This is a genomic window from Achromobacter sp. 46006 (genome assembly GCF_059761975.1).
In genome coordinates, this window is record NZ_JCBANN010000012.1 from 57,672 (window position 1) to 107,668 (window position 49,997).

Genomic DNA, 49,997 nt, shown 5'->3' on the forward strand with positions numbered 1-49,997 from the left:
CGGGACTCGTGGACGACCAGCCGCGTGAGGGGGCGGCCGGTGATGACGGCGTCGATTCCGCGACGCGTGGTTTCAACTTCGGGCAGTTCCGGCATGAGCCAGTGTAAGATCATCAATTGCGTGTACGAAGATTGTGCCATCAACCGGACGGGCCGCGTGAAGTCGTCTTTCAAACAAATGAATATCGGGATTGCCGCGCTGGCGCTTGCGTTGGCCTCCGCCCTGGCTCCTCAAGCCCAGGCCGCCGACAGCCGGACGCGGGATGCGACCGGCCCCCGCATGGCGCCGCCGAATCGCCAACCGGAAACCGAGGTGATCCGCCTGCGGCCGGGCAAGTTGCCCTACGTCACCCTGACCGCCGACATCTTCTATCGCGTCCTGGCCTCCGAAATCGCTGCCCAGCGCGGCATGTACGGCACCGCCGCCAGCACCATGGTCAGCCTGGCCCGCGACACGGGCGATCCCCGCCTGGCGCGCCGCGGCCTGGAGTTCCAGTTGGCCGGCGGCAACCTGCCGGGCGCGCTGGACGCGGCCCGCGTCTGGGCCCGGCTGTCGCCCAACGATCTCGAGGCCAGCTCCACCGAACTGGCGCTTGCCGCCGCCAATGGCCAGACCAAGGGCCTGTCGCAGGCGCTGCGCAACCGTATCGAGTCCTCGCGCGACAAGCCGGCCGCCATCGGCCAGGCGCTGGCGGTGCTGAGCCGCCTGAACGACCGCCGCCTGGCGCTGCGCATTCTCGACGAAGCCTTGAGCGACAGCGTGCGCAAGCTGCCGGCCGCCCACCTGGCGCTGGCCGACGTGGCCTCGGCTGCTGGCGACTACCCGCGCGCCGCCCAGGAGGCCCGCGCCGCCCTGGCCGCCGATCCCAAGTCCGAGCCGGCCGCCCAGCGCGTGCTCGAATACGGCGCCAAGGTCGACCCGCAACGCGCGCAGGCCGATGCCCGCGCCTATATCAACCGCAATCCCAACGCGCGCAAGGTGCGGCTGATGCTGGCCGGCCAGATGGCCGACGCCGGCGACTACAACGGCGCCCTGGCCGAATTGCAGGCCATGTCGCGCCGCGCGCCCGAAGATTTCGACCTGCTCTTCATGCAGGCCCAACTGGCCTACAAGGCCGGCCAGTTGCCGCGCGCCAAGACGCTGCTGCAGCAGTACCTCGAAGTCCAGAACCAGCGCCAGCGCGCCATCGTGCCGGGCGCCACCGATGCCGGCGCCGCCGCGGCCGATGCCCATGTGCTGTTGTCGCGCATCGCCGAAGACCAGGGCCAGTACGACGAAGCCATCGCCGAGCTGGGCCGCATCGACGACCCCTCGCTGCGTTTCTCGGCGCGCATGCGCCAGGCCGCCCTGCGCGCCAAGTCCGGCCGCGTCGACGACGCTATCAAGATGGTCGACGCCGCCGCGCCCCAGGACGAGGAAGAACGCACCCTGGGCGTGCTGACCAAGGCCCAGATCCTGCGCGATGCCGACCGCATCGGCCAGGCCGTGTCGGTGCTGGAGGCGGCCGACCAGGCGCTGCCGGATACCGTCGAGATCAAATACGAGCTGGCCATGCTGTACGAACGCCAGGACCGCCTGGCCGACCTCGAACGCATGCTGCGCCAGGTCATCGCCCTGGATCCCGAACACGCCCACGCCTACAACGCGCTGGGCTACACCCTGGCCGACCACAACCAGCGCCTGCCCGAGGCCCTGGACCTGATCACCCAGGCGCTGGAACTCTCGCCCAACGACCCGTTCATCCTGGACAGCATGGGCTGGGTCAAATTCCGCATGGGCGACCAGGCCGCGGCCGCCGATTACCTGCGCCGCGCCTACAGCGTGCGGCCCGAGGCCGACATCGCCGCCCACCTGGCCGAGGTGCTCTGGACCCAGGGCAAGCGCGACCAGGCGGTCGAACTGCTGCGGGCCGCGGTCCGGAAGGACCCCAAGAACCCGACCGTGCTCGAGGTCATCAAGCGCCTTGGGGTCACCCTGTGACGGCAGCGCTGCGCGGCGCGCGCCATGGCCTGGCGTGGATGCGCTGGGCGCTGCTGGCCTTGCTGGCATTCGTGCTGGCCGCCTGCACCACCACCCCCAAGCCCATCGAAGGCACGGCGGCCGATGCCTTTTCGCGGGTCGGGCGGTTCGCCATCACCGTCAACGAAGAAGGCGGCAAGCAGAGCGCGGTACAGGGAGGTTTTTCCTGGTCGGACGACGGCCGCCGCTATGTGCTGGACCTGACCAACCCGCTCGGTTCCACCGAGGCGCGGGTCGAGGGGCGGCCGGGCGCGGCCAGTCTCACCAAGGCCGATGGCACCCGCCTGGTGGCCGACAACCCCGACGCCCTGGCGGAGGATGCCCTGGGCAGCCGCATGCCGGTGTCCGGCCTGCGCGACTGGTTGCGTGGCAGGCTGCCGGGGCAACCCGATGCCACCGAGGTGTCCACCGATGATCTTGGCCGGCCGGTGGCTTTCGAGCAGGGCGGTTGGCGCGCCCGGCTGTCGCGCTACGACACGCTGGGCCCGCGCATGCTGGTGCTGGAACGCCTGGAGCCCGGCCGCCGCATCATGGTGCGCCTGGTCGTCAACCAGCCCTGAAGCCGCTGGCCCGTGGCCCGCGCGGCAGGGCCTCGCGGGGCCGGCGTGCCGTCCGGCTAACACGTCCGCTTCGCTTCAATCAGCAAATCAGCGTTGCAAAACCGATGCTGTTACTGATTGATAGATTCTGTTTAACCTGAATAATTCTCCGCATACCCGTGCGCATCACCCCTGCGCACGGCATGCAAGCCGGCGGACGCGGATCGCGCCGCCGCTTTTTTACGGAGAACGCCTATGTTCAGGAATACGCGGATCGCGACGATGCTCTTGGGGATCATCGCGGTGTTTTTCACTTTCCAGATGCTGGTGGGCGGCATGGGGTTCGTGGCCCTGCGGCAAACCAATCAGGACGTCGGCCAGCTCTATCGCCTTTCCGCGCTGCAGGTCAATGCCGTCAATACCGCCGCGCTGTCACTGGTGGCGGCCCGCACCGACCTGAGCCGCTACGCCACCCGGGTGGCGCAGGGCAACGCCAGCGACACCACCGCGCTGCGGCTGGCGCGCCAGCGCATCGCCGCTGGCGATCGCGCCTTCCAGCGCTTTGCCGGCGAATTGTCGGCGCAAGAGAAGACGGAATCCAAGGACCTGATCGAGGCCTACAACAACCTCAGCGCCAACCTGCAGAACGTCGGCAGGGTGCTCGAGGCCGGTGACATGGAGGCCTATTTCAAGCAGGGCACGCAGCAGGTGCAGGAACTGCTGGTGTCCGAGCGCGATGCCTTCATGCGCCGCGCCGAGGCCGCCGGCCAGGATGTGATGGAAGAGATCTCGCTGTTCCATACCGTCTTCAGCTCGCTGCTGGCCGGCATCCTGGTATTGGGCCTGCTGATGGCGGTGGGCGCGCACGTGCTGATCCGCCGCATGATCGTGCGGCCCCTGCTGGAAGCCGGCGAAATCTTCCGTCGCATCGCCGACGGCGACCTGACGCGCCGCGTGGCGGACCGGGGCCGCAATGAAATCGGGGCGCTGCTCAATGCCCTGCGCGCGATGCAGGACAGCCTGGTTCGCACGGTGTCCACCGTGCGCCGCGGAGTCGACGAAATCAACGTAGGCGCGCGCGAGATTTCTTCCGGTAATGCCGATCTGTCCAGCCGCACCGAAGAGCAGGCCGCCTCGCTCGAGCAAACCGCCGCCAGCATGGAAGAGCTGGCCACCACGGTCAAGCAGAACGCCGACACCGCGCGCGAAGCCAACCGCATGGTCGCCACCTCGGCCGCCGTGGCGCAGCGCGGCGGCGAGGCCGTCTCCAGCGTGGTCGAGACCATGCGCGCCATCCAGGGCAGTTCGTCGCGCATATCCGACATCGTTGGCGTGATCGACGGCATCGCTTTCCAGACCAACATCCTGGCATTGAACGCCGCGGTCGAGGCCGCGCGCGCCGGCGAGCAGGGCAAGGGTTTCGCAGTGGTGGCGAGCGAGGTGCGCACACTGGCGCAGCGCAGCGCCGCCGCCGCCAAGGAAATCAAGCAACTGATCGAGGATTCGGCGCAGAAGGTCGGCATCGGTTCCGAGCAAGTGGAGACCGCGGGCGCCACGATGCGCGAGATCGTTGAATCGGTGCAGCGCGTGACCAGCCTGATGGGCGAGATTTCGGCGGCATCGGAAGAGCAGGCCACTGGCATCGACCAAGTCAACCGCGCCGTGACGCAGATGGATGGCGTGACCCAGCAGAACGCCGCGCTGGTGGAGCAGGCCGCCGCCGCGGCCGGCGCGCTCGAAGAGCAGGCGCGCCAACTGGCGGGCGCCGTGGCGGTGTTCAAGCTGCCGGGCGGACAGGTGATCGAGGCGGCGCCCGAGCGCCTGGCCGGCCGCGTCGCGCCGCAGATCGCCTGATCCTGGGCCGCCTGGCCGGCGCCGGCGGCCCAGGTTTGCGACGCCCTGCGCCGCCGCGTCCGGCGGATCGCTAAAATCGACCGAACCGTCCTTTTTCCCGATCCGCCGTGACCCTCTACGACGTACCCGCGCCCGCCAAGGTGAACCTGTTCCTGCATGTGGTGGGCCGCCGTCCCGACGGCTACCACCTGCTGCAGACCGCCTTTCGCTTCATCGACCTGTGCGATACGCTGCACTTCGAGGCGCGCGCCGATGGCGTCATCGGCCGCGCCTCGGAATTGCCCGGCGTGTCCGAACAGGACGACCTGACCTTGCGTGCCGCCCGCGCCCTGCAACGGGCCACCGGCACGCGCCTGGGCGCACAGATCGCGCTGGAAAAGCGCATTCCGCAGGGTGGCGGCCTGGGTGGTGGCTCGAGCGACGCTGCTACAGTGCTGATCGCCTTGAACCGCCTGTGGGGCACCGGCCTGTCGCGGCGCGAACTGATGGCACTGGCGCTGCCGCTGGGCGCGGACGTGCCGGTGTTCGTGTTCGGCGAGTCCGCCTTTGCCGAGGGCGTGGGCGAAAAACTGACGGCGTTGGACCTGCCGGCGCGCGCCTATCTGGTGGCGCAGCCGGACGTGAGCGTGCCGACCGTTGGAATTTTTTCCGCACCCGATTTGACAAGAGACACTTCTTACATCACAATAGCGGACTTTCTTGCTTCGCCAACATTTTCCTTCGGGAAAAATGATCTGGAGCCGGTGGTCTACCGACTTTATCCTGAGGTTCTCAGGGCATCGCGGTGGCTTGCAGAGCAGGGTGTGTTGAAAAACACGGGAACCCAAGTTCGCATGTCGGGATCTGGCGCGTGTTTATACGCCGAATTTTCCGAACTATCGGAGGCCGTTTTGGCGAAAACGGAAATTACCGCTACAATGCGCGGCGCTGTTGAAGCAAACTGCAAAAACGCAGATGGCACAGGCAGCACAACGCATCCACGGTTCCGGTTAGTGCAGGCATGTCCTGGGTTGACTGAACATCCGTTGCGGAATTGGATTGCAAGATAGTTGGGGAGTCGCCAAGCTGGTTAAGGCACCGGATTTTGATTCCGGCATGCGAAGGTTCGAATCCTTCCTCCCCAGCCAACCGAATACATAACAAAGCTGTTGAACACGCCTGTAAGACACTGGCCCGGGTTCAGCAGCTTTTTTATTTTCCGGTTCCAGCAGGTTCTCGCATCACCTCGTTAGTGTCTCGAAACGACCATCGCATCATCCATCATGGCAAACGATAGCTTCATGATCTTCACGGGCACGGCCAACACTCGGCTGGCCGTGGACGTAGTCAACCACCTCGATATGTCCCTGGGCAAGATGACCGTCGGTCGCTTCTCGGACGGCGAGGTGATGGTCGAGATCAACGAGAACGTGCGCGGCAAGGACGTCTTCGTCCTGCAGCCCACCTGTGCGCCTACCAATGACAACCTGATGGAAATCATGGTGATGGTCGATGCCCTGCGCCGCGCCTCGGCCGGCCGCATCACCGCCGCGATTCCCTATTTCGGCTACGCCCGCCAGGATCGCCGCCCGCGCTCGGCGCGCGTCGCGATCTCGGCCAAGGTGGTGGCCAACATGCTGCAAGTGGCTGGCGTCGACCGCGTCCTGACGATGGACCTGCACGCCGACCAGATCCAGGGCTTCTTCGACATCCCCGTGGACAACATCTACGCCGGTCCGATTTTGCTGGGCGACATCTGGCGCCGCAATTTCTCGAACCTGGTCGTGGTGTCCCCGGACATCGGCGGCGTGGTGCGCGCCCGCGCGCTGGCCAAGCAGCTCGAAGCCGACCTGGCCATCATCGACAAGCGCCGTCCGCGCGCCAACGTGTCGGAAGTGATGAACATCATCGGCGAAGTCGATGGCCGCACCTGCATTATCATGGACGACATGGTCGACACCGCCGGCACGCTGTGCAAGGCGGCCCAGGCCCTGAAAGACCGCGGTGCCGGCGCCGTCTACGCCTATTGCACGCACCCCGTGCTGTCCGGTGGCGCCATCGATCGCATCGAAGCGTCGGCGCTGGACGAACTGGTCGTCACCGACACCATTCCGCTCTCCGAGCAAGGCCAGGCCAGCGGCAAGATCCGCCAGTTGTCGTGCGCCGCGCTGCTGGGCGAGACCATCCTGCGTATCTCGAACGCGGAATCGGTCAGCTCGCTGTTCGTCGACTGACGCCAGCCCACCCGTTTTTTGTGTCTTGCTGGTCGCGGCAAGACGCAAGCAACACGGCGCACCTGTTGTGCGCCGTGTCTTTAACCGGTGAAGTCCGCTTCGCCAATTATTGTTTTTGGAGTTTTCCATGAAATTCACTGCCACTGCGCGTAGCGTCCAGGGTTCGAGTGCGAGCCGCCGCCTGCGCCGCGCGGGCCGCGTTCCCGCCATCGTCTATGGTGGTTCGGCTGCCCCGCTGAACATCGAACTCGACCACAACGAGATCTACCACGCCCTGCGCAAGGAAGAGTTCCACGCGTCGATCCTGCAAATGCAGTTCGAAGGCAAGGCCGAGCAAGTGCTGCTGCGTTCGGTTCAATGGCACGCCTACAAGCCGCAAGTCCTGCACGTTGACTTCCAGCGCGTCGACGCCAACCAGGCGCTGCGCACCAAGGTGCCGCTGCACTTCGTGAACGCTGAAATCTCGCCGGCCGTCAAGCTGAGCGGCGCGATCGTCAGCCACGTCGCCACCGAACTGGAAATCACTTGCCTGCCGTCGGCGCTGCCCCAGTTCATCGAAGTCAACCTGGCCGACATCCTGGCTGGCGGTTCGATCCACCTGGCAGACATCAAGCTGCCGATGGGCGTGACCTACGTCCCGCACGGTGGTGAAGAGAACCCGCTGCTGGCCGCCGCCGTCGTCAAGGGCGGCGCTGCCGCCGACGACGCTGCCGAGGAAGCTCCCGCCGCCTAAGTCCTGCCGGAAAGCCTCGGCTTTCCCGCGGCTTTTGCCCGAAACCCTGCGTGTGCATTTGCATGCGCAGGGTTTTTTGGTTTAAACAGCCCCATCATGTCTATTCCCATACGCCTCATCGTGGGATTGGGTAACCCCGGTCCCGACTACGAAACCACCCGCCACAATGCGGGCTTCTGGCTGGCCGACCACCTGGCGGACGACTTGCGCGCTTCGTTCGCGCTGGAGAAGTCGTTCTTCGGCATGGTGGCCAAGGCCCGGCTGGGGGCCGACAACGTCCTGCTGCTCAAGCCCAACACCTACATGAACCGTTCCGGCCAGGCGGTCGGGGCGCTGGCGCGTTTCTACAAGCTGACGCCGGAGCAGGTGCTGGTGCTGCACGACGAACTCGACCTGATGCCGGGCCAGGTGAAACTCAAGCAGGGCGGCGGCCACGCCGGCCACAACGGCCTGAAGGACATCCAGGCCGCGCTGGGCAGCCCGAACTTCTGGCGCCTGCGCATCGGCATCGGCCATCCGCGCACGCTCGGCCTGGCGCAGCAGGTGGCGGACTTCGTGCTGCACCCGCCGCGGCGCGAGGAGCAAAAGGAGATCGAGGCGGTCATCGACCGCTGCCGCGCCGTGGTGCCCGCCATGCTGGCCGGCGACTTCGCGCTGGCCACCCGCCAGTTGCACAGCGGCAACGACGCGCGATGAGCTTCGACCCGGTCTCCGCGGCGCCGCGCAAGCCACGCTTTCGCAATGAACTCGCGGATTTCTGGCGTTTCGTACGCCGCCCGCATCCGCTGCGCCGCTTGCCCGGACGGACGCCGGCGATCGGCTGGGTGTCGGATTGGTGGCCGGGCGTCGGCCCCGGCCGCCTGCTGGCCTGGGCCGCGGTGCTGTGGTTGATCAATTTGTTTGCGCTGGGGCCGGTGGCGGTCGCCGCGGCTGGCGTCGGCGGCGTCACGCATCGGCTGGACCCCGCCAACATCCCCTGGCTGACAGCCGTGATCTGGGCCCCGCTGGTCGAGGAAATGCTGTTCCGCTACGGCCTGCGACGTCCCAAGCAGGCGCTGTGGCTGTGCCCGGCCCTGCTGCCGGTGGTGCTGTACGGCCCGCGCATCTGGACCGGCCTGCTGCTGGCCGCCTTCGTGCTGCTGGCATGCTGGTCGCTGCGGCCGCGTCCACAACCGCTCAAGGGCTGGCGCACGGCCTGGCGCCGCAATTACCTTAAGCACTTCGGCTGGGTCTTCCACCTGGTGGCGCTGACCTTCGCCGCCGTGCACCTGACCAACTTCGTCTTCAACCACACACCGTACTGGCTGCTGCCGCTGCTGGTGCTGCCGCAGTGGCTGACCGGGCTGGTGCTGGGCTGGATCCGCATCCGCCGCGGCATCGGCGCGGCCATCGCGCTGCACGCCATGTTCAACGCCGGCCCCATTTTGCTGATCTGGGTCGTGATGCGCTGGGCCCCCACTGCGGCCGGTTGAGCCGTCCGTCCCCGGGGCGCCGTCATCATGGCGCGCCGCCCGGCGGGGTAAACTAGAACGTTAACGATCAATACCGTACTTACACAGGATTCCCATGGCTCTGCAATGCGGCATCGTCGGCCTGCCCAACGTTGGCAAATCGACACTCTTCAACGCTCTGACCCGCGCCGGCATCGCCGCCGAGAACTATCCGTTCTGCACCATCGAGCCGAACGTCGGCGTGGTCGAGGTGCCGGATCCGCGTCTGCAGAAGCTGGCCGAGATCGTCAAGCCCGAGCGCATCCTGTCGGCCACGGTTGAATTCGTCGACATCGCCGGCCTGGTGGCGGGCGCCAGCAAGGGCGAAGGCCTGGGCAACCAGTTCCTCTCGCACATCCGCGAAACCGACGCCATCGTCAACGTGGTGCGCTGCTTCGAGGATCCCAACGTGATCCACGTGGCCGGCAAGGTCGACCCGATCGCCGACATCGAAGTCATCGAAACCGAGTTGGCGCTGGCCGACCTGCAGACCGCCGAAAAGGCCCTGCAGCGCCACCAGAAGACCGCCCGTTCCGGCGACAAGGAATCGCAGCGCATCGTCGCCGTGCTGGAAAAGTGCGTGGCCCAGCTGAACGAAGCCAAGCCGATCCGCGCGCTCGACCTGTCCACCGAGGAAAAGGCCGACATCGCCCAGCTCTGCTTCATCACCGCCAAGCGCGCGATGTACGTGGGCAACGTGGCCGACGACGGCTTCACCAACAACCCGCTGCTGGACCGCCTGACCGAATTCGCCGCCGCGCGCAACGCGCCGGTGGTGGCCATCTGCGCCGCCATCGAATCGGAAATCGTCGACCTGGACGACGCCGACCGCCAGGCCTTCCTGTCGGACATGGGCATGGAAGAACCGGGCCTGAACCGCCTGATCCGCGCCGCTTTCAAGCTGCTGGGGCTGCAGACCTACTTCACCGCCGGCGTCAAGGAAGTGCGCGCCTGGACCGTGCCGATCGGCGCCACCGCGCCCCAGGCCGCGGGCGTCATCCACACCGACTTCGAACGCGGCTTCATCCGCGCGCAGACCATCGCTTACGAAGACTTCATCACCTACAAGGGTGAGCAGGGGGCGAAGGAAGCGGGGAAGATGCGGGCGGAAGGCAAGGAATACATCGTGCAGGATGGCGATGTGATGAATTTCCTGTTCAACGTCTGACGGGGCGGTCCCATTCCTGGTTAATTGCTGGGTGCTCGGCAGCCCGTGGTGGTTGTGAAAGGTCTCTCAAACCATCGTTATGGTCCGCCGAGCTCCAATTGCTCGTCCGACTCTGGACGACCGCGTTGAAGTTGAGGGTGGATGTGTCTGTCGTCGCGCGGCTTTGACTGGGGGGCGTTCTGAGGGGCTGGCGGGCGTGAATAGCCCAATTCGGCCACTTATTCGATGGCCATCGAATAGCGGTAATGAATCCGCCAATGAGGGTAATGAGTCGGAGAATTACCCCATTTGAACGTTGTGAGATGCGACACCTGCTGAATTGGTGTTGCCTTCCGGCTGTGTTCATCTTGAAATGATGCATTCACATGTCAAGATATCATCGGATCACGAGCTATTCCTGCAAGACCCGCATGAAGTAGCCGTCGAGTATGGTGATCCGAATGAGCCAATGGCCGAATACCAGCAAATCACCCAGCAACTCGCCGAGGCACAACGGGCGCTGAAAACAGAACTACTGGCCGCGCTCAATGCCACCAGCGGAGACGCAGCATGAGCGACAAGCCCGCCTCCTTGATGTCCGTGCCCGAAGGCTACGACCACTGGCTGGGAGAGCTGAAAGTCCGCATTTCCACGGCTCAACAGCACGCGACGCGTGCTGTCAACCGTGAGTTGGTGCTGCTCTACTGGCAGATCGGCCAGGACATCTTGCAACGGCAAACCGAACAAGGCTGGGGAGCCAAGGTCATCGAGCGGCTGGCCCATGACCTGCGCACCGCTTTCCCTGACATGAAAGGGTTTTCCCCGCGCAATCTCAAGTACATGCGTGCCTTTGCCCAAGCCTGGCCGGACGTTTCATTTGTGCAAGAGGTACTTGCACAATTGCCCTGGTACCACCAACTTGCGTTGCTGGACAAGCTGTCCAGTCCTGAAGCCCGCCGTTGGTATGCTGCCCGGGCCATCGAACATGGCTGGTCGCGCAATGTGCTGGTTATGCAGATTGAAGCCAAGCTGCTGGAACGCAATGGTCAGGCCGTCACCAATTTCGACACGCGCTTGCCCGCACCCCAATCCGACCTTGCTCGCGAGTCGCTGAAAGACCCCTACCGTTTTGACTTTCTCGGCCTGACCGAGGAAGCGCAGGAACGGGCAATCGAAAACGCACTGGTCAAACACGTTACCGAGTTTCTGCTGGAGCTGGGCGCGGGTTTTGCCTTTGTTGGGCGGCAAGTGTTGCTGAACGTGGGGGGTGAGGAGTTCTTCATCGACCTGCTGTTCTACCACCTGAAGCTGCGCTGTTACGTCGTCATCGAACTCAAGGGAGGCGCCTTCAGGCCAGAGCATCTGGGGCAACTGGGTTTTTACCTCACCACCGTAGATCGTCAGGTCAAGCACGAACAGGACAACCCCACCATTGGCCTGCTGCTGTGCAAGAGCAAAAACAAGGTGGTGGCCGAATACGCCTTGGGTGACAAAACACAACCCATGGGTATTGCCGAGTACAAACTGTTGGAATCCCTGCCTGAAGAGCTGCAAACCAGCCTGCCTAGCATCGAACAGATCGAGCGAGAGCTGGGAGGCGAGCATGAATAAGCACACCGCCGAATAGCCGGAAAGGCTCGACCTTTTGTAGGCATCGGCAGACGCGTCTTTCCAAGCCGAGCGAGGCGTCGATGCCTGCGTGCATTAGAAATATATGAGTCAGACGAGTGCGCGAATCCGCATGCGCCGGTATGGGACCGGCGCGAGCGGATGGTGGAGTACGTACTGCTCCGACACGGGTAGCGCGGTATTCAAAACTTCGCCTGCAAGCTCAACGTCACCCGGCGCGGCTCGCCATAGATCAGGCCGTTATAGAACCCATACTGCCGATAGTACGTCTTGTCGAACAGATTGCTGACGTTCAGCATGGCCGACAGATGGCGGTTGATGTCGTAGCGCGCCATCGCGTTGAACAGCGCATAGCCCTTCAGCGGAATCGGCGAGTCGTCGAAGCCGCCGCGGCCGTCCGGCCGGCCAGGGTAGGGCTCGGACACCGTCTTGCCTTGCCAGGTCAGGCCGCCGCCGATGGTCAGCCCTCGCAGCATTCCCTGCAGCCGGTAGGTGGTATTCAGCCGCAGCAGATGGCGCGGGTCGGGGCGCTCGGCGGTGTCGGTGTTGCCGACGTCCAGATAGGTGTAGCCCAGATAGACGTTCCAGGCGGCCGTCACGGCGCCGGCGATTTCGGCGTCGATGCCCTTGGCGATGACGCCAGTGCCGGGCCGGTAGGCTTGGTCGCCATCGGGCGTCAAGCTGTCGCCATCTTTCAGGGCGACGTTCTTCTGCAGGCTGCGGAATGCCGACACGGCGGCATTGAGCGCGCCATTGAACCATTCGCCCTTGATGCCGGCCTCGTAGCTGGCGCCGGTGATGGGCTTGAGGGTGTCGCCGCTTTCGTTCTTGCTGGTCTGCGGCGTGAATACGTCGGTGTAGCTGGCGTAGATCGAGTAGTTGGGCGTCAACCCGTAGACCAGGCCGTAGTAGGGCGTCCAGGCGTGGGCGGCGTTTTCGCCGGTGCGCGCGCCGCGGACGCCCGCCGCGTTGTAGTTGTCGCTGTGGATCTGGTAGGCGCTGCGGCGCAGCCCGGTGATCAGGGTCAGGTCGTCGGCGAGCTCGAAGCGGCCCGCGACGTAGCCGCCATAGAGTGTTGTCCGCGTGACGCGGCGGGCGTCGGTGCGGAACGCGCGGATGTTGCCGTATTCGTCGCCGCGCCAGGCGCGCCAGTCCGCGACGGGCAGCTCGGTGCGGTATTGGCAACGGCCCCGGAAGCCGGCGATGCCGTCGATGCTGCAGTTGCTGCTGTTGAAGGTCCAGGACGGTTCGTCCATGCGTGAGCCGTTCAGGCCGACGAGCAGTTCATGCCGGCGTCCGAACAGTTCCAGGGGGCCCGAGAGATCCAGCGAGAACGCGTCGGTTTCGCCTTCCGTTTCCGAATGGATGGCATTGAGGTAGGCGCCGCTGCCGTCCTGATTCCAATGGGGCCAGCGGACCCTGCCGTTGTTGACCTTGATGGCGCCCTTGTTGTTCAGGTCCGCGCGCGAGGTGTGGGCATAATTGGCGCGCAGCTTCCAGTCGTTGTCGAAGCGGTGGTCGAGCGAGGCGAACAGCGTCTTCGTTTCCATGTCGGTCTTGCTCCAGTCCGCCGCCAGGTTGAGGCTGCGGCGGAAATGGGTTGGCGATCCGTCCGCGAACCAGGCGGGCACGTTGGCGCCCCAGGAGGCGCCGTGGAAGATGCTGTGTTCGTACTGGAAGCCCAGGCCGACCTGCGTGCGGTCCGTCACGTCCATGGCGAGGCTGGCCAGGAAGCCCTGCCGCTCGATGCTGGAGTGTTCGCGGAACTCGTCGGAGTTCTCGCCGCTGAATACCAGGCGCGAGCGCACGCGGCCGTTCGCCGCCAGCGGGATGTTGATGTCGCCGACGGCATTTTTCTTGTTCCAGCTTCCGGTGCGCAGGGTCAGGCTCGCGCCGAGCTCGCGGCCGGGCCGCTTGCGCACCAGGTCGACGGTGGCGGAGGGGTCGCCGGTGCCGCCCAACAATCCGTTCGCGCCCCGCACGATGCTGACGCGGTCGTAGAGATCCATGTTGATCGCGCCGCTGCCGCCGCCGTTGAACGAGGATGCGCCGATGATCGACAGGCCGTCGACCTTGTAGTTGGTGATGTCGAATCCGCGGGCGCGATAGGTGGTGCGCCCGCCGTTGTCCAGTTCGACAAAAGTGATGCCCGTGGTGCTGCCCAGGACATCGCCGATGGACTGCATGCCCTGGTCGTCCATCTGCTGGCGGGTCACCACCGACACGGACTGGGGCGTTTCCTTGGGGCTGAGCGTCAGACCGGTCGAGGCGCGGGTCGAGGGTACGGTGTAGGCGCGCGTCGCCTCGGTGGGTTCGTCTGCCTGGCCGCTCACTTCAATGGCCGGCAGCGTGGCGGGGCCGGGCGATGCGTTGCCGGCGCCATCCGGCTGCCGCGCCTGGAGGGGGGCGGACGCGCTGGCCAGGGCAAGCGTGATCAGGCCAAGCAGTACGGACGGGCTCGACGAGTGGTGGTGCATGACAATCCATCCCTATTCATGTTGGAAAAGAAGCGCCATTGATTTGCATTTTTATTTATCTAAATGGCTGTCGGGGAATATGCCGGAAGTCGGCCGGGTTGGACCACGCAACGCGCAATGGGCCGGCAAAAGAGGACTTGTTTAAGGGGGCAGCGAGCCGCGAGAACGGGATCAGGCTGTGCGATTGCGCCGCGCGCGGGGCCTTGCCGCCATGCCGATGCGTCGGCATGGCGTGCGAACGCTTACCAGGGCTCCAGCAGCCAACCCTGTTGCGTGGCCCGCAGCCTGTCCGTGAGCGCCAGGTTGTCCAGGAACGCCTCGTCGTGCGACACCACGACCAGCGCGCCCGCATAGCCGCGCAGCAGGCTTTCCAGGGCGAGCAGGGAGGGCAGGTCGAGGTGATTGCCCGGTTCGTCCAGCAACAACAGGCGCGGCGGCGGATCGGCGTAGAGCGCGCACGCCAGCGCGGCCTTCAGGCGTTCGCCGCCACTGAGCGAGCCGCTGGGCGCCAGGATCTTGCGCGCATCCAGGCCGAGGTGGGCCAGGCGTGTGCGCAGTTCGCCTTCGTCCAGGTTGGGGTTGGCGGCTTGCAGTTGTTCGAGCACGGGCCGCTCCGATGCCAGGCCGGCCAGCCGCTGGTCGAGATAGACGCTTTCGGGCGCCGCCGTCCTCGCGCCGGACAGGGGCGCAAGCTGGCCCGCGAGCACTTTCAGCAGGGTCGACTTGCCGCAGCCATTCGGGCCGGTGACCGCCACGCGTTGCTGGCCGCCCAGCAGCAGGCTGACATGGCGGGTAGGGGCCGCCACGAAAGGCAACGTGACGGCGTCCAGTTGCGCCACGCGCCGCTGCGCCGCCTGTGCGACGGGCAGGGCGTGCAGCGAGATTGCGGCGTCGTTTTCGACTTGCGCGGCGGCCTCGCGCACGGCCTGTGCCAAGCGTTCGTGGGCGACTGCGTGTTGCTGCTTCAGTCTGCCGGCCGAATCCTCGCTGCGGCCCTTTTGCCGATCGAGCAGGATCCTGGCCTGGTTGGCCTGCTTGCCGTGCCGCTGGCCGCGCGCCTGCCGACGCTCCTGCCGTTCGCGCTGGGCCTGCATCGCCTGCTCTTCGCGCCGGCGCTCGAGCTTGCGGTGTTCCAGCCGCTCCAGCGCATTGGCGCGTTCGTGGGCCTTGCTGGCGGCATAGACGCTGTAGTTGCCGCCGTAGCCGCGCAGGCCCAGCGATGACAACTCCACGATGCGCGCCAGGGTGTCGAGCAGGCGCCGGTCGTGGCTGACGACCAGCAATCCGCGGGGCCAATGGCGCAGTTGTTCGATCAGCGCGTCGCGGTTGCGGCGGTCCAGGTGGTTGGTGGGTTCGTCCAGGATGAGGAATTCGGCTTCGGACAGCATGGCGCTGGCCAGCGCGACGCGCATGGCTTCGCCGCCGCTGAGGGCGCTGGCCGGCGTCGCGGCGTCAAGATGGCCCAGGCCGTCGCGAGCCAGCGCGTGTTGCAGGCGTTGGTGGATATCCCAGCGATCGCCGACTTGCTCGAAGTCTTCCGGCGCGCTGCTGCCGGCTTCGATGCGCGCCAGGGCGTCCAGCGCGGATTGCACGCCGGCCAGGCTGGCGACGGTGGCGCCGGCGGGCGGGGAAACCTGTTGGGCCAGGTAGAAGACGCTGCCCGATCGCAGGCAGCGTCCGCTCGACGGCGGCAACTGCCCCGCCAGGATGCGCGCGAGCACGGTCTTGCCGGCGCCGTTGCGCCCGACCAGGCCGGTGGGGCGTTGGTCGAAGGTTTCGTCGAGTCCGGAAAAAAGCGGGCTGCCGTCGGGCAGCAGGTACGACACGCGTTCCAGCGTGAGATAGGGAGTCGTCATGCGTGATGCTTCCAGAGATGCCAGGAACTCCCCCTGCGAACGGGGGCGGGTGGAGACTGGCCGTCATTGCGACGGCGGCATCAATGGCGCATGGGACGAATACCTCGATGAATGTGATCCAGGCCGATACTTTAAAAGCCCCTGGCGGAATTGGCAAAACGCGTGCGCGGCAAGGCTGCTCGGGTTGACGTGAGGCCTGCGCCGCAAAGGCATCCGGATTGGCAAAACGCGTGCGCGGCGAAGGCATCCGGGCCGGGCAAACGCGTGCGGATGCGCGCCGTTTCAGGCCTCTAGGGCCTGCGCCACGAGCCATCCCGCCAGGTACAGCCCCACGCCGAACGATGCATGCGCCATCAGGCTGCGCAACCGCGCCACGCCGGGTTTCGGGGTTTTCGACGCGGCGATGCCGGCGCCCATGCCGGGTTGCAGGATCAGGAACGGCGCCGCGACCGTGGCGATGCCGACGATCAGCGCCGGAAGCAGCGTTGGCCGCGCGGCCCAGCCCGGCCCCCAGATCGCCAGCAGCAGCAGGGCGAACAGGATGCCGATGCCGTAGTGGGCGAGCCAGCCGATGGCGCGTTCGCCGCCTATGGGCGCGGAACGCGCGATGCCGAGGTGCGTCAGGCGGCCTTGGGGCAGGTGGCCGAGCCAGCGGCCGACCAGGGCGTAGTCCAGCGATGGCACGCCGAACAGGCGCTTGAGCAGCAGTGCCCACAGGTCCATCACGAGGGTGGCGCCGATGCCGATAAGCGCGGCGCGAAGCAATAGATCGGGGGACATGCGGGGGGGCCTCCGGCAATATTGAACAACAATCAATAGATTAATTGAATGTTATTCAATAACGTTTCGCGGTGTCAATGGCACGCGCGGACGATGGGGTGTTGCCTACCCGAAGCGGCACGGGCTGGAAGGTCGTTGACCTTGGCGCTGGAGCGACGCCGCGGGCGGCCGGCGTGCCGTTATTCGGCCCTGTCGCCGCCGGCCGCGCGCAGGAAGTTGGCTTCCAGCACGTTGAGCACGCGGTTCAGCGTGTCGACGTCGGCGGTCGACAAGCCCTTGAGCGATTCTTCGAAGAAGGCCGCGCGCTTGGGCAGGGCTTCGTCGACCACCGCCTGGCCCGCTGGCGTGAGGCGGGCGTTGGTCAGGCGGTTGTCGTTCGGATCGATGGCGCGCGCGATCCAGCCGAGTTTCTGCATGGCCTGCAACTGCCGGGTGAGCGAGGCGGGGTCGAGGCGGCAGCGTTCGGCCAGGTGCTTCTGCGAGCATTGGCCGCATTCGTGCAGCGCCAGCAGGATGCGCCAGCGCGGCAGCGCGTGGCCAACCCTGCCGCTGAAGGCGCTCTGCATGACCCGGTAGGTCTGGCCCATGTGCTGGATGACCTGCAGGCCCTGTTGTTGTTTGGGCAAAAGCTACTCTCCGACGGCGGCGGGCTCCGGCTTGGTGGGACGCGCCAATTGCACCAGGGGGACGCGCCGCACGCACCACAGCGCCAGCACCGCGACCGCCAGGGCAATGAGCTGCCCTTCGTGGATGGCGCCGACCAGCGCCACGCGCGCGATCTCGATCAGCGACGTTCCATCCTGGCCTTGATGCGCCAATTGTGCCAGGAACTGGGCCTGGGCCTGGGGATTGACCAGCATCTGCGGGTCGTCCAGTTGCGGCAGCCAGCGCGCCGAGGCGCCGCGCAGGGTCGATTCGACGCCGCTGAAATAGCTGTGGCTGACCATGGTGCCGACCACGGCGGTGCCGAGCATGCCGCCGATCATGCGCAGCGACTGCAGCAGCGCGGTGGCGATGCCCAGATGGCTGCGGCCGGCGGTCTGCTGCGCGAACACGGTCAGGTTGGGCATGATGAAGCCCATGCCCAGCCCGGCCATCAGCATGTAGGCGGCGATCAGGCCCTGCGGCGTGTAGCTATGAGTGGTGACGATGCCCAGACAGGACAACGCCAGCAGGATGAAGCCCGCGTACAGCATGCGGTTGGGGTTGCGGATGCGCGTGATGATGCGGCCGTTGACGATGCTGCCCACGGTGATGAAGACCACCATCGGCGTGATCAGCAGCCCGGCGTCCTGCGGCGACAGGCCGAAGCCGCCCTGCAGCAGCAGCGGCGCGTAGAACAGCAGCGAATACATGGTCACGCCCACCAGCAATGCCAGCATGAACAGCATCGCCAGGCCGCGGTTGCGGAACATGTCGAAGGGCAGCAGCGGGTGCGGGCAGCGCCGTTCCCACCAGTACAGCAGGCCGAAGGCGGCGACGCTGCCGGCGCCCAGCAGCACGATGGCGGCGCTGGCGCCTTCCTTGGGCAGCAGCTCCACCAGCAGTTGCAGGCTGCCGAGCGCGGCGGCGATCAGCAGCGCGCCCTGCCAGTCCAGGCGCACCTTGCCGCTGGTGTGGTTGCGCAGGTGCGGCAGGTAGCGCGCCACGAACCAGAGGCCGAGAATCCCGATGGGCAGGTTGACGTAGAACACCGAGCGCCAGCCGTAGTGCTCGGTCAGCGCGCCGCCCAGCGTCGGGCCGACCGCGTTGGCGATGCCGAAGGCCGAACTGAGCATGACCTGCCAGCGCAGCCGCACGTGCGGATCCGGGAACAGGTCGGGGATGGAGGCGAAGGCGGTGCCCACCAGCATGCCGCCGCCCACGCCCTGCAGGGCGCGCGCCAGCACCAGCGTGAACATGCTGTCGGCGGCGCCGCACAGCACCGAGGCCAGCGTGAACAGCACGATCGCGGCGACCACGAATGGCTTGCGGCCGTAGTAGTCGCCCAGGCGGCCGAAGATCGGCACGGTGATGACCGAAGTCAGCAGGTAGGACGTCGCCACCCAGGCGTACAGCTCGAAGCCCTTGAGTTCGGCCACGATGGTGGGCAGCGCGGTGCCCACCACGGTCTGGTCGATGGCCACCATCATCATGACGAAGCACATGCCCAGCATGGCGAGCAGGGTCTGGCGGAAGGGAAGCACCTGGCCGGGTGAAAAAGGGGTGCTGGGGGCGGCGGCGGGCATTGTTGGATGGATCAATGATTGATGAGTCAATCATTCTAGCCCTACAATCCGCAAGACAGAAAACCGTCAGTTTCGGGCCCGGCGCGCAGGTGGGCCCGATTTGTTACGATAGCGGTATGTGCACGCTGGTGTTGCCGGCGTCTTTCAGCAGGTCTTTCCATGGCAGTTCCTTTCCGCTTGGCGTCCCGGCTCCCGGCCTGGCGCTCGCGGCGGCACGCGATCGAAGACGGACAAATCAGGAAGCCACGCGCCGGGCGCGACGGCATAGCGCCATTCCCGCGCCGGACGCGGGGGGTGGCATTCAAGGATTACCAGTCGAGGTACCGACGGGGCGGCAATGAAAACGTGGTTCAAGCGCATTCTGATAGGCCTGGTGGTGTTGATTGTCGTGGCCGTCGTTGGCCTGGCCATCTTTTTGCTGACGTTCGACCCCAACGCGTACAAGTACAAGCTCGAAGAGTTGGTGCAGGAACGCTATCACCGCACCCTCACCATCGATGGCGAGATCCAGCTTTCGCTGTTCCCGCGCATCGGCCTGTCGGTGCAGGGCGTGTCGCTGTCCGAGGTCAATAGCACCGATACCTTCGCCTCGATCGACAGCACCCGCCTGGCGGTGGCCGTGTGGCCGCTGCTGTCCAACAGCTTCGTGGTCGACCATGTGGCCATCAGCGGCTTCAAGGCGCGGGTGGTGCGCAACAAAGACGGTCAGTTCAATTTCAGCAATCTGGTGGGCGGTACCGCGCCGGTGGTGGCCACGCCCGCCAATCCGGCCGAGGCGCTCGCCGGCGCCGCCCAGACCGCCGCGCAGGCGCTCACCAGTGGCACGCTGCCGCCGTCGCGCAACAACATGCAGATCGACATCGCCGGTCTCGACCTGAAGGACGGCGAGGTGCTGTTGCAGGACGAAATGTCCGGCATGGCCGTGGCGGTCACCAAGATCAATGCCAATACGGGCCGCGTCACGTTCAACCAGCCTTTCGACGTGCGCCTGGCCGCGCGCATCGAAGGGGGCAATCCGCGCATCGACGCCAACCTGACCGGCCAGGCGTTGCTGACGCTGGACCCGTCGGCCAAGCGCTACGCGGCGCAGAAGCTGGATCTGCGCATGGACGGCAAGCTGCCGGGCGCCGAAGCCAAGAGCCTGGCGATGCGCGGCAACCTCGCGTTCAATGGCCAGAAATCGGCATTGAATGTGGCTGGCCTGGAGGTCGTGTTCCAGGGAGACGTCACCGATCCAGCGGCGCGCGCCACCAATGTCGAAGCCAGCGTGGCGATGCCCAAGCTGTCGATCGATCCGCACAAGAGCCAGTTGCAGATCGAGAAGCTGGCGGTGCGCGCCAAGGGGGGCGTGGCCGATGGGCCGTTCGAGTTCGCCGTCGACGCGCCGGCGCTGAATATCTCGCCGACGCAGGCCACTGGCGAGGCGCTGACCGGCCGCGTGCGGCTGAGCGGCCTGGATGCCAGTTTCGGCTTGAATGGCATCAGCGGCAACGCCGCCGAACTCGACATCAAGGAGGCCAAGCTCGACAGCACCTCCAAGCGTGGCGACCGGGTCGTCAAGCTGACTTTCGCCTCGCCGTTGACGCTGAACCTGCTGCAGCGCCAGGGCGGCCTGTCGGGCTTGCGCGGCGACGTCAGTATCACCGATCCGGGCCTGCCCAAGGGCAGCCTGCAGATTCCCGTGATCGGCAGTCTCAACGTCGACCTGCTCAAGGACACGGCCAGCAGCAAGATCAACGCCGTGCTGGAAGGCGGCAAGTTCGACCTGACCGCCGACATCGCCAAGCTGAGCGATGCGCCGCAGGTCAAGTTCGCGCTGGCGGTGGATACGCTGGACCTGGACAAGCTGGTGCCGCCGGCCGTTGCCGCCGCCGCGCCGGCCAAGCCGCCCGCCGACGGCAAGAAAGACGAGAACAAGCCGGCGCAACCGGCGCCGGCCGCGCCCGCGGACGATTCGATCAATCTGTCGGCGCTGGTCGGCCCCAGCGTGAACGGCACGCTCAAGGTGGGCAAGCTGGTGGTGCGCGGCCTGAAGGCCGATGAGGTCGCGGCCGCCGTCAAGCTTGATCGCGGCAAGCTCGACATCTCCAGCCTGACCGCCGGCCTCTACGGCGGCAAGCTCGCCGGCGCGCTGTCGCTGGACGCGGCGCAGGGCAACCAGTTGGCCACCAAGATGTCGCTGGCGGGCATCGCCATAGAGCCGCTGCTGGTGGACTTGGCGCAGCGCAACGTGCTGAGCGGCACCGGCAGCCTGGCGCTGGACCTGAAGACCGCGGGCGCCAATGCCTATGCCATGAAGAGCGGACTGGGCGGCACCGTGCAGGTGCGGCTGCGTGACGGCGCCGTCAAGGGCATCAACCTGACGCAGACGCTGCGCGAACTGAAGGCCGCGCTCAAGCCCGAGTCGCAAGACGAGACCGTGGCGGCCGATACCAGCAAGCAGACCGCCTTTTCCGAAATGGAAGCCGACCTGGCCTTCACCAAGGGCGTGGCCAACGTCAAGCGCCTGAACGTGGTGTCGCCGCTGTTGCGCGTGACGCAGGGCGAGCCGGCCACCATCGACTTCGTCAAGAGCGAGTTGAACCTGGTGGCGCGGGCCCGCGTGGTCAACCCCGCCGCCGACCCCGAGGGCAAGGAACTGATCGACCTGAAGGACGTGACCATCCCCGTGCACATCAAGGGGCCGTTCGACAAGCCCACGTACACGCTGCTGTGGAAGGATGCCATCGGCGGTATCCTCAAGCGCAGCCTGGAGAACAAGCTGCGTGAAGCCGTGACCGGCAAGGGCAAGGGGGGCGCGGCGGTCGACAAGGCGCTCAAGGGGCTGCTGGGCAGATGAGCGCCGGCGCTTTCCAACCCATTGCCCAATGCGGCATGACGGCGCAGGCCGAGGCCGCGCCCTATCACCGCCAATGGCTGGTGGCCAACGATTCGGGCCAGTGGCTCAACCGCGAGCTGTGTCCGCGGCTGGCCGACATCGCGGTGGAACTGCGCCTGGGCTACCTGGTGCTGCGCGCGCCGGGCATGCTGCGCATGGATATCCCGCTGGACGTGATCGAGGACGACGACAGCGTGCGCTACAGCATGAAGGTCGGCGAGCAGGTCATCGACGTGGTCGACGAAGGCGAACTGGCCGCCGCCTGGATCTCGAATTTCGTGCAGATACCCTGCCGCATCATGAAGGTGCACCCGGACACACCCGTGGCCACCTGGCCGGACTGAGCCTGGCGGGACGGCGGTCCAACGCGCGGCGGCGCGGGTCTAGGCCGCGGGCTTGCGCGTGTATTCGAATACAGTGTGGGCCAGCAGGCCCGCCGCCAGTCCCCAGAATGCCGAACCGATGCCCCAGAAACTGAAGCCCGAGGCCGTGGCCAGCAGCGTGATGAGCGCGGCTTCACGCCGTTGCGGGTTGGCCATCGCCGCTGCCATGCCGCCCATGATGGTGCCCAGCAGCGCCAGCCCGGCCAGCGCCGCCAGCAGCGCGGCCGGCAGCGCCTGGAAGAACACCGCGACCGCGCCGGCCACGATGCTCAGCGCGAAATAGCTCACGCCATAGGTGGCCGCCGCGATGTAGCGCTTGGCGGGTTCGGCATGCGCTTCGGGGCCGGTGCAGATGGCTGCGCTGATCGCGCCCAATGTGACGCTGTGGGCGCCGAAGGGAGCGGCCAGCAGGCCCAGGAAACCGGTGGCGGCGACCAGCCGCGAGGCCGGCGGACGGTAGCCGGCGGCCTGCAGGATGGCCAGGCCGGGCAGGTTCTGCGAGGCCATCGCCACCACGAACAGCGGCACGCCCAGGCTGATCGCGGCCTGCATGCTGAAGGCCGGCGTGGTCCAGACGAATTCGGTCAGGCGCCAGTCCAGTTGCTCGACCTGGATCAAGCCGAGGCCGGCGGCCATGGCCACCGCCACTGCCATCACTACCAGCACGGCGTAGCGCGGCGCCCAGCGGCGGCACGCCAGGTAGGCCGCGCACATGGCCAGCACCAGCGCGGGTTGCTTGCCGATATTGGTGAACACGCCCATGCCGAAATTGAGCAGCACGCCGGCCAGCATGGCGGCGGCGACTTCGCCGGGAATGCGGCGCAGGATGGGATCGATCCAGCCGAACAGGCCGCAGGCCAGCGTCAGCGCGGCGGCCAGCACGAAGGCGCCGATGGCTTCGGGAAAGGGCACGCCGGCCAGCGCGGTGACCAGCAGGGCCGCGCCGGGCGTGGACCAGGCCATGACGATGGGCAGGCCGGTGCGCAGGCTGTAGGCCGCGCCGCCCAGGCCCAGCACCAGGCTGAGCGAGCCGATCCAGGAACCGATGCGGGCAGCGTCCAGGCCGGCGGCGTGGCCGGCCTGCACCATCAGCACGGCGGTGCCGCCGAAGCTGACCAGCACGGCGACCAGGCCGGCCGCGATCGCGGAGGCGGACAGGTCGCGGCGGGCGTTGGGTCGGGTGGCGGGGGGATCGAAGACGGGTTGCGCGGTGTCGCTCATGCGGCACCGGTCAGGCGGCGGTACTTGGCCATCAATTGTTCCTGGCCTTCATTCCATTGCGGATGCAGCTCGATGCACTCGACCGGACAGACCACCTTGCACTGCGGCTCGTCGTGGTGGCCGACGCATTCCGTGCAGCGGTCAGGGTCGATGACGTAGTAGTCCTCGCCCATGGAAATCGCGTCGTTCGGGCACTGGGGCTCGCAAACGTCGCAATTGATGCATTCTTCGGTGATGGTCAGGGCCATGATGGGGAGGCTACGGAATCCGGCAGGGATACTGTAATTGTACTGCCGGGCCCGACGGGCGCCCGGCATGCCCCTGGCGTCGACCTGCCCATCCTGGCGATCGCGGGCCGCCAAAATGCAGGGAGGGCGCACAAGGCGCCCTCCGGGAGGGTTCGGTGAGGCGGGGAGCGGGACGCTCAGCCCGGCCAGGATTGCTCGCGGCGTTCCTTGGCCTTTTCCTGCAGCCAGCGTTCCACCGAGGGGAACACGAACTTGCTGACGTCGCCGCCCAGTTGGGCGATTTCGCGCACGATGGTGCCGGAGATGAACTGGTATTGATCCGACGGCGTCATGAACAGGGTCTCGACGTCGGGCAGCAGGTGGCGGTTCATGCCCGCCATCTGGAATTCGTATTCGAAGTCGGACACGGCGCGCAGGCCGCGCACGATCACGCGCCCGCCCTGGTCGCGCACGAAGTCCTTGAGCAGGCCGCCGAAGCTCTGCACTTCCACGTTGGGATAGTGGCCCAGCACTTCGCGCGCGATGTCCACGCGTTCGTCGATGCTGAAGAAGGGTTTCTTGTTGCGGCTGTGGGCGATACCGACCACGACCTTGTCGAAAAGCGTGGCGGCGCGGCGGACCAGGTCTTCGTGGCCTCTGGTCAGCGGGTCGAAAGTGCCGGGGTAAACAGCGATGATCATGCGAGCTCCGTACCGTTATTAGTGGTGTACACCATCCTCCGAAGCTCGGATTATTGATCTATTTGCGCAATGCAGCAAATTCCAGCAGATGGTAGTGGACCGCGCCTGCCTTGTCCTGGCGCAGGATCTCGAAGCCGTCGGGCGGTTCGATGGGGCTTTCGGCCTCGACGTAGACCAATCCGCCCTCGGCCAGGATGCCGGGCAGGATCGGCCAGAGGCGCGGCAGCCAGCCTTGTCCGAAGGGCGGATCCAACAGGATGAGGTCAAAGCGGGACGCATCCATTCTTTCGACGACCTGCATCGCATCGCCCACATGGATGCGTATCATGTCGGCTTTGAGCTTGTCGCGCAGTGTCCGCAGCGCGGACGCGGCGGTCTTGTCCCGCTCGACCATCTGCACATGCGCCACGCCGCGCGAGGCCGCCTCGAAACCCAGGGCGCCGCTGCCGGCGAACAGATCCAGCACCTGCTTGTCGGCGAATTCGCCGCCCCACAGGTGATTGAGCCAGTTGAACAGCGTTTCCCGCACCCGGTCGGGCGTCGGGCGGAGCGTCTCCACGTCGGGCACGACGATAGGGGTGCGCCGGTATTGACCTCCGACGATACGAATATACTTGTTACCCATGTTTAGCCGCTTTTTCAAGAAAAAATCCCCTCCGCCCGCCGCGCCGGCCCAGCCCGCGCCGCCGCCGGAGCAGGTGGACGCCGGGATCGCGCCGCAAGCCGAGGCCGAGGTTCCCGCCCAGCCCATCGAACCCGCCGTTCCGGCGCGCGAATTCGCGCCCGTCGCGACGCCCGAGGTGACCCTGCCGGTGCCGTCCGCCGAGGTGCCCGCGCCGGCTCCGGCCAGTGTGCCGCAACCGGCGCCGGCCGTGGTGCCGCAGCCGCAGGCCTCGGCGCCCTTGGCTGCGCCCCTGTCCGCGCCGGTTTCCGCGCCCGCTTCTCCCACGCCCACTTCTCCCGCGCCGTCCAGCGCCGCTGCGCCGGCCGTTGCCGCGCCGCCGGTCGCTTCCGCGCCGGTCGCCGCAGCGCCCGTGCCACAGCAGCCAGAGGCTCCCGCGCCGGCTGCTGCGCAACCTGTCGCCACGCCGCCGGCGCCGGCTCCCGCCGCGCCCGAACCGGAAGCCGCGCCCAAGAAGGCGTCCTGGCTGTCGCGGCTCAAGCAGGGGCTGTCGCGCACCGGCCAGAGCATTGGCGGCATCTTCGTCGGCGTCAAGGTCGACGAGAACCTGTTCGAGGAACTCGAATCGGCGCTCATTATGGCCGATGCCGGCCTGGAAGCCACCGAGAAGCTGCTGACCGCGCTGCGCGCGCGAGTCAAGAAAGAGCGCATCGAGGACCCCGCCAAGGTCAAGGCCGCGCTGCGCCAGTTGCTGGCCGATCACCTGCGCCCGCTGGAGCGCGCCTTCGACCTGAAGCGCGCGCAGCCGCTGGTGGTGATGATCGCGGGCGTCAACGGCGCCGGCAAGACCACGTCCATCGGCAAGCTGGCGCATACCTTCCAGCGCCAGGGCGCCAGCGTGCTGCTGGCCGCGGGCGACACCTTCCGCGCCGCCGCGCGCGAGCAACTGATCGAATGGGGCAGCCGCAACAACGTCACCGTGATCTCGCAGGATGGCGGCGACCCGGCGGCGGTGGCGTTCGACTCGGTCAACGCCGGCCGCGCGCGCGGCGTGGGCGTGGTGATGGTGGACACGGCCGGCCGCCTGCCGACCCAGTTGCACCTGATGGAAGAACTGAAGAAGATCCGCCGCGTCATCGGCAAGGCCGATCCGGCCGCGCCGCACGAAGTGCTGCTGGTGGTGGACGGCAACACCGGCCAGAACGCGCTGGCGCAGATCCGCGCGTTCGACGCGGCCATCAACCTGACAGGCCTGGTCGTGACCAAGCTGGACGGCACCGCCAAGGGCGGCACGCTGGCGGCGGTGGCGGCGGGCAGCCAGGGCGTGCGGCCGATCCCGGTTTACTGGATCGGCGTGGGCGAAAGCCTGGAAGACCTGCAGCCGTTCGTGGCCGACGAATTCGCCGGGGCCTTGCTGGCCGACTGATCCGTCCCGCTGATACCGGCACGGGCCTCGCGCCCGGCGCAAACGCGGTCCGCGAAGGACCGCGCCGCCTTACTTCCAGAACGGCTTGCTGCTTGCCAGGTCGTCGAAGGCGCGTTGCGCATCCACCGCCAGTTCTTCCAGGCGCGCGCTGATCCAGCCCAGCGCGAACCAGGCCTGTGGGTGCGTGGCCGTACACGACTCGTAGTAGTCCTTGGCCACCGCCAGGTCGTTGATTTCGCCCAGGATGTCCTGCACCCGCGACAGCAGCTTGCGGTAGCCGCGCAGCTTGCTCGGGGGCAGCAGCGATTCGGCGAAGGCCAGGCTGTAGCGCAGGCGCTTGCCGCGCTTGCGCAGCTCGTGGCGGGTGGGGATGTCGAGCGTGGCGAACTGGGTGCCCTGGTCGGCCACCTTGCTGTGCCAGCGGTGCAGGCGCCGCGCCAACTGCTTGTGCAGTTGCTGCGGATCGGGCTCGGGCGCCAGCATGGGGATGATGGTGGGCTTGACGCTGGGGCCGGCGATGCCGCCTTCCAGGCGGATGGCGGGCTCGGGCGCGGCATCGCTGGGCATGCCGTTGGCGACGGGCAGGCCTTCGCTGGTGGGCACCGCGGGCGGCACGTCCAGGCTCCATTCCAGCAGTTCTAGCAGCCACGCCTGGAAGGCCTTGCCGCCGGCGATGGCGCGGGCGTCCTGTTCGGGCGGCGCCGCTTCCATGGGAATGACCGGCATGCCGGCGCGCATCAGCGCGGGCGCCACGGTTTCGTTCAGCACGTCCTGGTCGCGGTTGGCGCCGAAGGCGGCGAAGTGGGCGCGCACGCCTTGCATGATGGCGTCGGGGATCGGCCCGATCCAGCCGTCGAACAGCTTCCAGGCCGACCGCAGGCGGCGGATGCCGACGCGCAACTGGTGCACGTGCTCGGAATTGCCGGCGCGGTACACGCCTTCGGTGTCGACCTCGGCCAGCACCGCGGCGTTGCGGGCGATCTGGTCGAGGCATTCGGCGGCGATGCGGCCCATGGCCTGCGCCGCGGTCATGTCTTCGCGCAGCTTGACGGCGGCGGCGGTGCGCGGCGCCCAGAACAGCGCGATGGCCTGGGCACGGCGGCTGTCGATGTCGTCGCCCGGGACGGCGTCGACATCGGCCAGGCGTTGCGCCAATTGCGCCAGCGCGTCGCCGCGCTCGGACTTGCTGCGGGGGTCCAGCACCAGGTTGTGGCGCTGCTGCCAGCCGCGCGCGACCGCGAAGATGGCGGCGGGGCGGCCCGAGACCAGTTCGAATTCGAGTTCGGAGATCGGCAGCTCCAGCGCGCCGGCGCGCAGGATGCCGGTGTCGTAGGCCAGTTCGACGGTGCCGTAGCGCGTGCGCACCTTGCGCAGCATGCGCTGCACGTCGGTTTCATAGCGCAGGCCGAGTTCGCCCTTGATTGCGGCCAGCGCGGCCTCGACCTCGGTGCCCGCATAGACCGACAGGTCGAGCACGGGACCCGGGCGCGGGTGGTTCAGTTCGATGCGGGTGATGGCGTTGATGCCGGGCATCTTCAGCGTCTGCACCCAGTCGCGGCCCTCCTGGCGCAGGCGGATGGCGATGCGTGCCCGGGCCAGTTCGCGCTCGGGCGTGTCGAAGTACATCGCATGCAGGCGGATGCGCGTCGCCTCGCGCTGCTTGATCTCTCGCAGCACGGCCTGGCGGGAAGCCGTGGGCACGTGCAGTTTCAGTTCCTGTTCCGACATGGCGGCGGGTGTCCAACGGCAAAAGCCGAGATCTTAATCAAATGGGGCCGGTGGTTTGATGACCGGTCATATTTATTTCACAAACGCTCCCATGGAGCATAGACGCGGTTGCGGTGCATCAACAATCGTCCGCAAGCCGGTCGAGGGACATTTTCCGCTTTGATTGCGTCCGCGCAATGACCCGGGCAGGCTGCGACGCGCCACAGGGGGCATTTTCAGATTTGCAGCTGCCGGGTGGATGCTTGCCGCGGCGGTCAGGAGTCGCGCGCGGGCGGGCAAAAAAAACCGCCCGTTGCCGGGCGGCGCAAAGGAACGTCGGTTGCGGGCGCGTCAGAGAATGCGCTTGCGCGCCTGGGTGATGAGGATCTCGGCCAGCACCACCACCACGAAGATGGCGGCCAGCACCAGCGCGACGCGGTCCCACTGGAACAGGTTGAGGGCGGTGTCCAGCGCCATGCCGATGCCGCCGGCGCCGACCAGGCCGAGCACGGCCGATTCGCGCACGTTGATGTCCCAGCGCAGCAGTACGATCGACCAGAATGCCGGGCGGATCTGCGGCCAGTAGGCGTACCAGATCACCGATGCCTTGCTGGCGCCGGTGGCGGTGACGGCCTCGATCGGGCCGCGCTGCGCTTCCTCGATGGCTTCGCCCACCAGCTTGCCGACGAAGCCGATGGAGCGGAACGCGATGGCCAGCGTGCCGGCCAGCGCGCCGGGGCCGAAGATGGCGATGAACAGCAGCGCCCACACCAGCGAATTGACCGAACGGCTCGACACCAGGATCAGGCGCGCGAGCATGTTGACGGTCTTGCTGGGCGTGAGGTTGTTGGCCGCCAGCAGGCCCACCGGCACCGCCATGATGACCGACAGGATGGTGCCGAGCGTGGCGATGTGCAGGGTCTCGATCAGCGCGTCATGCACGCCGCCGCGATAGTGGGCCCAGTCCACCGGCCACATGCGCTGGAACAGGTCGGCCATCTGTTCCGGCGCGTCGTACAGGAACTCCGGAATGATCTCGACGCCGCGGATGGCCTGCACGATGGCGGCTACCAGCAGCAGGTAGAGGGCGAAGCGCAGCAGCCGCTGGCCCAGGCTGTAGCGGTGCCAGACGCGCGGCGCGTTGGCGGCGGGCAGGGTGGGGGCGTGCGTGGTCATTTGTCCGCCTCCGCCTTGCGCGCGGCCCGGTAGGCCGCCTTGGATGTGTCCGAACCGATGCCGCGCGCGCCGGCGAAGCGGCCCTGCAGGATGCGGTCGAAGCCCAGGTTGTCCAGGAATACCGCGCGCACGAAGCCCGCCAGGATCTCGCCCAGCATGATGATGGCGATGAGCGTCAGCAGGATGGCGCTGACGAAGTCGTAGTCGAAGCGCTGGAAGGCCGAGAACAGCGTGCCGCCCACGCCGCCGGCGCCGACGATGCCGACCATGGTGGAATTGCGCAGGTTCGAGTCGAACTGGTAGGTGGCAAAGCCGATGAAGCGCGCGAACACCTGCGGCAGCACGCCGAAGGCCAGCACGTTGGCGAACGAGGCGCCGGTGGCGCGCACCGCCTCGACCTGCTTGAGCGAGATTTCCTCGATGGCCTCGGTGAACAGCTTGCCGATGAAGCCGATCGAGGCCACCGTCAGCGCCAGGATGCCGGCCAGCGCGCCAAAGCCCACGGCCTTGACGAACAGGATGGCGACGATCACCGGGTGCAGCGCGCGGCACAGCGCCACGAGCGAACGGGCCGGCCACGAGACCCACGCCGGCATCAGGTTGCGCGCGCCCAGCAGGCCCACGGGCAGCGCGAACAGGATGCCCAGCACCGAGGCCAGCACGGCGATCTCCAGGCTCTCGGCGATGCCCTTCCACAGCGTGGCGGGTTTCTCGAAATTGGGCGGGAACATGCGCGCCAGGAAGGTCGACGCGTGGCCCATGCCGCTTTCGAAGCGGGCCCAGCTGAAGTCCAGCTGCGCGGCCGCGTAGATGGTGTACAGCACCAGCAGCAGCACGCCGGCCTTGGCGCGGCCGGACAGCGCGAAGGGACGCGGGTGGGAAGAACGCGGAGTCATTACGCCAGCCAAGACTCGCCTCCGTAGATGGTCTTGAGCATGGTGGCGTCCAGGCCTTGGCCGTCGCCGTCATAGACCACGTGGCCGCCCGACATGCCGACGATGCGGCCGGCGTAGCGCCGCGCCAGCTCGACGTCGTGGATGTTGACGATCACGGGGATGCCGCTGGCGTCGCCCTGCGCCGCCAGCAGTTCCATGATCTCGACCGAAGTCTTGGGGTCGAGCGACGAGGTCGGCTCATCGGCCAGCAGCAACTGCGGGCGCTGCATCAGCGCGCGGGCGATGCCCACGCGCTGGCGCTGGCCGCCCGAAAGGGCGTCGGCGCGCTGGTCGGCAAAGCCCGCCAGGCCCACGGTATCGAGCAACTGGTAGGCGTGCTCGATGTCGTCGGCTTCGAAGCGGCGGGTCCAGGCCTTGAAGGCGCCGGTGTAGCCCAGCCGTCCGGTCAGCAGGTTTTCCATCACGGTCAGGCGTTCGACCAGGTTGTATTCCTGGAACACCATGCCGATGCGCCGGCGCGCGCGCCGCAGCGACGCGCCACGCACCCTGGCCAGGTCGACCGCGCCGTCGCCGGCTTCCAGCACGATCTCGCCGCGGGTCGGCTCGATCAGCCGGTTGATGCAGCGCAGCAGCGTGCTCTTGCCGGTGCCCGACGGGCCGATGATGGCCGTCAGGCCGCGTCCCGCGATCTGCAGGTCGATGCCGTTCAGTACCGGCCGGCCGGCCCGGTATTCCTTGACCAGGCCGGAAATGCGTAGCGACGTCGTCATGCTGATTACTTCTTGCTCTTGGCGGATTCGCGGTCGTAGGCGGCGCGGTTGAAGCTTTCGCCGCCGGATTCGGCGACCTGGCGCACGATGGCCCAGTCCTTCTGGTAGGTCACCGGGTAGAAGCGGTCGGCGCCGTCGAAGGCCTTGGACATCTCGGCCGGGAAGCGGTAGTCGTAGAAGCACTTGAGCATCTGGTCGCGGAACTTCGGCTCCAGGTCGTGCGCGTAGGCGAACGACGAGGTGGGGAATTTCTCGCTCTTGTAGATGATGCGGAAGTCGGCTTCCTTGACCTGGCCGCGCTCGACCATGCGCTTGAACACGTCCGAGGCCACGGCGGCGGCGTCGTAGTCGCCGGAGTTCACGCCCATGACGGACTGGTCATGCTTGCCCGAGAAAATGACCTTGTAGTCCTTGTCGGGCGTCAGGCCTTCCTTGGGGAACAGCGCCACCGGCGCCATGTGGCCGGAGTTCGACGAGGGCGCGGTGTGCGCCAGCTTCTTGCCCTTGAGGTCGGTGAGCTTTTGATACGGGCTGTCTTTCTTGACGATGACAATCAGGTTGTAGCCCTGGAAGCCGTCGGCGTAGCCCTTGACGGCGAACGGCACCGCGCCGGCGATGTTCACGGCGAAGGCGGTGGGGCCGGTGGAGAAGCCGCCCACGTGCAGGCGCCCCGAGCGCATGGCCTCGATCTCGGCGGCGTTGCTCTGCACCTGGTAGAACACCACGCGCTTGCCGGTGCATTCGGACAGGTGCTTGGTGAACGGCTTGAAGATGTCTTCATACACCGCCGGGTCTTCCACCGGCGTGTAGGTGAACACCAGGGTCGACGGCGTCTTGAGCTTGGACGCATCGGTGGGCGTGTCGGCCACCAGGTTCTTGTCCGCGTCGCAATACATCTGGTCCAGGTCGCCCCGGTTCGGGCAGGTGTCGGCGGCCTGGGCGGCGGAAGCCCCGAACGCGAGCGCGGCCAGCGAGGCCGCTTGCAATAGACGCAAGGCGCGCATCGTATGTCTCCTCTTGTAGGTATGAATATGACTAGTAACTGAATTCAAACATACAAGCGCAGCGGGCACACTCGGGAAAGTCCCTGTGTTTCTTTTCGGGTTTTGTTCGTTTTGTTCGTTTTGGGTTCGTTTGTGCGCGAACGGCACGATGGCCGTGCCCTCGGACTGGCGGGTCCGCGGGCACGGCCGGCGACAAGGGAAGCGGGCTCAGGCGCGATAGCCGAGCTTGCGCGAGATCTCTTGCGCGCAGGCCAACAGGGGGCGGGCGATGGCGCCATCCCACGACACGTCGAACAGGCCGGTGGGGCCCAGGCTGGTCAGCGCCAGCACGATGTTGCCGGTGTTGTCGAAGACCGGCACCGAAAGCGCGTCCACGCCCGGCAGCGGGTTGCCCAGGGCGCGGGCCATGCCGTGCACGCGGATGTCGGCCAGTTGCGCCTCGATGTTGGCGCGGCTGGCCTTGCGCGGCGGCGGCACGCTGGCGATGACGGCGGTGTCGCCTTCCTCGCGGGCGATGTAGTGCTCGCTGACCTTGGGCGGCAGCCAGGCCGCGAACACCAGGCCGGTGGCGGTGTGCAGCATGGACATCACGGTGCCCTTGCGCATGTTCACGTGCACCGGATAGCTGGCCTCGGTCATGTGGATCATGGTGGGGCCGTGCGAGCCCAGCACCGCGATGCCCAGCGTGTGGCCGATCTCGGATTGCAGCTTGGCGATCTCGGGCATGGCGATGCGCACCGGATCCAGCCGCTGCAGGCTGACCAGGCCCATCTGCAGCGCGAACGGCCCCAGCTCGTACTGGCCGGTGATGCTGTCCTGCTGCACCAGGCCGACGCGGATGAAGCTGACCAGATAGGGGTGGGCCTTGGCCGAGGTCATGCCGGCGCCGGCGGCCAGGTCGCGCAGGGTCAGCGGCTTGGCGGCGTCGACCAGGGCGGCCAGCAGCGGCACGCCCACTTCGATGGACTGGATGCTGCGGCGGCCGTCATTGGCGGCGGGGGCGGCGGGTTTGGTGGTGGCCACGGTGCGTGCCTCAGGCGGTGACGGCGCGGGCGGCCAGCAGGCGTTCGGCCATCTCGGTGAAGCCGGCGCCGCCGTGGAACGCGGCCACGTAGGCGGGCCGGTGCGTCAGGCGGTGCAGTTGCGACTGGATGTTGGCCACGCCGACCGAGACGGGGAAGTAGGCGAACATCGGTTCGTCGTTGGGCGAATCGCCGATGAACAGGGTGCTGTCGAGCGCGCCGGCCACGTCGATGCCGAATTCGCGCTGGAACAGGGTGCGCGTCATGGTCAGCTTGTCGTAGTCGCCGAACCAGCCGTTGACGTGGATCGAGCTGACCTTGGCCTGGGCGCCGGCGTCTTCGAAGATGCGCACGATGCGGCCGATGGAGGCCTCGGGCAGGGGCGGCACGTCCTCGCAGAAGTCGATGGCCAGGTCGGCCACGCGGTAGTCCTGGTCGCTGGCCACGGCGGCGCCGGGCACCTCGGCCAACACCCGGTCGCGGATCGCGTCGAGCTTCTTGCGGCTGGCCTGGCGCGAGGCCGCGTCGGTCCAGTAGTGCGTGACCATGCGGCGCGCCTGGCGGTCGTAGGCGTAGTAGAACGCGCCGTTCTCGCCGACCACCGCGCGCACCGGCCACATGCGGGCGATGTGGTCGCACCAGCCGGCCGGGCGGCCGGTGATCGGCACCACCTGGATGCCGGCCTGTTCCAGGCGTTCCAGGGCGGCGTAGGCGTCGGCGGGCAGGCGGCCTTCGGTGGTCAGGGTGTCGTCGATGTCGGTGAGCACGACGCGGATCCCCGCCGCGACGGTCAAAGGCATGGCCGCAAGGGCTTGCATGGCGTTTTTCCTTGGTTTTATGGGGTGTTCTCCGGCCGAAAGTTTAACCGGATGGCCCTGTTTGGGCGGGGGCGGCGCGGCCCGGTAGGGAATATGGCGCCGGGGGCGGTAAAATCCGGGCTTTCCCGCCTGGTATTGCGTGTCCACCATGTCCGTCCAGTTGTCCCCCTTGCCCGGCGCCGAGCCGGAATCCTTCGATATCGCCTCGGTCGCCGAGATCATCGCCGAGCTGCGCGCCGGCCGCATCGTCATCCTGGTCGACGAGGAAGACCGTGAAAACGAAGGCGACCTGGTCATGGCCGCCGAATTCGTCACGCCCGAGGCCATCAACTTCATGGTGACGCACGGCCGCGGCCTGGTGTGCCTGACCCTGACCGAAGAACGCTGCCGCCAGTTGGACCTGCCGCTGATGGCCGCCCGCAACGGCACCCGGTACGGTACCAATTTCACCCAGTCGATCGAGGCCGCCGAAGGCGTCGAGACCGGCATTTCGGCCGCCGACCGCGCCCGCACCATCCAGGTGGCGGTGGCGCGCGACGCCAAGCCGTCCGACCTGGTCCAGCCCGGCCACATCTTCCCGGTGCGGGCCGTGCCCGGCGGCGTGCTGGTGCGCGCCGGCCACACCGAGGCCGGCTGTGACCTGACCGCCATGGCCGGCCTGACCCCGGCCGCGGTGATCTGCGAGATTCTCAAGCCGGACGGCACCATGGCGCGCCTGCCCGACCTGGTGCAGTTCGCCCGCGAGCACGGCCTGAAGATCGGCACCATCGCCGACCTGATCCAGTACCGCAGCGAGCACGAATCCATCGTCAAGCGCGTCGGCAAGCGCAGCATGCAGACCGCCTGGGGCACCTTCGAGGCCGTGGCCTACGAAGACGCCGCCACCGGCTCGGCCCACCTGGCGCTGGTGCATGGTACCGTGGCGCCAGACGTCGAGACCCTGGTGCGCGTGCACGAGCCGGCCTCGGTGCTGGACGTGCTGGATACCGGCGCCAGCCCGCACAGCTGGGGCGTGGCGCAGGCCCTGCAGGCCATTGCGCAGGCGCCGGCCGGCGTGCTGGTGCTGATGAACTGCCAGTCGTCCACCGAACACCTGTTCGCGCAGATCGCCGGCTGGAGCGACCCCAAGGCCAATGCCAACCCCGCCAACGCCGACCGTTTCGGCCTGCGCACCTATGGCATCGGCGCCCAGATCCTGCGCGACCTGAACGTGGGCCAGATGAAGCTGCTGGCCCGGCCGCGCAAGATGCCCAGCATGGCGGGCTTCTCGCTCACCATTACGGGTTACGATTGCGACCCTCCGAACACTCCCGCAACACACTGAAGGCCGACACATGAACCCTTACATCCTCACCCCCGACCTGAACGGCGAAGGGCTGCACATCGGCATCGTACGCGCCCGTTTCAATGAAGAGATCGGCCAGGCCGAACTCGAAGCGTGCCTGAAGGAACTGGCCGAACTCGGCGTGGACGAGCGCGACGTGATGGTCGCCACCGTGCCGGGCGCCCTGGAACTGGGCGTGGCCCTGTCGCACATGGCCGAGACCTTCGAGTTCGACGCCCTGATCGCGCTGGGCGCGGTCATCCGCGGCGAGACCTATCACTTTGAAGTGGTCAGCAATGAAATGGCCACTGCTATCACCCGTATCTCCCTCGAGACCGGCATCCCGGTCGCCAACGGCGTGCTGACCGTGGACACCGACGAGCAGGCGCAAGCCCGCGCCGCCGGCAAGGGCCGCGATTGCGCCCAGGTGGCCGTCGAAATGGCCAACCTGGTGGCGGCCCTGGAGCCCGAGGAAGAAGACGAAGACGACGAAGACGAGGACGAAGATTTTGACGACGAAGAAGACGACGACCAGCGCTGATAGCGCGGCGCAGGCCCGCGCCAACGCCCGCAGCGCGCGCCGCCGTGCGCGCGAATTCGCGCTGCAGGGCGTGTACGCGTGGCTGCTGCGCGGCGGCGAAGGCACGCAGGACGCCGGCGAGATCGACGCCCATCTGCGCGACACCGAGGACTTCTCCGAGGCCGACGCGCAGTGGTTCAAGACCTTGCTGCATGGCGTCCTGCGCGAAGCGCCCGCGCTGCGCGAGCGTTTCACGCCTTACGTCGACCGTCCGCTGGCCGAGCTGTCGCCGGTCGAGCATGGCATCCTGCTGATCGGCAGCTTCGAGCTGATCCATCATGTCGAAGTGCCGTACAAGGTCGCCATCAACGAAGCCGTGGAACTGGCCAAGTCGTTCGGCGGCACCGACGGCTTCAAGTTCGTCAACGGGGTGCTCGACAAGCTGGCGGCGGACGTGCGCTCGCATGAAATGAAGAAGTAGACCCCCCCCGAAGCGCTGCGCGCTTCCCCCCCTAGGGGGGCGCCGCTGCGGACCGGCGGAGCCGGATCCGCGCGGCCCGGGTCTGGGGAGGGCCGTTTTTTTGGGGCGGGCTTCCTTCTTTTGGCGCGAGCTTTCCGCGCCTTTGGTGCGGGCCTCTCTTTGGCGCGAACCTTCCCTTGGAGCGTGGCTCCGGTGTGGGAGTCAATACCGGCTGTTGCGCCGGACTGCGGAGTTGTCGTGGCGTCCGAATTCGATCTGATCGCGCGCTATTTCACGCGCGCCGCGCCGGCGGAGCTGTTGGGCGTGGGGGATGACTGCGCGTTGTTTCCGGTGCCGCCCGGCGAACAGGTGGCGACCAGCACGGATCTGCTGCTGGAAGGCCGGCATTTCTTTCCCGATGTCGATCCGAAGGCGCTGGGGCACAAGGCCCTGGCGGTGAACCTGTCGGACCTGGCCGCCATGGGCGCGCGGCCCATTGGTTGTCTGCTGGGACTGGCGCTGCCGCGCCTGGATGAGCCATGGCTGGCGGCGTTTGCCGATGGGTTCCATGCGCTGGCGGCGGCCCATGGCTGCCCCTTGATCGGCGGCGACACCACCCGCAGTGCCCATGACCTGGCCATCAGCGTGACCGTGTTCGGCGCCGTGCCGGCGGACGCCGCGCTGCGCCGCGACGGCGCCCGGGCCGATGACGATATCTGGGTGTCCGGCGAACTGGGCGCGGCCGACGTGGCCTACCGCCTGCTCGACGGGCAGTATCCGGCCGACGCGGCGCGGCTGGCCGCGACCCGCGGCGCGCTGGAGTGGCCCGAGCCGCAGGTGGCGCTGGGCCTGGCGTTGCGCGGCATCGCGCACGCCGCCATCGATATTTCCGACGGCCTGCTGCAGGACCTGGGCCATATCCTCACGGCCAGCCGCGTGGGCGCGGTGCTGCATGAAGAACGCCTGCCCGTGGCCGCCGCGCTGGCCGGCATGCCCGTCGATCAGACGCGCCGCGCCGTTCTCGGCGGCGGCGACGTCTACCAGCTTTGCTTCACCGCGCCGGCCGCCCGCCGCGACGCCGTGCTGGCCGCGGCGCGGGCGGCGGGCGCGCGCGTGACCCGGGTGGGCCACATTGTGACCCGGGCGGGATTGGCGGTGCTGGATGCCGGCGGACAGGCGCTGCACCAGCTTCCCGCCGGCTTCGACCATTTCCCGGCGGTCTGAGCGGCCGCCGGTCTGGCGAAGCCTGCCGCCAAACCCTGGCACAATCGCTGCCACGGGCACTGCCTTGCATACCGCCATTCCCCCAGCCATCCTCGGGCCCTCAACCATGCCGTCCTCCTCCCCCCATTCCCCATCGATGCGCGAACGCTCGCGGGCCGTCTATCCCTCTTTGTCCTGGGTGTGCCGCGATCCGGGCCGCCTGATCGCCTTCGGTTTCGGCAGCGGGTTGATCCGCCCCGCCTCGGGCACCTGGGGCACGCTGCTGGCCTGGCTCATCTGGGTCGCCGCCGCGCCGGCCGCGTCGGACCTGGCCATCGGCATCTTCCTGGCGCTGGCCTTCCTGTACGGCTGCTGGGCCTGCGACCGCGTCGGCCGCGAACTCCAGCAGCCCGATCATGTCGGAATGGTGTGGGACGAGATGGTGGCGTTCTGGCTGGTGCTGTGGCTGACGCCGGCCGGCTGGTTGTCGCAGGCGCTGGCGTTCGTGCTGTTCCGCACGTTCGACATCGTCAAGCCGCCGCCCATCAAGTTCTTCGATGCCCGCCTGAAGGGCGGTTTCGGGGTAATGTGGGACGATATCGTCGCGGCCGGATACGCCTTGCTGATCATGGCGCTGGCCGTGCGCACAGGAGTCTTGGGATGAACCAGCAACACGAGCAAGGCACGCGGCCCAACCTGTCGGCCGAACAACTGGCGCAGGCCACCGTTTTCGGGCTGGCCGAGAGGCTGGGCGACACGCTGCGGCGCCAGGGCCTGGTGCTGGGCACCGCCGAATCCTGCACCGGCGGGCTGCTGGCCGGCGCCGTGACGGCGGTGGCCGGGTCCAGCGAGTGGTTCGACCGCGGCTTCATCACCTACAGCAACGACGCCAAGGTCGCCGAGCTGGACGTGTCGTCGGACGCCTTGCATCACTTCGGCGCGGTCAGCGAGCCGGTGGCGCTGGAGATGGCCAACGGCGTGCTGCTGGCCTCGCCCGCGGCGCAGGTGGCGGTGTCCACCACCGGCATTGCAGGGCCGGGCGGCGCCACCCCGGGCAAGCCGGTGGGCATGGTGTGCTTCGGCTTCGCGCAGCGGGTTGGCGACGGCATCAGCAGCCGCGCCGTCACCCACGTGTTCAGCGGCGACCGCGCGCAGGTGCGCCAGCAGGCGGTGGAATTCGCGCTGCGCGGGGTGCTGGAACTGCTGGGGGCGCCGGTCAACCGGCGTTGAGGCCAGCCGCGCGCGCAATGGCGCGATTCAGGAGCGCGGAAACGGCGGGGGCCGACCGGCCCCCGCGGGCGGCGCTCAGCGCACCGCGTTGATCGCGTCGCGCAGGCCGCGCGCGGCGTCGCCGGCGGCCTGGCGCCAGTCATCGCCGCCGCTGGCGTAGATGATGGCGCGCGAGGAATTGATCATCATGCCGCTGCGCGCGGCGTTGGCGCCGGCGTTGACGGTGGCGGTGATGTCGCCGCCCTGGGCGCCGATGCCCGGCACCAGCAGCGGCACCGCGTCGCCGATGCGCTGGCGCACCGCGGCCAGCTCGTTCGGGAAGGTCGCGCCCACCACCAGGCCGCACTGGCCGTTGGCATTCCATTTGTCGGCCACCAGCCCCGCCACGTGCAGGTACAGGGGCTCGCCGTTATCCATCTTGAGGAACTGCAGGTCCGAACCGCCGGGGTTGGAGGTGCGGCACAGCACGATCACGCCGCGGTCGCGCCAGGCCAGGTAGGGCTCGACCGAGTCCAGGCCCATGTACGGGCTGACCGTCAACGCGTGCGCCTGGTAGCGCTCGTAGGCTTCGCGCGCGTAGTTCTCGGCGGTGGAGCCGATGTCGCCGCGCTTGGCGTCCAGCACGATGGGCAGGTCGGGATGCTTGTCGCGGATGTGCTGGCACAGCGCTTCGAGCTGGTCTTCGGCGCGGTGCGCGGCGAAGTAGGCGATCTGCGGCTTGAAGCTGCAGGCGTACGGCGCGGTGGCGTCGACGATGTCGCGGCAGAACTGGAAGATCGCGTCCGGCTTGTCCTGCAGTTCGCGCGGGAAGCGCTGCGGGTCGGGATCGAGCCCGACTTGCAGGAGCGAGTTGCTGGTGGTCCAGGCGTGTTCGAGTCTTTGGAGGAAATTCATGGGGAGGTTCAGTGCAGTTTGACCCGGGGGCGCGTGCGCCGCATGAGCAGGCGGGCCAGGGCCAGGGAGGCGGTGCGTGAGATGCCCAGCACCGCTTTGTGGTGCATCAGGTGCAGGCTCATGTACATCAGGCGCGCCAGTGTACCGCTTACGAACAGTCCCCGTCCGGCCAGCTTGCCCATCAGGCTGCCTACGCCGGCGTCCTGGCCCAGCGAGACCAGCGAGCCGTGGTCCTCGTAGACGTAGGGGGCGGTGGGCTCGGCCGCGCGGCGCAGGCGCGCGGTGAGCTTCTTGCACAGGTAGTCGGCCTGCTGGTGCGCGGCCTGGGCGCGCGCCGGCACGGTGCGGCCGTCGCGCCAGGGCACGGCGCAACAGTCGCCCAGCGCCAGGATGTGCGGGTCGGCGGTTTCGAGCCGTTCGTTGACCTCGAGCTGGCCCAGCTTGTTCAGCGGCAAGTCCAGTTCGGCCAGCAGGGCCGGGCCCTTGATGCCGGCGGCCCACATGCATAGCCGAGCGGGGAACTCGCGGCCATCGGCGGTCTTGACCGAATCGGCGGTGACCTCCGATACCCGGCAGTCGGTTTCGACGCGGATGCCGAGTTCGGTCAGGCGTGCGGTGGCGGCGGTGGAGATTTTTTCGGGCAGGGCCGACAGGATGCGCGGCGCACCTTCGACCAGCGTGATCGCCAGGTCGCGCTCGGCGCGGAAATTCGGCAGGCCGTAGGCGCTGACCACGTGGCTGGCCTCGACCAGTTCCACCGCCAGTTCGACGCCGGTGGCGCCGCCGCCGACGATCACCAGGTCCAGCCGCGCCGACGGATCGCGCACCTTGGCCTGGTCGACCAGCGCCATGGCCTTGAGCATGGTCAGGCGGAACTGCTCGGCGTTCTCGGTGGTGTCCAGCGTGACGGCGTATTCGGCCGCGCCCGGGGTATTGAAGAAATTGGAGGTGCTGCCCAGCGCCAGCACCAGCGTGTCGTAGGCCAGTTCGCGGCGCGGCAGCACTTCCTGGCCTTGGGCGTCGGCCACGGCGTCTACGGTGACCTGGCGCCGCTGGCGATCGACGCCGACCAGCCGCCCCTGTGCGAAGGAAAAGCCGTTCAGGTGCGCCAGCATCAGGTAGGACAGGCCTTCCTGGTGGATGTCCAGTGTGCCGGCCGCCGCTTCATGCAGCGACGGTTTCCAGATGTGGAACGGCCGGCTGTCGACCAGGGTGATGTGCTGGCGGCCGTGGAGGCGGCCGAGCTTGGCGGCCAGTTCCAGGCCGCCGGCACCCCCGCCGACGATGACGATGCGTTCCGAAGGGGCTGGCGTCGTGTTGGGCATCATGGCTCCCAGTATAGAGGCGCGGGCCCCCTGGCGAGCAAGCCGGCGCCGGAATTCAGTGCATTACGAAGCGGCTGACGGCCACGCCCACCCAGACGGCCACTGTGAACAACAGCAGCAGCATGACGGCGGCGCTGCCCAGGTCCTTGGCCCGTCCCAGCAGTGGATGGGTGTCGACCGAGAGGGCGTCGGCCAGCGCCTCGATCGCGGAATTCAGCAGTTCCACCGCCAGCACCAGCACCACGGTGCCGATCAGGAAGAACACTTCGACCGTAGTGCGCCCGAGGAAGAACGCGGCCGGAATCAGCAGCACGGCCAGCGCCAGCTCCTGGCGGAAGGCGGCCTCGTACTTGATGGCGGCCTGCAGGCCCTGCAGCGAATAGCGCAGCGCGTTCAGGATACGGCGCAGGCCGCCGGTGCTTTTATAGGGCGAGTGATGCGGATTGGTCGACATGGGGAGCGTAAGAAGGCCGGGTGTGGCGGCTTTTTAACAGATATGGGTTGCCGGCGTGACGCGATCTGAGACCCGCCGACCTTCGCCATCGTTTGCGATGGTAATACAACGTTACGTTTTGCCTTCGCTGCGGCCATACGATACCCTGGCGGCGCGCGGCTTCGCGGCGCCGGTCCGACCGCGCCCGCCGTGTGCAATTCCCCGCCAACGCGCCGCTTCGCCCGTCTCGGGGCGGATGCATCGCGGCGCCCTGAGACAGTGTCATCCATGCTCGAACGCTTGAATACGGAGTCCTTGCCACGCCTGCCCGCGGACGTGGAAACCCCCGCCTATGATCGCAGCCGACTGACGCCGGGCATCGTGCATCTGGGGCTGGGCGCCTTTCACCGCGCGCACCAGGCGCTGGCCACCGAACTGGCCATGGCTGCCAGCCAGGATCTCACCTGGGGCATTCTCGGCGTGTCGCTGCGCAGCCCCGCCACGCGCGACGCGCTGACGCCGCAGGACGGGCTCTACACGCTGGCGTTGCGCGATTGCGGCGCGGACGGCCAGGCGCGCGAGTCGTTGCGCGTGGTCGGCGCGGTGCAGCGAGTGATGGTGGCGGGGGAAGATCCGCAAGCGGTGCTCGAACGCATCGCCTATCCGCAGACGCGCATCGTCAGCCTGACTATTACCGAGAAGGGCTACTGTCACGAGCCGGCCACCGGCCACCTGCGCTGGGACGACCCGGACATTCTGCATGACCTGGAAAACCCGGTGCGGCCACGCAGCGCCATCGGCATGCTGGTGCACGGCCTGGCGCTGCGGCGCGAGCGCGGCCTGCCGCCGCTGACGCTGCTGTCCTGCGACAACCTGCAGGCCAATGGCGACACCCTGCGCAGCCTGGTGCTGGCCTTTGCGCTGCGGCTGGACGCGGCCCTGACCGGCTGGATCGACGCGCACTGCACCTTTCCCAATTCCATGGTCGACCGCATTGTGCCGGCCACCCGCGCCCAGGACCGCGAGCGCATCGCGCTGCGGCTGGGCGTGGAGGATGCCTGGCCGGTGGTCGGCGAGCCCTATCTGAACTGGGTGATCGAGGATAAGTTCGCGGCCGGGCGCCCCGCCTGGGAAGCGGCGGGCGTGACCTTCGTGGCCAACGCCGCGCCCTACGAGCGCTTGAAGCTGCGCATGGCCGACGGCCCGCAGTCTGCGCTGGCCTATCTGGGCACGCTGCTGGGCCTGGCCACGACGCGCGAGGCGGCGGCCGTGCCGGCGCTGCGCGGGTTCATCGATGACCTGATGCGCCATGAGATCGCGCCGACGCTCAAGGGCATTCCGGATGCCGGGCTGGAAGGGTATCGCCAGCGTTTCCTGGCGCGGGTCGGCAATGCAGCCTTGCCACATCCGTTGCGTCAGGTGGCGATGGATGGTTCGCAGAAATTGCCCCAGTGCCTGCTGGCGACCCTCCGCGACCGCTTGCGCGGCGGCGATGACATCCGCCGGCTGACGCTGGCCGTGGCGGCCTGGCTGCACTTCCTGGGCGGCGAGGACGAGAGCGGAGCGCGTCATCCGATCGACGACCCGCTGGCCGCGCCCCTGGCCAAGCTGGTTGCCCGCGCCGACGTGGCGGCGCGGGCGGCGGCGCCCAGCCAGGCCGCCTATCGCCGCGCCCTGGTGCTGGCTGGCTATCGACCGGTGTTCGGCGACCTGGGCGACAAGCCGGTGTTCGTCGCGGCGCTGGCGGCGCAGTTGGAGGCCCTGCGCGAACAGGGGGTCCTGCATGCGCTGCACGCCGTGGGGCGCGAGCCCTTGCCTGACGCGGCGTACGGCAGGGGGGAAGGGGACGATGCGGCTCAAGGCGCTGAGGTCGATGCCGTGCCGTGGGCCTCGCGTCCGAAGCGCAGCGCGAACTGCCGCGTGAACACCGCCCCAAAGAAGAAGATCTGCGCCGAGTAGTAGATCCAAAGCAGCAGCGCGATCAGCGAACCGGCCGCGCCATAGGCCGACACCGCAGCGCCCCGGCTGAGGTAGACGCCGATGCCCCACTTGCCCACCAGGAACAGCGCCGCCGTGACGATGGCGCCCGGGATCACGTCGCGCCAGGAAATGCGCGCGCTGGGCAGCAGCTTGAAGATCACCGCGAACAGCGCCGCCACCACCGAGAACGAAAACAGGCTGGATGCCCAGTCGGCCACTGTGGCGAAAGCCGAGGCGGCCCACAGATCGCCGTAATACTTGCGCGCCGCGCCCAGGGCCGCGTTCACCGTCAGCGAAATCAGCAGGAACAGCGCCAGCACCAGCACCAGGCCGAACGACAGCATGCGGCTGCGCACCATGCCGTGCAGCCCGCCTTTCTGGTTGCCGGACACTTCCCACAGGTCATCGAGGCTGGCCTTCAATTCGGCGAAGGCCGTGGTGGCGCTGAAGATCAGCACGAAGATCGAGATCAGCGCGGCGATCCAGCCGCCGCCCGATTCGTGCGCGCTGGCCAGCACCGTCTGGATCACTTCGGCGCCACGCTCGCCGGTCAGGTCGCGCAGCGACGAGAACAGCTCCGAACGTACCGCGTCCTCGCCAAAAAAGGCGCCGGCCACCGCGATCACCAGTATCAGCATGGGCGCCAGCGAAAACACCATGTACAGCGCCAGTGCCGCGCCCTTGCTGGAGGCGCGATGGGTGGACCATTGGTTGGCGGAATCCATCAACAGCCCGCCAATTTCGGACGGACGCAGGACACGCAGGCTCTGGGGAAGGCGCATGGGTCTGGGCGGTTGTCAGTGAGCCTCCCATTGTAGGGAGGATGCGGCAGGGGGCGCCCGCACCAAACGTAACAAGTCTGTGGCGCCGCGGACCGTCAACCGCGGCGCCGGCCTGGACGGCTTCTACCGGCCCTTGTCGTAGGCCAGGTAATTCAAGTGGATGCCGATGTGGTCGGCGATGTACTTCGCGTCATGCCAGACCCCCCAGATGAAGGATGACGAGCGGTTGGTCTGGTTCGGCAGCCCCAGGAAGTAGATGCCCTTCTCGGCGGTGATGCCGCGCTTGTGCACCGGATAGCCGTGCTCGTCGAAGATGTCGGCTTCGATCCAGCGGTAATCCACCTTGAAACCCGTGGCCCAGACGATCGCGCTGATGCCGGCTTGCGCCAGGTCCAGGCTGAGGATGGGATGCGTCAGGCAGTCGGGGTCTTCCAGCAGCTTCCAGGCTTCGGGCTCGGGGGGCAGGTCCAGGCCGTTGTCTTCGATGTAGGCGTCGGCCTCGCGCAGCACTTCGAAATAGTCGGCGTCGCCCTGGGCGATGTTGCGGGCCAGGCCTTCCTCAAAGGTCATGACGCCGTCGGCGTAGCCGCGGGTGATGCCGACCAGTTGGATGCCGGCGTGGGCCAGGCGCCGGAAGTCGATGGTCTTGCCATTGTCGTAGCCGCTGACCGCGAAGGCGACATGTTCGCGCTTGGGCTTTTTCTTGACCTCGTCCCACATGCCGAGCGCGCCCAGCCACCAGCAATAGTCGCGTCCGCGATAGGCGCGGGGGGGGCGGTAGTGTTCACCCACGGACAGGTAGACGGCGCGGCCGGCGCGGCGCAGTTCCTCGGCGATCTGCGATCCCGAGGCCCCGGCGCCCACCACCAGCACCGCGCCTTCGGCCAGTTGTCCGGGGTTCTTGTAGGCCGATGAATGGACCTGCTGGATACCGGACTGCGCCGGAACGATCGCGGGATAGCTGGGAATCTGGAAGGCGCCGGTGGCGGCCACCACATGGCGGGCCTCGATCTCGCCGGCTGAAGTGGAGACGGTGAAGCCGGGGCGCTTGCGGTTGCGTTGCACCCGCAGCACTTCCACCCCGGTGCGCACCGGGGCCTGGATCATCCGGGCGTAATCCTCGAAATACCTGGCCATGCGTTCCTTGGGCGGAAACACGTCGGCGCCAACATCATCGAACGCCAGGTTGGGGAAGCGGTCGTGCCAGGCCGGGCCGTTGGCAACCAGCGAGTCCCAGCGCTCCGAGCGCCAGCGCTCGGCGATGCGCCGGCGTTCCAGCACGATATGGTCGATGCCCATCGCGCCCAGGTGTTCGCTCATGGCGATGCCGGCCTGGCCGGCGCCGATCACCAGGGTGTTGGTTGTTTCCACTGACATGTTTTTCCTGAGAAGTATCGAAGCCGGACGCCACTGCGGCAAGGCTTCGTCGCCGGGGGGCATGAGCAAGTCCGCTCATGGATGAGGCGCAGTGTGGGGCAGAAGGCGGCGCTTGATAACTTGGTTTTTTGGACGCTGGGCTTAGGAAAAAGCAAATCACTGGCCGGGGCCGGGCGGCGCGGCGGCGTTTCGCTTTTTCCGATGGACCGCATCGGTATCCACTAACGGCCGGCCACGCCTGCCTCCCGTATGCTGCAAGCCATCGCCTCCTGGAGCGCCGCAGCGGCGTGTGCGCGCCGCGTGTGCTTCCGGAGACCCTGTAGACGAATCGCGAGCCGCCATGCAGAACAGCCCCGTGTCCCCGAAATCCTCCAGCGCGGTGAGCCTGGAAGGCGTGGTCAAGAAATACCGCCAGCAGACTGTGCTGCAGGAACTGTCGCTGAAGATCCGGCGGGGCGAGTTCCTGACCCTGCTGGGGCCATCGGGTTGCGGCAAGACCACCTTGTTGAATCTGATCGCGGGCTTTGCCGATCCCGACAATGGCGAGATCTTCATCGAGGACCAGTTGGTGACGGACCTGCCGCCGTATCAGCGCCAGATCGGCATCGTCTTCCAGAACTACGCCTTGTTCCCGCACATGACGGTGGAACGCAATATCGGCTATGGCCTGCGCATGCGCCGCCTGCCGGCCGCGGACATCGCAGAGCGGGTGCGCGAAGCGATGGCGCTGGTCAAGCTGGACGGCCTGGGCCAGCGCCGCCCGCGGGAATTGTCCGGCGGCCAGCAACAGCGCGTGGCGCTGGCGCGGGCGCTGGTGATCCGGCCGAAGGTCCTGCTGCTGGACGAACCGTTCTCCGCCCTCGACAAGGGCCTGCGCGGCGCAATGCAGGTGGAGATTCGCGAGATCCAGCGCCGCCTGGGGGTGACCACGGTGTTCGTGACCCACGACCAGGGAGAGGCGCTGGCCATGTCGGACCGCATCGCCGTGATGTCCAGCGGCGTGATCCGCCAGATCGCCACGCCGGACGAGCTCTACCGCAACCCGCAGGACCCGTTCGTGGCCTCGTTCCTGGGCGATGTCAACATCCTGCCCGCGCACTATCACGGCACCGATCCCGACGGCATCCTGCTGCGCCTGGGCGCGGGCCTGATCCGTGTGCCGCGCGAGCGGCTGGTAGGCGGCTCGCACGAAGGGCGGCGCCTGGACATCTATGTGCGTCCGGAGCAGATCCGGCTGGAGAACCTGCACAGCGACTCGGTGTTGAGCGGCACGGTGGTCAACCATGTGTTCCAGGGCGATCACATCGATTCCTACATCGACGTCGACATTCCGGTGGCGGGCCACCAGCGCGTGATGGTGCGCAGCGCCGGCCTGGACGCGCCGCGTCACTGGCCGGTGGGCGCGGTCACCGGCCTGGCGCTGCCAGGCCAGGGAATCAGCGTTTTCGACGCGTCGTGATCATGATGGCGACGCTGCCCTCCACCATGCAGGCCATCGTGGCCCGCGAGCCGGGCGATGCCAGTGTGCTGGCGCTGGCCGAGCGCCCCGTGCCGCAACCCGGTCCGGGCGAAGTCCTGTTGCGGGTGCGGGCCGCTGGCGTCAACCGGCCCGACATCATGCAGCGCCAGGGCCTGGCGCGCCCCGCCGCGGGCATTACCGATGTGCTGGGCCTGGAAGCCTGTGGCGAAGTGGCGGCCTGCGGTCCGGGCGTGCCCGACACCATGCGCGGCCAGCGCTTGATGGGCCTGTTGCCGGGCGGGGGATATGCTCCGTGGTGCGTGGCGCGGGTCGAGCACGCGCTGCCGGTGCCGCCGCATCTCGGCGACGAGGCGGCCGCGGCCCTGCCGGAAGGGCTGTTCACGGTGTGGCACAACCTTTTCGAACTGGGCCGCCTGCGGCAGGGCGAAACCGTGTTGATCCATGGCGCGGCCGGCGGCATCGGCACGCTGGCGATCCGCATGGCGCACGCGGCGGGGGCACGCGTCATCGCGACCGCGGGCCGCGCCGAGCGTTTGCCGGCGCTGCGGGAAATGGGCGCGGTCGCGGCGCTGTGCTATCGCGACACGGACTTCGTGCCCGCCTGCCTCGACCTTACCCTGGGGCGCGGGGTGGATGTGGTGCTGGACGTGGTAGGCGGCGACTATGTGCGGCGCAACCTGCAGGCGCTGGCCTTCGGCGGGCGTCACGTGAGCCTGTCGTTCCTGCAGGGCGCCACGGTCACGCTCGACCTGCTGGTGCTGATGCAAAAGCAACTGAGCCTGCATTCCTCGACCTTGCGGCCGCAGACCGCGGCCGAGAAAACGCGCATGGCCCAGGCCCTTGCGCGCCATGTGCTGCCGCTGATCGCCGATGGCCGGATCGGGCCGCGACTGAGCGCCAGCCTGCCGTTGGCGCGGGCGGCCGATGCCCACCGCCTGCTGGAAAGCGGCGAGGTGTTCGGCAAGGTGGTGCTGCTTCCCTGATGTCCGCGGTGGCCGCGCGGCGTTTTCAGATTTCCATTGAAGGCACGGACCTGCCATGCTCAAACTGCTCTACGCTCCGACCTCTCCGTATGTCCGCAAGGTCATGGCCTGCGCCCACCTGGCGGGCGTGGCCGACCGCATCCAGTGGCTGGACAGCGCGGCCCACCCGGTGCGGCGCGACGATCGCATCGCGGCGCACAATCCCCTGGCCAAGGTGCCGACCCTGATCCTGGAGGACGGCACGGCGCTGTACGACAGCCGCGTCATCTGCGAATACCTGGCCGATCTGGGCGCGGCGCCAGGGCTTTTTCCGCCGGCCGGCCCGCGCCGCTGGCAGGCGTTGACCTGGCAAGCGCTGGGCGACGGGCTGCTCGATGCGGCGCTGCTGGCGCGCTATGAGCACACTGCCCGGCCCGCGCAATGGCAATGGCCGGCCTGGCGCGAGGCGCAGTTGGCCAAGGTGGCCGCCTGCCTGGACGCCATTGACCAACTGGCGCCGTCATTGGCCTGGGACACACCCTGCATTGGCCAGGTCACGCTGGGCTGCGCCCTGGGCTATCTGGATTTCCGCTTTCCCGAACTCGACTGGCGCGCCGGCCATGCGCACGCCGCGCGCTGGGAGGCGGCCTTTGCCGCCTTGCCCGCGATGCGGGCCACGCTTCCCCACGAACCTTGAGGTCATCGCCCATGAATGCATCGACGCCCGCTTCCGTCCCGCCGCCGGATCGCACGATCTGGTTCCTGAACGGCCCCAACGCCAACCTGTATGGCCTGGACGCCAACAAGACCTATGGCAGCGACAGTTTCCCGGTGCTGCGCGAGCGTTGCGAACGCCGGGCCGCCAGCCTCGGCCTGGGGCTGAATTTCGTGCAATCCAACCACGAAGGCCAACTGGTCGACTGGATCCAGGAGGCGCGCGGCCAGGCGCCGGGACTGATCATCAATGCCGCGGGCCTGACCTATTCGTCTGTCCCGATCCTGGACGCGCTGCTGGCGTTTCCCGGCCGCATCATCGAGGTGCACATGAGCAACATCTGGCGCCGTGAACCGTTCCGCCATCACTCCTACATCTCGAAAGCCGCCGATGGCGTCATCGCCGGCCTGGGCGGCGACGGCTATGAACTGGCCATCGAGGCCATGGCGCGCCTGATCGCGCGCGTTGCCTGAGGGGGCGGCGATGCGGACGGACGACATGACAGCTTCCGGCGCGCTGGTGTTCTACAGCGACTTCGACGACTTCGACACCTGGCGCCAGGCGCTGCGGGCGCGCTTGCCAGGCCTGCGCATCCTGCATTCGAGCGAGGTCGAGGACCCGGCCGGGATTCACTACGCCCTGGCCTGGAAGCCGCCGGCCGGCTTTTTTGGCCGCATGCCCAACCTGCGCCTCATCATCAACCTGGGCGCCGGGGTGGACTCGCTGGTGGGCCGCGATGACCTGCCCGCTGGCGTGCCGGTCACGCGCATCACCGATCCGGACATGGCCCGCATGATGGCCGGCTATGTGCTGTTCGCGGTGCTGCGCCATGCGCGCGACATTCCCTGGTTCGAACAGGCGCAGCGACGCGGCGAGTGGGCCTACCGCCATCCGCGCGCACCGGCCGACACGCGCGTGGCGGTGCTCGGCCTGGGTGAACTGGGCGCCTGCGCCGCGCACGAATTGCAGCGCCAGGGCCTGACGGTGCTGGGCTGGTCGCGCAGTCCGCGCGCCATCGATGGCGTCCAGTGCCACGCCGGCATGGAGACACTCGATGCCGTGATCGGCCAGGCCGACATCCTGGTCGTGATGCTGCCGCTCACCGAACAAACGCGCGGCCTGCTCGACCGCCAGCGGCTGCTGCGCCTGCCGCGCGGCGCGGCGCTGGTGAACGTGGCGCGCGGCGCGCTGGTGGACCAGGCCGCGATGACCGAACTGTTGCACAGCGGCCATCTCGGCGCCGCCACGCTGGATGTGTTCGAGCGCGAACCGCTGCCGGCGGACGATCCGCTGTGGCGGATGGAGAACGTCCTGATCACGCCGCACCTGGCATCGGTGGCCATTCCGGCCTCCGCGGCGGCCCAGATCGCCGACAACATCCTGCGCGTTTCGCGCCACGAAGCGCCGCGCAACCAGGTCGATCCGGCGCGCGGCTACTGAGGCCGCAGCCGTATCGGCGCGGCAAGAAAAGGCGGCGCGGACCGCAATGTCCGCGC

47 protein-coding genes and 1 tRNA gene (1 of these 48 only partly in view) are annotated in these 49,997 nt (G+C 67.7%); 26 read left to right on the forward strand and 22 right to left on the reverse strand.

Annotation, left to right across the window (positions count from 1 at the left end):
* Positions 1 to 95: the 5' end (the start) of a bifunctional DNA-formamidopyrimidine glycosylase/DNA-(apurinic or apyrimidinic site) lyase gene (mutM, locus tag AC6LKG_RS09095; RefSeq protein WP_054428959.1), read on the reverse strand. The gene continues 733 nt to the left of window position 1, outside the view; the window shows 95 of its 828 coding nt (coding positions 1-95); its start codon is at positions 93 to 95; its stop codon lies beyond the left edge, outside the window.
* Between mutM and AC6LKG_RS09100 the strand changes: the two genes are divergently transcribed.
* The 11 genes from AC6LKG_RS09100 to AC6LKG_RS09150 all read left to right on the forward strand — a co-directional run bounded on the left by AC6LKG_RS09100 (position 94) and on the right by AC6LKG_RS09150 (position 11,606).
* Entirely contained in the window at positions 94 to 1,980 is a 1,887-nt protein-coding gene (locus AC6LKG_RS09100) for a tetratricopeptide repeat protein (protein ID WP_498164016.1), read from the forward strand. The genes mutM and AC6LKG_RS09100 overlap by 2 nt on opposite strands.
* A gap of 38 nt (positions 1,981 to 2,018) precedes the next feature.
* On the forward strand, positions 2,019 to 2,579 hold the full coding sequence (lolB, locus tag AC6LKG_RS09105) for a lipoprotein insertase outer membrane protein LolB (RefSeq protein ID WP_498164052.1): 561 nt from the start codon (positions 2,019 to 2,021) through the stop codon (positions 2,577 to 2,579).
* A gap of 234 nt (positions 2,580 to 2,813) precedes the next feature.
* A complete protein-coding gene (locus AC6LKG_RS09110; protein WP_498164017.1) occupies positions 2,814 to 4,412 on the forward strand; it encodes a methyl-accepting chemotaxis protein in 1,599 nt (532 codons plus the stop codon).
* A 107-nt stretch (positions 4,413 to 4,519) separates the two neighbouring features.
* On the forward strand, positions 4,520 to 5,461 hold the full coding sequence (ispE, locus tag AC6LKG_RS09115; RefSeq protein WP_498164018.1) for a 4-(cytidine 5'-diphospho)-2-C-methyl-D-erythritol kinase: 942 nt from the start codon (positions 4,520 to 4,522) through the stop codon (positions 5,459 to 5,461).
* Position 5,462: 1 nt separating this feature from the next.
* Positions 5,463 to 5,539 (forward strand) — tRNA-Gln (locus tag AC6LKG_RS09120).
* 135 nt (positions 5,540 to 5,674) lie between these two features.
* The gene (locus AC6LKG_RS09125) at positions 5,675 to 6,625 is read left to right on the forward strand and encodes a ribose-phosphate pyrophosphokinase (RefSeq protein ID WP_175134051.1); all 951 of its coding nucleotides are present in this window, start codon (positions 5,675 to 5,677) and stop codon (positions 6,623 to 6,625) included.
* 127 nt (positions 6,626 to 6,752) lie between these two features.
* Positions 6,753 to 7,358: a 50S ribosomal protein L25/general stress protein Ctc gene (locus AC6LKG_RS09130; protein WP_498164019.1), complete on the forward strand. Its 606-nt coding sequence runs from the start codon at positions 6,753 to 6,755 to the stop codon at positions 7,356 to 7,358.
* A 96-nt stretch (positions 7,359 to 7,454) separates the two neighbouring features.
* Positions 7,455 to 8,054, forward strand: coding sequence for an aminoacyl-tRNA hydrolase (gene pth / locus AC6LKG_RS09135; RefSeq protein ID WP_498164020.1), 600 nt, complete (start codon positions 7,455 to 7,457; stop codon positions 8,052 to 8,054).
* Positions 8,051 to 8,830, forward strand: coding sequence for a CPBP family glutamic-type intramembrane protease (locus tag AC6LKG_RS09140; RefSeq protein WP_498164021.1), 780 nt, complete (start codon positions 8,051 to 8,053; stop codon positions 8,828 to 8,830). The genes pth and AC6LKG_RS09140 overlap by 4 nt, the downstream gene beginning before the upstream one ends.
* Positions 8,831 to 8,924: 94 nt before the next feature.
* Positions 8,925 to 10,016 carry a redox-regulated ATPase YchF gene (ychF, locus tag AC6LKG_RS09145; protein ID WP_006385927.1) on the forward strand — a complete coding sequence of 364 codons (1,092 nt, stop codon included), beginning with the start codon at positions 8,925 to 8,927 and terminating at the stop codon, positions 10,014 to 10,016.
* 549 nt (positions 10,017 to 10,565) lie between these two features.
* Positions 10,566 to 11,606 (forward strand): PDDEXK nuclease domain-containing protein, encoded by a 1,041-nt coding sequence (locus AC6LKG_RS09150; protein WP_498164022.1) that lies wholly within the window; start codon positions 10,566 to 10,568, stop codon positions 11,604 to 11,606.
* Positions 11,607 to 11,806: 200 nt separating this feature from the next.
* Here the strand turns inward: AC6LKG_RS09150 and AC6LKG_RS09155 are convergent, their stop codons facing one another.
* From AC6LKG_RS09155 to AC6LKG_RS09175, 5 genes are all read right to left on the reverse strand, one after another.
* Positions 11,807 to 14,101: a TonB-dependent siderophore receptor gene (locus tag AC6LKG_RS09155; RefSeq protein WP_498164023.1), complete on the reverse strand. Its 2,295-nt coding sequence runs from the start codon at positions 14,099 to 14,101 to the stop codon at positions 11,807 to 11,809.
* 242 nt (positions 14,102 to 14,343) lie between these two features.
* Complete coding sequence (locus AC6LKG_RS09160; protein ID WP_498164024.1) at positions 14,344 to 15,957, reverse strand: ABC-F family ATP-binding cassette domain-containing protein; 1,614 nt, start codon at positions 15,955 to 15,957, stop codon at positions 14,344 to 14,346.
* A gap of 282 nt (positions 15,958 to 16,239) precedes the next feature.
* Positions 16,240 to 16,737, reverse strand: coding sequence for a DUF2938 domain-containing protein (locus AC6LKG_RS09165; protein ID WP_498164025.1), 498 nt, complete (start codon positions 16,735 to 16,737; stop codon positions 16,240 to 16,242).
* A 179-nt stretch (positions 16,738 to 16,916) separates the two neighbouring features.
* A complete protein-coding gene (locus AC6LKG_RS09170; RefSeq protein ID WP_498164026.1) occupies positions 16,917 to 17,363 on the reverse strand; it encodes a MarR family winged helix-turn-helix transcriptional regulator in 447 nt (148 codons plus the stop codon).
* A gap of 3 nt (positions 17,364 to 17,366) precedes the next feature.
* Positions 17,367 to 18,965 carry an MDR family MFS transporter gene (locus AC6LKG_RS09175; RefSeq protein WP_498164027.1) on the reverse strand — a complete coding sequence of 533 codons (1,599 nt, stop codon included), beginning with the start codon at positions 18,963 to 18,965 and terminating at the stop codon, positions 17,367 to 17,369.
* A 337-nt stretch (positions 18,966 to 19,302) separates the two neighbouring features.
* Between AC6LKG_RS09175 and AC6LKG_RS09180 the strand changes: the two genes are divergently transcribed.
* Together AC6LKG_RS09180 and AC6LKG_RS09185 are read left to right on the forward strand one after the other, a co-directional pair.
* Positions 19,303 to 21,804 (forward strand): AsmA family protein, encoded by a 2,502-nt coding sequence (locus AC6LKG_RS09180; RefSeq protein WP_498164028.1) that lies wholly within the window; start codon positions 19,303 to 19,305, stop codon positions 21,802 to 21,804.
* Positions 21,801 to 22,187: an MOSC N-terminal beta barrel domain-containing protein gene (locus AC6LKG_RS09185; RefSeq protein WP_498164029.1), complete on the forward strand. Its 387-nt coding sequence runs from the start codon at positions 21,801 to 21,803 to the stop codon at positions 22,185 to 22,187. Before AC6LKG_RS09180 ends, AC6LKG_RS09185 begins: the two co-directional genes overlap by 4 nt.
* 39 nt (positions 22,188 to 22,226) lie before the next feature.
* Here AC6LKG_RS09185 and AC6LKG_RS09190 read toward each other — a convergent pair whose 3' ends face one another.
* From AC6LKG_RS09190 to rsmD, 4 genes are all read right to left on the reverse strand, one after another.
* On the reverse strand, positions 22,227 to 23,447 hold the full coding sequence (locus AC6LKG_RS09190; RefSeq protein WP_498164030.1) for a benzoate/H(+) symporter BenE family transporter: 1,221 nt from the start codon (positions 23,445 to 23,447) through the stop codon (positions 22,227 to 22,229).
* Entirely contained in the window at positions 23,444 to 23,695 is a 252-nt protein-coding gene (locus tag AC6LKG_RS09195; protein WP_006391351.1) for a YfhL family 4Fe-4S dicluster ferredoxin, read from the reverse strand. Before AC6LKG_RS09195 ends, AC6LKG_RS09190 begins: the two co-directional genes overlap by 4 nt.
* A gap of 176 nt (positions 23,696 to 23,871) precedes the next feature.
* A complete protein-coding gene (gene coaD, locus AC6LKG_RS09200; protein ID WP_006385942.1) occupies positions 23,872 to 24,375 on the reverse strand; it encodes a pantetheine-phosphate adenylyltransferase in 504 nt (167 codons plus the stop codon).
* A 58-nt stretch (positions 24,376 to 24,433) separates the two neighbouring features.
* Positions 24,434 to 25,000 (reverse strand): 16S rRNA (guanine(966)-N(2))-methyltransferase RsmD, encoded by a 567-nt coding sequence (rsmD, locus tag AC6LKG_RS09205; RefSeq protein WP_049076134.1) that lies wholly within the window; start codon positions 24,998 to 25,000, stop codon positions 24,434 to 24,436.
* 277 nt (positions 25,001 to 25,277) lie between these two features.
* On the opposite strand from rsmD, the gene ftsY reads away from it, so the two are divergent.
* Positions 25,278 to 26,423, forward strand: a complete 1,146-nt coding sequence (gene ftsY / locus AC6LKG_RS09210) for a signal recognition particle-docking protein FtsY (protein WP_498164053.1) — start codon at positions 25,278 to 25,280, stop codon at positions 26,421 to 26,423.
* A 69-nt stretch (positions 26,424 to 26,492) separates the two neighbouring features.
* Here ftsY and AC6LKG_RS09215 read toward each other — a convergent pair whose 3' ends face one another.
* From AC6LKG_RS09215 to AC6LKG_RS09245, 7 genes are all read right to left on the reverse strand, one after another.
* Positions 26,493 to 28,151: a CYTH and CHAD domain-containing protein gene (locus tag AC6LKG_RS09215; RefSeq protein ID WP_498164031.1), complete on the reverse strand. Its 1,659-nt coding sequence runs from the start codon at positions 28,149 to 28,151 to the stop codon at positions 26,493 to 26,495.
* A 330-nt stretch (positions 28,152 to 28,481) separates the two neighbouring features.
* Positions 28,482 to 29,306, reverse strand: coding sequence for a phosphonate ABC transporter, permease protein PhnE (gene phnE / locus AC6LKG_RS09220; RefSeq protein ID WP_498164032.1), 825 nt, complete (start codon positions 29,304 to 29,306; stop codon positions 28,482 to 28,484).
* Complete coding sequence (gene phnE, locus AC6LKG_RS09225) at positions 29,303 to 30,202, reverse strand: phosphonate ABC transporter, permease protein PhnE (RefSeq protein ID WP_498164033.1); 900 nt, start codon at positions 30,200 to 30,202, stop codon at positions 29,303 to 29,305. Before phnE (AC6LKG_RS09225) ends, phnE (AC6LKG_RS09220) begins: the two co-directional genes overlap by 4 nt.
* The gene (gene phnC, locus AC6LKG_RS09230; protein WP_498164034.1) at positions 30,202 to 30,972 is read right to left on the reverse strand and encodes a phosphonate ABC transporter ATP-binding protein; all 771 of its coding nucleotides are present in this window, start codon (positions 30,970 to 30,972) and stop codon (positions 30,202 to 30,204) included. Before phnC ends, phnE (AC6LKG_RS09225) begins: the two co-directional genes overlap by 1 nt.
* Positions 30,973 to 30,977: 5 nt before the next feature.
* On the reverse strand, positions 30,978 to 31,976 hold the full coding sequence (gene phnD / locus AC6LKG_RS09235) for a phosphate/phosphite/phosphonate ABC transporter substrate-binding protein (protein ID WP_498164035.1): 999 nt from the start codon (positions 31,974 to 31,976) through the stop codon (positions 30,978 to 30,980).
* A 207-nt stretch (positions 31,977 to 32,183) separates the two neighbouring features.
* On the reverse strand, positions 32,184 to 32,999 hold the full coding sequence (locus AC6LKG_RS09240) for an IclR family transcriptional regulator (protein WP_498164036.1): 816 nt from the start codon (positions 32,997 to 32,999) through the stop codon (positions 32,184 to 32,186).
* A 10-nt stretch (positions 33,000 to 33,009) separates the two neighbouring features.
* Positions 33,010 to 33,816 (reverse strand): HAD-IIB family hydrolase, encoded by an 807-nt coding sequence (locus tag AC6LKG_RS09245; RefSeq protein ID WP_498164037.1) that lies wholly within the window; start codon positions 33,814 to 33,816, stop codon positions 33,010 to 33,012.
* 148 nt (positions 33,817 to 33,964) lie between these two features.
* Here AC6LKG_RS09245 and ribBA point away from each other — a divergent pair, with 148 nt between their 5' ends.
* From ribBA to AC6LKG_RS09275, 6 genes are all read left to right on the forward strand, one after another.
* Positions 33,965 to 35,140 carry a bifunctional 3,4-dihydroxy-2-butanone-4-phosphate synthase/GTP cyclohydrolase II gene (gene ribBA / locus AC6LKG_RS09250; RefSeq protein ID WP_498164038.1) on the forward strand — a complete coding sequence of 392 codons (1,176 nt, stop codon included), beginning with the start codon at positions 33,965 to 33,967 and terminating at the stop codon, positions 35,138 to 35,140.
* A 10-nt stretch (positions 35,141 to 35,150) separates the two neighbouring features.
* The gene (gene ribH / locus AC6LKG_RS09255) at positions 35,151 to 35,681 is read left to right on the forward strand and encodes a 6,7-dimethyl-8-ribityllumazine synthase (protein ID WP_006391339.1); all 531 of its coding nucleotides are present in this window, start codon (positions 35,151 to 35,153) and stop codon (positions 35,679 to 35,681) included.
* Positions 35,650 to 36,141 (forward strand): transcription antitermination factor NusB, encoded by a 492-nt coding sequence (gene nusB, locus AC6LKG_RS09260; protein WP_049076116.1) that lies wholly within the window; start codon positions 35,650 to 35,652, stop codon positions 36,139 to 36,141. The genes ribH and nusB overlap by 32 nt, the downstream gene beginning before the upstream one ends.
* A 237-nt stretch (positions 36,142 to 36,378) precedes the next feature.
* A complete protein-coding gene (gene thiL / locus AC6LKG_RS09265; protein WP_498164039.1) occupies positions 36,379 to 37,344 on the forward strand; it encodes a thiamine-phosphate kinase in 966 nt (321 codons plus the stop codon).
* A 136-nt stretch (positions 37,345 to 37,480) separates the two neighbouring features.
* Positions 37,481 to 37,987: a phosphatidylglycerophosphatase A family protein gene (locus AC6LKG_RS09270; protein ID WP_498164054.1), complete on the forward strand. Its 507-nt coding sequence runs from the start codon at positions 37,481 to 37,483 to the stop codon at positions 37,985 to 37,987.
* Positions 37,984 to 38,553, forward strand: a complete 570-nt coding sequence (locus tag AC6LKG_RS09275) for a CinA family protein (RefSeq protein WP_498164040.1) — start codon at positions 37,984 to 37,986, stop codon at positions 38,551 to 38,553. The genes AC6LKG_RS09270 and AC6LKG_RS09275 overlap by 4 nt, the downstream gene beginning before the upstream one ends.
* Positions 38,554 to 38,628: 75 nt before the next feature.
* Here the strand turns inward: AC6LKG_RS09275 and pyrF are convergent, their stop codons facing one another.
* Genes pyrF through AC6LKG_RS09290 form a run of 3 tightly spaced genes read right to left on the reverse strand, consistent with a single transcriptional unit; the run spans position 38,629 to position 41,226 of the window.
* Complete coding sequence (pyrF, locus tag AC6LKG_RS09280; RefSeq protein ID WP_498164041.1) at positions 38,629 to 39,447, reverse strand: orotidine-5'-phosphate decarboxylase; 819 nt, start codon at positions 39,445 to 39,447, stop codon at positions 38,629 to 38,631.
* 8 nt (positions 39,448 to 39,455) lie between these two features.
* Complete coding sequence (locus AC6LKG_RS09285) at positions 39,456 to 40,775, reverse strand: NAD(P)/FAD-dependent oxidoreductase (RefSeq protein ID WP_498164042.1); 1,320 nt, start codon at positions 40,773 to 40,775, stop codon at positions 39,456 to 39,458.
* Positions 40,776 to 40,827: 52 nt separating this feature from the next.
* The gene (locus tag AC6LKG_RS09290; RefSeq protein WP_054415096.1) at positions 40,828 to 41,226 is read right to left on the reverse strand and encodes a diacylglycerol kinase; all 399 of its coding nucleotides are present in this window, start codon (positions 41,224 to 41,226) and stop codon (positions 40,828 to 40,830) included.
* A 267-nt stretch (positions 41,227 to 41,493) separates the two neighbouring features.
* Between AC6LKG_RS09290 and AC6LKG_RS09295 the strand changes: the two genes are divergently transcribed.
* Positions 41,494 to 43,164: a mannitol dehydrogenase family protein gene (locus AC6LKG_RS09295; protein ID WP_498164043.1), complete on the forward strand. Its 1,671-nt coding sequence runs from the start codon at positions 41,494 to 41,496 to the stop codon at positions 43,162 to 43,164.
* On the opposite strand, the gene AC6LKG_RS09300 is transcribed toward AC6LKG_RS09295, so the two are convergent.
* Both AC6LKG_RS09300 and AC6LKG_RS09305 read right to left on the reverse strand, forming a co-directional pair.
* The gene (locus tag AC6LKG_RS09300) at positions 43,062 to 43,967 is read right to left on the reverse strand and encodes a YihY/virulence factor BrkB family protein (RefSeq protein WP_498164044.1); all 906 of its coding nucleotides are present in this window, start codon (positions 43,965 to 43,967) and stop codon (positions 43,062 to 43,064) included. The genes AC6LKG_RS09295 and AC6LKG_RS09300 overlap by 103 nt on opposite strands.
* Positions 43,968 to 44,090: 123 nt before the next feature.
* Positions 44,091 to 45,344, reverse strand: coding sequence for a flavin-containing monooxygenase (locus AC6LKG_RS09305; RefSeq protein WP_498164045.1), 1,254 nt, complete (start codon positions 45,342 to 45,344; stop codon positions 44,091 to 44,093).
* 355 nt (positions 45,345 to 45,699) lie between these two features.
* Between AC6LKG_RS09305 and AC6LKG_RS09310 the strand changes: the two genes are divergently transcribed.
* From AC6LKG_RS09310 to AC6LKG_RS09330, 5 genes are read left to right on the forward strand one after another with little or no spacing between them, the layout of a single operon-like run.
* Complete coding sequence (locus AC6LKG_RS09310; protein WP_498164046.1) at positions 45,700 to 46,803, forward strand: ABC transporter ATP-binding protein; 1,104 nt, start codon at positions 45,700 to 45,702, stop codon at positions 46,801 to 46,803.
* Between the two features lie 2 nt (positions 46,804 to 46,805).
* Positions 46,806 to 47,807 carry an NAD(P)H-quinone oxidoreductase gene (locus AC6LKG_RS09315; protein ID WP_498164047.1) on the forward strand — a complete coding sequence of 334 codons (1,002 nt, stop codon included), beginning with the start codon at positions 46,806 to 46,808 and terminating at the stop codon, positions 47,805 to 47,807.
* Positions 47,808 to 47,862: 55 nt separating this feature from the next.
* A complete protein-coding gene (locus AC6LKG_RS09320; RefSeq protein WP_498164048.1) occupies positions 47,863 to 48,483 on the forward strand; it encodes a glutathione S-transferase family protein in 621 nt (206 codons plus the stop codon).
* A gap of 11 nt (positions 48,484 to 48,494) precedes the next feature.
* Positions 48,495 to 48,974, forward strand: a complete 480-nt coding sequence (locus AC6LKG_RS09325) for a type II 3-dehydroquinate dehydratase (protein WP_498164049.1) — start codon at positions 48,495 to 48,497, stop codon at positions 48,972 to 48,974.
* 25 nt (positions 48,975 to 48,999) lie between these two features.
* A complete protein-coding gene (locus AC6LKG_RS09330) occupies positions 49,000 to 49,941 on the forward strand; it encodes a 2-hydroxyacid dehydrogenase (protein WP_498164050.1) in 942 nt (313 codons plus the stop codon).
* Positions 49,942 to 49,997 lie beyond the last annotated feature (56 nt).

Coding starts and splice junctions, on each gene's coding strand:
- AC6LKG_RS09100 (WP_498164016.1), top strand. CDS start 94: ATGAGCCAGTGTAAGATCATCAATTGCGTGTACGAAGATTGTGCCATC.
- lolB (WP_498164052.1), top strand. CDS start 2,019: ATGCGCTGGGCGCTGCTGGCCTTGCTGGCATTCGTGCTGGCCGCCTGC.
- AC6LKG_RS09110 (WP_498164017.1), top strand. CDS start 2,814: ATGTTCAGGAATACGCGGATCGCGACGATGCTCTTGGGGATCATCGCG.
- AC6LKG_RS09125 (WP_175134051.1), top strand. CDS start 5,675: ATGGCAAACGATAGCTTCATGATCTTCACGGGCACGGCCAACACTCGG.
- AC6LKG_RS09130 (WP_498164019.1), top strand. CDS start 6,753: ATGAAATTCACTGCCACTGCGCGTAGCGTCCAGGGTTCGAGTGCGAGC.
- pth (WP_498164020.1), top strand. CDS start 7,455: ATGTCTATTCCCATACGCCTCATCGTGGGATTGGGTAACCCCGGTCCC.
- AC6LKG_RS09140 (WP_498164021.1), top strand. CDS start 8,051: ATGAGCTTCGACCCGGTCTCCGCGGCGCCGCGCAAGCCACGCTTTCGC.
- ychF (WP_006385927.1), top strand. CDS start 8,925: ATGGCTCTGCAATGCGGCATCGTCGGCCTGCCCAACGTTGGCAAATCG.
- AC6LKG_RS09150 (WP_498164022.1), top strand. CDS start 10,566: ATGAGCGACAAGCCCGCCTCCTTGATGTCCGTGCCCGAAGGCTACGAC.
- AC6LKG_RS09155 (WP_498164023.1), bottom strand. CDS start 14,101: ATGCACCACCACTCGTCGAGCCCGTCCGTACTGCTTGGCCTGATCACG.
- AC6LKG_RS09160 (WP_498164024.1), bottom strand. CDS start 15,957: ATGACGACTCCCTATCTCACGCTGGAACGCGTGTCGTACCTGCTGCCC.
- AC6LKG_RS09165 (WP_498164025.1), bottom strand. CDS start 16,737: ATGTCCCCCGATCTATTGCTTCGCGCCGCGCTTATCGGCATCGGCGCC.
- AC6LKG_RS09175 (WP_498164027.1), bottom strand. CDS start 18,965: ATGCCCGCCGCCGCCCCCAGCACCCCTTTTTCACCCGGCCAGGTGCTT.
- AC6LKG_RS09180 (WP_498164028.1), top strand. CDS start 19,303: ATGAAAACGTGGTTCAAGCGCATTCTGATAGGCCTGGTGGTGTTGATT.
- AC6LKG_RS09185 (WP_498164029.1), top strand. CDS start 21,801: ATGAGCGCCGGCGCTTTCCAACCCATTGCCCAATGCGGCATGACGGCG.
- AC6LKG_RS09190 (WP_498164030.1), bottom strand. CDS start 23,447: ATGAGCGACACCGCGCAACCCGTCTTCGATCCCCCCGCCACCCGACCC.
- AC6LKG_RS09195 (WP_006391351.1), bottom strand. CDS start 23,695: ATGGCCCTGACCATCACCGAAGAATGCATCAATTGCGACGTTTGCGAG.
- coaD (WP_006385942.1), bottom strand. CDS start 24,375: ATGATCATCGCTGTTTACCCCGGCACTTTCGACCCGCTGACCAGAGGC.
- rsmD (WP_049076134.1), bottom strand. CDS start 25,000: ATGGGTAACAAGTATATTCGTATCGTCGGAGGTCAATACCGGCGCACC.
- AC6LKG_RS09215 (WP_498164031.1), bottom strand. CDS start 28,151: ATGTCGGAACAGGAACTGAAACTGCACGTGCCCACGGCTTCCCGCCAG.
- phnE (WP_498164032.1), bottom strand. CDS start 29,306: ATGACCACGCACGCCCCCACCCTGCCCGCCGCCAACGCGCCGCGCGTC.
- phnE (WP_498164033.1), bottom strand. CDS start 30,202: ATGACTCCGCGTTCTTCCCACCCGCGTCCCTTCGCGCTGTCCGGCCGC.
- phnC (WP_498164034.1), bottom strand. CDS start 30,972: ATGACGACGTCGCTACGCATTTCCGGCCTGGTCAAGGAATACCGGGCC.
- phnD (WP_498164035.1), bottom strand. CDS start 31,976: ATGCGCGCCTTGCGTCTATTGCAAGCGGCCTCGCTGGCCGCGCTCGCG.
- AC6LKG_RS09245 (WP_498164037.1), bottom strand. CDS start 33,816: ATGCAAGCCCTTGCGGCCATGCCTTTGACCGTCGCGGCGGGGATCCGC.
- ribBA (WP_498164038.1), top strand. CDS start 33,965: ATGTCCGTCCAGTTGTCCCCCTTGCCCGGCGCCGAGCCGGAATCCTTC.
- ribH (WP_006391339.1), top strand. CDS start 35,151: ATGAACCCTTACATCCTCACCCCCGACCTGAACGGCGAAGGGCTGCAC.
- AC6LKG_RS09270 (WP_498164054.1), top strand. CDS start 37,481: ATGCGCGAACGCTCGCGGGCCGTCTATCCCTCTTTGTCCTGGGTGTGC.
- AC6LKG_RS09275 (WP_498164040.1), top strand. CDS start 37,984: ATGAACCAGCAACACGAGCAAGGCACGCGGCCCAACCTGTCGGCCGAA.
- pyrF (WP_498164041.1), bottom strand. CDS start 39,447: ATGAATTTCCTCCAAAGACTCGAACACGCCTGGACCACCAGCAACTCG.
- AC6LKG_RS09285 (WP_498164042.1), bottom strand. CDS start 40,775: ATGATGCCCAACACGACGCCAGCCCCTTCGGAACGCATCGTCATCGTC.
- AC6LKG_RS09290 (WP_054415096.1), bottom strand. CDS start 41,226: ATGTCGACCAATCCGCATCACTCGCCCTATAAAAGCACCGGCGGCCTG.
- AC6LKG_RS09295 (WP_498164043.1), top strand. CDS start 41,494: ATGCTCGAACGCTTGAATACGGAGTCCTTGCCACGCCTGCCCGCGGAC.
- AC6LKG_RS09300 (WP_498164044.1), bottom strand. CDS start 43,967: ATGCGCCTTCCCCAGAGCCTGCGTGTCCTGCGTCCGTCCGAAATTGGC.
- AC6LKG_RS09305 (WP_498164045.1), bottom strand. CDS start 45,344: ATGTCAGTGGAAACAACCAACACCCTGGTGATCGGCGCCGGCCAGGCC.
- AC6LKG_RS09315 (WP_498164047.1), top strand. CDS start 46,806: ATGATGGCGACGCTGCCCTCCACCATGCAGGCCATCGTGGCCCGCGAG.
- AC6LKG_RS09320 (WP_498164048.1), top strand. CDS start 47,863: ATGCTCAAACTGCTCTACGCTCCGACCTCTCCGTATGTCCGCAAGGTC.
- AC6LKG_RS09325 (WP_498164049.1), top strand. CDS start 48,495: ATGAATGCATCGACGCCCGCTTCCGTCCCGCCGCCGGATCGCACGATC.
- AC6LKG_RS09330 (WP_498164050.1), top strand. CDS start 49,000: ATGACAGCTTCCGGCGCGCTGGTGTTCTACAGCGACTTCGACGACTTC.